The 57,499-nt window shown below is 71.9% G+C and carries 50 protein-coding genes and 1 pseudogene (2 of these 51 cut by a window edge); 26 read left to right on the forward strand and 25 right to left on the reverse strand.

All coding sequences use genetic code 11. The features are described from left to right. Both AQJ67_RS17250 and AQJ67_RS17255 read right to left on the reverse strand, forming a co-directional pair. On the reverse strand, positions 1-999 hold the 5' portion of the coding sequence (locus AQJ67_RS17250; protein WP_062719649.1) for a glycoside hydrolase family 38 N-terminal domain-containing protein. It extends 3,243 nt beyond the left edge of the window; 999 of the gene's 4,242 nt are visible here — the first part of the coding sequence; its start codon is at positions 997-999; the stop codon falls past the left edge of the window. Between the two features lie 108 nt (positions 1,000-1,107). Further along, positions 1,108-1,992 carry a MurR/RpiR family transcriptional regulator gene (locus AQJ67_RS17255; protein ID WP_062719650.1) on the reverse strand — a complete coding sequence of 295 codons (885 nt, stop codon included), beginning with the start codon at positions 1,990-1,992 and terminating at the stop codon, positions 1,108-1,110. Positions 1,993-2,209: 217 nt separating this feature from the next. Here AQJ67_RS17255 and AQJ67_RS17260 point away from each other — a divergent pair, with 217 nt between their 5' ends. After that, the gene (locus AQJ67_RS17260) at positions 2,210-2,974 is read left to right on the forward strand and encodes a sugar isomerase domain-containing protein (protein WP_062719651.1); all 765 of its coding nucleotides are present in this window, start codon (positions 2,210-2,212) and stop codon (positions 2,972-2,974) included. Here AQJ67_RS17260 and AQJ67_RS17265 read toward each other — a convergent pair whose 3' ends face one another. Beyond that, positions 2,975-6,124, reverse strand: a complete 3,150-nt coding sequence (locus AQJ67_RS17265) for a beta-N-acetylglucosaminidase domain-containing protein (protein ID WP_079056002.1) — start codon at positions 6,122-6,124, stop codon at positions 2,975-2,977. 128 nt (positions 6,125-6,252) lie between these two features. Here AQJ67_RS17265 and AQJ67_RS17270 point away from each other — a divergent pair, with 128 nt between their 5' ends. Further along, positions 6,253-6,834 carry an Rv1733c family protein gene (locus tag AQJ67_RS17270; RefSeq protein WP_062719652.1) on the forward strand — a complete coding sequence of 194 codons (582 nt, stop codon included), beginning with the start codon at positions 6,253-6,255 and terminating at the stop codon, positions 6,832-6,834. A gap of 39 nt (positions 6,835-6,873) precedes the next feature. On the opposite strand, the gene AQJ67_RS17275 is transcribed toward AQJ67_RS17270, so the two are convergent. Beyond that, complete coding sequence (locus tag AQJ67_RS17275) at positions 6,874-7,623, reverse strand: DUF4142 domain-containing protein (protein ID WP_062719653.1); 750 nt, start codon at positions 7,621-7,623, stop codon at positions 6,874-6,876. Between the two features lie 157 nt (positions 7,624-7,780). Next, a complete protein-coding gene (locus AQJ67_RS17280; RefSeq protein ID WP_062719654.1) occupies positions 7,781-8,839 on the reverse strand; it encodes an alpha/beta hydrolase family protein in 1,059 nt (352 codons plus the stop codon). Between the two features lie 175 nt (positions 8,840-9,014). Here AQJ67_RS17280 and AQJ67_RS17285 point away from each other — a divergent pair, with 175 nt between their 5' ends. Then, positions 9,015-11,957: a SpoIIE family protein phosphatase gene (locus tag AQJ67_RS17285; RefSeq protein ID WP_062719655.1), complete on the forward strand. Its 2,943-nt coding sequence runs from the start codon at positions 9,015-9,017 to the stop codon at positions 11,955-11,957. A 26-nt stretch (positions 11,958-11,983) separates the two neighbouring features. On the opposite strand, the gene AQJ67_RS17290 is transcribed toward AQJ67_RS17285, so the two are convergent. Then, positions 11,984-13,489, reverse strand: coding sequence for an alpha/beta hydrolase (locus tag AQJ67_RS17290; protein ID WP_062719656.1), 1,506 nt, complete (start codon positions 13,487-13,489; stop codon positions 11,984-11,986). A 143-nt stretch (positions 13,490-13,632) separates the two neighbouring features. On the opposite strand from AQJ67_RS17290, the gene AQJ67_RS17295 reads away from it, so the two are divergent. The 10 genes from AQJ67_RS17295 (at position 13,633) to AQJ67_RS17340 (ending at position 24,843) form a co-directional block, all read left to right on the forward strand. Beyond that, the gene (locus AQJ67_RS17295; RefSeq protein ID WP_208614986.1) at positions 13,633-14,889 is read left to right on the forward strand and encodes an ATP-grasp domain-containing protein; all 1,257 of its coding nucleotides are present in this window, start codon (positions 13,633-13,635) and stop codon (positions 14,887-14,889) included. After that, on the forward strand, positions 14,886-15,731 hold the full coding sequence (locus AQJ67_RS17300) for a hypothetical protein (RefSeq protein ID WP_062719657.1): 846 nt from the start codon (positions 14,886-14,888) through the stop codon (positions 15,729-15,731). The genes AQJ67_RS17295 and AQJ67_RS17300 overlap by 4 nt, the downstream gene beginning before the upstream one ends. Beyond that, positions 15,728-16,807 (forward strand): PLP-dependent cysteine synthase family protein, encoded by a 1,080-nt coding sequence (locus tag AQJ67_RS17305; RefSeq protein WP_062719658.1) that lies wholly within the window; start codon positions 15,728-15,730, stop codon positions 16,805-16,807. Before AQJ67_RS17300 ends, AQJ67_RS17305 begins: the two co-directional genes overlap by 4 nt. Continuing rightward, a complete protein-coding gene (locus AQJ67_RS17310) occupies positions 16,804-17,850 on the forward strand; it encodes a dipeptide epimerase (protein WP_062719659.1) in 1,047 nt (348 codons plus the stop codon). The genes AQJ67_RS17305 and AQJ67_RS17310 overlap by 4 nt, the downstream gene beginning before the upstream one ends. Next, on the forward strand, positions 17,834-19,051 hold the full coding sequence (locus AQJ67_RS17315; protein WP_062719660.1) for an MFS transporter: 1,218 nt from the start codon (positions 17,834-17,836) through the stop codon (positions 19,049-19,051). The genes AQJ67_RS17310 and AQJ67_RS17315 overlap by 17 nt, the downstream gene beginning before the upstream one ends. Next, complete coding sequence (locus tag AQJ67_RS17320) at positions 19,048-19,848, forward strand: class I SAM-dependent methyltransferase (protein ID WP_062719661.1); 801 nt, start codon at positions 19,048-19,050, stop codon at positions 19,846-19,848. Before AQJ67_RS17315 ends, AQJ67_RS17320 begins: the two co-directional genes overlap by 4 nt. A 15-nt stretch (positions 19,849-19,863) precedes the next feature. Continuing rightward, complete coding sequence (locus tag AQJ67_RS17325) at positions 19,864-21,435, forward strand: ABC transporter substrate-binding protein (protein WP_062719662.1); 1,572 nt, start codon at positions 19,864-19,866, stop codon at positions 21,433-21,435. Between the two features lie 152 nt (positions 21,436-21,587). Further along, complete coding sequence (locus tag AQJ67_RS17330) at positions 21,588-22,505, forward strand: ABC transporter permease (protein WP_062720081.1); 918 nt, start codon at positions 21,588-21,590, stop codon at positions 22,503-22,505. Next, entirely contained in the window at positions 22,502-23,296 is a 795-nt protein-coding gene (locus tag AQJ67_RS17335; protein WP_062719664.1) for an ABC transporter permease, read from the forward strand. The genes AQJ67_RS17330 and AQJ67_RS17335 overlap by 4 nt, the downstream gene beginning before the upstream one ends. Beyond that, positions 23,293-24,843: an ABC transporter ATP-binding protein gene (locus tag AQJ67_RS17340; RefSeq protein WP_062719666.1), complete on the forward strand. Its 1,551-nt coding sequence runs from the start codon at positions 23,293-23,295 to the stop codon at positions 24,841-24,843. Before AQJ67_RS17335 ends, AQJ67_RS17340 begins: the two co-directional genes overlap by 4 nt. Before the next feature lie 87 nt (positions 24,844-24,930). On the opposite strand, the gene AQJ67_RS17345 is transcribed toward AQJ67_RS17340, so the two are convergent. Together AQJ67_RS17345 and AQJ67_RS17350 are read right to left on the reverse strand one after the other, a co-directional pair. Beyond that, entirely contained in the window at positions 24,931-25,638 is a 708-nt protein-coding gene (locus tag AQJ67_RS17345; RefSeq protein ID WP_063807335.1) for a DUF2470 domain-containing protein, read from the reverse strand. 57 nt (positions 25,639-25,695) lie between these two features. Beyond that, positions 25,696-26,622: a hypothetical protein gene (locus AQJ67_RS17350; RefSeq protein ID WP_062719671.1), complete on the reverse strand. Its 927-nt coding sequence runs from the start codon at positions 26,620-26,622 to the stop codon at positions 25,696-25,698. Positions 26,623-26,951: 329 nt separating this feature from the next. On the opposite strand from AQJ67_RS17350, the gene AQJ67_RS17355 reads away from it, so the two are divergent. Together AQJ67_RS17355 and AQJ67_RS17360 are read left to right on the forward strand one after the other, a co-directional pair. Next, positions 26,952-27,344 carry a hypothetical protein gene (locus AQJ67_RS17355; protein WP_062719672.1) on the forward strand — a complete coding sequence of 131 codons (393 nt, stop codon included), beginning with the start codon at positions 26,952-26,954 and terminating at the stop codon, positions 27,342-27,344. Beyond that, on the forward strand, positions 27,341-28,213 hold the full coding sequence (locus tag AQJ67_RS17360; RefSeq protein WP_062719674.1) for a hypothetical protein: 873 nt from the start codon (positions 27,341-27,343) through the stop codon (positions 28,211-28,213). Before AQJ67_RS17355 ends, AQJ67_RS17360 begins: the two co-directional genes overlap by 4 nt. A gap of 26 nt (positions 28,214-28,239) precedes the next feature. On the opposite strand, the gene AQJ67_RS17365 is transcribed toward AQJ67_RS17360, so the two are convergent. The 3 genes from AQJ67_RS17365 to AQJ67_RS17375 are packed head-to-tail and all read right to left on the reverse strand — an operon-like array spanning position 28,240 to position 30,983. Then, positions 28,240-28,962 carry an FAD:protein FMN transferase gene (locus AQJ67_RS17365; protein WP_062720082.1) on the reverse strand — a complete coding sequence of 241 codons (723 nt, stop codon included), beginning with the start codon at positions 28,960-28,962 and terminating at the stop codon, positions 28,240-28,242. 22 nt (positions 28,963-28,984) lie between these two features. Beyond that, positions 28,985-29,677, reverse strand: a complete 693-nt coding sequence (locus tag AQJ67_RS17370) for an FMN-binding protein (RefSeq protein WP_062719676.1) — start codon at positions 29,675-29,677, stop codon at positions 28,985-28,987. A gap of 19 nt (positions 29,678-29,696) precedes the next feature. Beyond that, positions 29,697-30,983, reverse strand: a complete 1,287-nt coding sequence (locus AQJ67_RS17375; RefSeq protein ID WP_062719678.1) for a ferredoxin reductase family protein — start codon at positions 30,981-30,983, stop codon at positions 29,697-29,699. A gap of 205 nt (positions 30,984-31,188) precedes the next feature. Here AQJ67_RS17375 and AQJ67_RS17380 point away from each other — a divergent pair, with 205 nt between their 5' ends. From AQJ67_RS17380 to AQJ67_RS17400, 5 genes are all read left to right on the forward strand, one after another. Next, on the forward strand, positions 31,189-31,878 hold the full coding sequence (locus tag AQJ67_RS17380; RefSeq protein WP_079056003.1) for a response regulator transcription factor: 690 nt from the start codon (positions 31,189-31,191) through the stop codon (positions 31,876-31,878). Beyond that, positions 31,875-33,350, forward strand: a complete 1,476-nt coding sequence (locus AQJ67_RS17385; RefSeq protein WP_062719680.1) for a sensor histidine kinase — start codon at positions 31,875-31,877, stop codon at positions 33,348-33,350. The genes AQJ67_RS17380 and AQJ67_RS17385 overlap by 4 nt, the downstream gene beginning before the upstream one ends. Before the next feature lie 72 nt (positions 33,351-33,422). Beyond that, positions 33,423-34,595, forward strand: coding sequence for an ABC transporter ATP-binding protein (locus AQJ67_RS17390; RefSeq protein ID WP_062719681.1), 1,173 nt, complete (start codon positions 33,423-33,425; stop codon positions 34,593-34,595). Continuing rightward, on the forward strand, positions 34,592-35,281 hold the full coding sequence (locus tag AQJ67_RS17395) for an ABC transporter permease (protein ID WP_062719682.1): 690 nt from the start codon (positions 34,592-34,594) through the stop codon (positions 35,279-35,281). The genes AQJ67_RS17390 and AQJ67_RS17395 overlap by 4 nt, the downstream gene beginning before the upstream one ends. Beyond that, positions 35,278-35,946 (forward strand): ABC transporter permease, encoded by a 669-nt coding sequence (locus tag AQJ67_RS17400; RefSeq protein WP_062719683.1) that lies wholly within the window; start codon positions 35,278-35,280, stop codon positions 35,944-35,946. The genes AQJ67_RS17395 and AQJ67_RS17400 overlap by 4 nt, the downstream gene beginning before the upstream one ends. Positions 35,947-36,238: 292 nt before the next feature. On the opposite strand, the gene AQJ67_RS17405 is transcribed toward AQJ67_RS17400, so the two are convergent. The 4 genes and pseudogenes from AQJ67_RS17405 to AQJ67_RS17420 all read right to left on the reverse strand — a co-directional run bounded on the left by AQJ67_RS17405 (position 36,239) and on the right by AQJ67_RS17420 (position 40,213). Beyond that, positions 36,239-36,820, reverse strand: coding sequence for a GTP-binding protein (locus tag AQJ67_RS17405; protein WP_062719684.1), 582 nt, complete (start codon positions 36,818-36,820; stop codon positions 36,239-36,241). Further along, positions 36,807-37,251, reverse strand: a pseudogene (locus AQJ67_RS17410) (DUF742 domain-containing protein). Before AQJ67_RS17410 ends, AQJ67_RS17405 begins: the two are co-directional and overlap by 14 nt. Before the next feature lie 23 nt (positions 37,252-37,274). Next, positions 37,275-37,751 carry a roadblock/LC7 domain-containing protein gene (locus AQJ67_RS17415; protein ID WP_062719686.1) on the reverse strand — a complete coding sequence of 159 codons (477 nt, stop codon included), beginning with the start codon at positions 37,749-37,751 and terminating at the stop codon, positions 37,275-37,277. Further along, entirely contained in the window at positions 37,748-40,213 is a 2,466-nt protein-coding gene (locus AQJ67_RS17420) for a sensor histidine kinase (protein ID WP_079056004.1), read from the reverse strand. Before AQJ67_RS17420 ends, AQJ67_RS17415 begins: the two co-directional genes overlap by 4 nt. A 307-nt stretch (positions 40,214-40,520) precedes the next feature. Here AQJ67_RS17420 and AQJ67_RS17425 point away from each other — a divergent pair, with 307 nt between their 5' ends. Next, complete coding sequence (locus tag AQJ67_RS17425; protein WP_062719688.1) at positions 40,521-41,477, forward strand: ABC transporter substrate-binding protein; 957 nt, start codon at positions 40,521-40,523, stop codon at positions 41,475-41,477. 70 nt (positions 41,478-41,547) lie between these two features. Here the strand turns inward: AQJ67_RS17425 and AQJ67_RS17430 are convergent, their stop codons facing one another. From AQJ67_RS17430 to AQJ67_RS17465, 8 genes are all read right to left on the reverse strand, one after another. After that, positions 41,548-42,927 carry a glycoside hydrolase family 43 protein gene (locus tag AQJ67_RS17430; RefSeq protein WP_062719690.1) on the reverse strand — a complete coding sequence of 460 codons (1,380 nt, stop codon included), beginning with the start codon at positions 42,925-42,927 and terminating at the stop codon, positions 41,548-41,550. Positions 42,928-43,057: 130 nt separating this feature from the next. Beyond that, positions 43,058-43,645: a GTP-binding protein gene (locus tag AQJ67_RS17435; RefSeq protein ID WP_062719692.1), complete on the reverse strand. Its 588-nt coding sequence runs from the start codon at positions 43,643-43,645 to the stop codon at positions 43,058-43,060. Next, entirely contained in the window at positions 43,632-43,991 is a 360-nt protein-coding gene (locus tag AQJ67_RS17440) for a DUF742 domain-containing protein (RefSeq protein ID WP_062720085.1), read from the reverse strand. The genes AQJ67_RS17435 and AQJ67_RS17440 overlap by 14 nt, the downstream gene beginning before the upstream one ends. A gap of 1 nt (position 43,992) precedes the next feature. Beyond that, positions 43,993-44,412, reverse strand: coding sequence for a roadblock/LC7 domain-containing protein (locus AQJ67_RS17445; RefSeq protein ID WP_048586515.1), 420 nt, complete (start codon positions 44,410-44,412; stop codon positions 43,993-43,995). Between the two features lie 11 nt (positions 44,413-44,423). Further along, complete coding sequence (locus AQJ67_RS17450; protein ID WP_062719694.1) at positions 44,424-46,814, reverse strand: sensor histidine kinase; 2,391 nt, start codon at positions 46,812-46,814, stop codon at positions 44,424-44,426. Between the two features lie 194 nt (positions 46,815-47,008). Continuing rightward, positions 47,009-48,004: a substrate-binding domain-containing protein gene (locus AQJ67_RS17455; RefSeq protein WP_062719695.1), complete on the reverse strand. Its 996-nt coding sequence runs from the start codon at positions 48,002-48,004 to the stop codon at positions 47,009-47,011. Positions 48,005-48,217: 213 nt separating this feature from the next. Continuing rightward, positions 48,218-48,634, reverse strand: a complete 417-nt coding sequence (locus AQJ67_RS17460; RefSeq protein ID WP_107122903.1) for a DUF6114 domain-containing protein — start codon at positions 48,632-48,634, stop codon at positions 48,218-48,220. Continuing rightward, the gene (locus AQJ67_RS17465; protein WP_062719700.1) at positions 48,634-49,302 is read right to left on the reverse strand and encodes a DUF6230 family protein; all 669 of its coding nucleotides are present in this window, start codon (positions 49,300-49,302) and stop codon (positions 48,634-48,636) included. The genes AQJ67_RS17460 and AQJ67_RS17465 overlap by 1 nt, the downstream gene beginning before the upstream one ends. 605 nt (positions 49,303-49,907) lie before the next feature. Here AQJ67_RS17465 and AQJ67_RS17470 point away from each other — a divergent pair. Further along, entirely contained in the window at positions 49,908-50,561 is a 654-nt protein-coding gene (locus AQJ67_RS17470) for a hypothetical protein (RefSeq protein WP_062719701.1), read from the forward strand. A gap of 33 nt (positions 50,562-50,594) precedes the next feature. Here the strand turns inward: AQJ67_RS17470 and AQJ67_RS17475 are convergent, their stop codons facing one another. After that, positions 50,595-51,557, reverse strand: coding sequence for a lytic polysaccharide monooxygenase auxiliary activity family 9 protein (locus AQJ67_RS17475; RefSeq protein ID WP_062720086.1), 963 nt, complete (start codon positions 51,555-51,557; stop codon positions 50,595-50,597). Between the two features lie 428 nt (positions 51,558-51,985). Between AQJ67_RS17475 and AQJ67_RS17480 the strand changes: the two genes are divergently transcribed. After that, positions 51,986-53,797, forward strand: coding sequence for a S8 family peptidase (locus tag AQJ67_RS17480; RefSeq protein ID WP_062719703.1), 1,812 nt, complete (start codon positions 51,986-51,988; stop codon positions 53,795-53,797). Between the two features lie 217 nt (positions 53,798-54,014). On the opposite strand, the gene AQJ67_RS17485 is transcribed toward AQJ67_RS17480, so the two are convergent. After that, positions 54,015-54,689, reverse strand: coding sequence for a ScbR family autoregulator-binding transcription factor (locus AQJ67_RS17485; protein WP_062719705.1), 675 nt, complete (start codon positions 54,687-54,689; stop codon positions 54,015-54,017). Positions 54,690-54,870: 181 nt separating this feature from the next. Here AQJ67_RS17485 and AQJ67_RS17490 point away from each other — a divergent pair, with 181 nt between their 5' ends. The 3 genes from AQJ67_RS17490 to AQJ67_RS17500 all read left to right on the forward strand — a co-directional run. Then, a complete protein-coding gene (locus tag AQJ67_RS17490) occupies positions 54,871-55,809 on the forward strand; it encodes a ScbA/BarX family gamma-butyrolactone biosynthesis protein (protein WP_062719707.1) in 939 nt (312 codons plus the stop codon). 68 nt (positions 55,810-55,877) lie between these two features. Continuing rightward, positions 55,878-56,525: a ScbR family autoregulator-binding transcription factor gene (locus AQJ67_RS17495; RefSeq protein ID WP_062719709.1), complete on the forward strand. Its 648-nt coding sequence runs from the start codon at positions 55,878-55,880 to the stop codon at positions 56,523-56,525. 31 nt (positions 56,526-56,556) lie between these two features. Then, positions 56,557-57,499: the 5' portion of a damage-control phosphatase ARMT1 family protein gene (locus AQJ67_RS17500; RefSeq protein WP_062719711.1), read on the forward strand. 245 nt of this gene lie beyond the right edge of the window; the window shows 943 of its 1,188 coding nt (coding positions 1-943); its start codon is at positions 56,557-56,559; the stop codon falls past the right edge of the window.

Consider the following 57,499-nt stretch of genomic DNA (forward strand, 5'->3'; position numbering starts at 1 on the left):
TTCCGGCAGGGTGGGCGCGTTGTCGATCGCCCAGCCGGCGCCGTAGTGGTTGACCATGTACGCGGTCAGCAGCCCGCGCCCGGACGGGGCGATCCAGCTGAACTCCGCCGGGAACTGCATCCGGTTCGCATCGCGCGGCTCCTCGCCGAACACGGAGAGGGTCGGCCCCCACTGGTGGAACGGCCCGCGCGCCCAGGAACTGGAGCTGACCCCGGCGTCCGCCATCAGCCCGGGGAACTGCGGGTCGTGCCCGAACGCGTCCAGCTGCCAGGCCGTCTCCGGGGACGCCCCGATGATCCCGCGCTGGAAGCCGTCGCCGTACAGGGCGTTGCGTACGGTCGCCTCGGCGCCGGTGAGGTTGGTGTTCGGCTCGTTGTAGGTGCCGCCCATGATCTCGACGCGGCCGGTGCGGATCAGCTGGCGCAGGAACGCGCGCTCCTCCGGGAAGGCGTCCCAGTAGGGCTTGAGGTAGTCGACCTCCGCGAGCACGAAGGTGTACGCCGGGTCGCGCCGCGCCAGGTCGCAGTGCGCGCGGACCAGGCTCATCCCGGACTGGCCGCGCGAGTCGAAGGTGCGGGCGGGCAGTCCGGTGCCGGCGGGGTCGTCGGCGACGTCCCAGGTCTCGGTGTAGGCGGCCTGGGTGTTCCACCAGACCGGGTCGTAGTGGAAGTGGCTGACCATGAACATGGTCCAGCCGGGCTCGGCGGCCGTGAACGCGGCGGACTGCTCCGCCCTGCGGGCCGGGTCGCCGGCGTCCTCGGCCGTGACCCTGATGTGCGTACGGTCGCCGGGGGCCAGGTCGGTCGTCACCGGTATCTCGGCGCGTACGGTGCCGTCGTCCCCCGCGGTCGCCTCGGCGGTGCCGTGCACACCCGGGCCCTCGACGGTGAGGCGGACCGTGCGGCCGGGGGCCTCGCCGATCTCCACGGCCACCACCTGCAGCGGATGGTCCTCGGAACCGACGAAGAGCTCGGTCGACTCGACAGAGATGACGCGCATGGGGCTCCTACGAGTGCTCGTGGGGAGCCCCATCCTGGCGCAACGGGATGATTCAAACAACCACTCTCAAGGTAATCAGGTGGTTGATCCATACCGTCCCGGGCGGGTTCAGCGAGTCCGGCGGTTCTTCACCGCATGCCGCGGGGTGATGTGGTCTGTCAGGGCGAGCGAGGCGCTGGCGCGCTGGTAGGAGACCTGGCCGACCCGGACGTAGAGACAGTCGACGATCATCAGCACGGAGTGCCGGCCGCCGATGCTGCCGGTGCGGAAGCTGGTCTCCGAGGTGGCCGAGATGAGCCGGATGTCGGCGGCCTTGGCCAGCGGGGAACGCGGGTCGGTGGTGATGGCGATGGTGGTGGCGCCCCGCTCCTTGGCCATCTCGAACGGTTCGAGGGTCTCGCGGGTGGCCCCGGAGTGGGAGATGCCGATGGCCACGTCGGCCGGGGTGAGCAGGGCCGCGGAGGTGGCCGCGCCGTGCACCTCGGTCCAGCCGCGGACCTGGCAGCCGATGCGGAACAGCCGGGTCTCCGTCTCCTGGGCCACCGCGCCGCTGCCACCGACGCCGTACACGTCGATACGGCGGGCGCGGGCCAGGGCCTGGGCGGCGCGTTCGAGGGCGTCGAGGTCGATCCGCTCTATGGTCTGCTGGATCGCGCGCAGATCCGCGCTGCCGACGACCTGGACGACCCGCTCCAGGCTGTCGTCCGGCGAGATGTCGGGGCCGATCTCGGCGCTGCCCCAGTCGGAGACCTCGCCCCGGCCGCGCTCCTGGGCCAGCTCGATCAGCAGATGCTGGTAGGAGTCGAGCCCGATGGCCCGGCAGAACCGGGTCACCGTGGCCTGGGAGGTGCCGGTGCGGCGGCCCAGTTCGGCGGCCGAGCAGTGGGTGACGGCGGCTGGATCCTCCAGGATCAGCTCGCCTACCTTGCGCAGGGATCCGGCCAGCCGGGGCAGTTCGGTGCGGATCAGTGTGGTGACGTCCGTCGGGGGCATGGGGAGAAGGTACCAGCCACCGTTTGCGCCGCAGATTGAATACCAGGACCGGACCAGGAGCGGCCGGGAGGGCTCATTGCCCGTACCGCTCGGTGTGTGATTTATTGATTCATCGATGCAGGAGTCCAGGGTGGTTCAATCCATCATTTCCATCCATTGGACTCCATCAGGCTCAAACCGTCAGACCCCTCAGTGGGCCGTCAGTGGGGAGTGACCCGTGTCCGACGAGTCTGTGAGCGCCCGGCGCTTCGCGCGCGAGGGCATGGCCGTCCTCGACCGCCTGACCGAGTCCGCCCGCGAGGACGTGGCCCGCGCCGCCGAACTCATCGCCGAGTGCGTCCGCACGGACGGTGTGATCCAGGCCTTCGGCACCGGCCACTCCCAGGCGATGGTCCTCGAAGTCGCGGGCCGGGCGGGCGGGTTGGTCCCCACCAACCGGATCGGTATCGCCGACCTCGTCCTGTACGGCGGTGACGCGCCGAGCGTCCTCGACGACCCGCTCCTGGAGCGCGAGCCCGGCGTCGCCGCCCGCCTCTACGACCTGGCCGCCCCGCACCGCCAGGACCTCTTCGTCATCATCTCCAACTCCGGCGTCAACAACGTCATCGTCGAGATGGCCCTGCACGCCAAGGAGCGGGGCCACCGGATCCTCGCCCTCACCTCCCTCGCCCACACCCGGGCCGTCCCCGCGGGACACGCCAGCGGCAAGAAGCTCGCCGACCTCGCGGACGTCGTCCTCGACAACGCGGCCCCGCCCGGCGACGCGCTGCTGGAGCTGCCCGGCGGCGGCGCGGTGTGCGCCCTGTCCACGCTCACCGGCGTGATGCTGGTGCAGATGGCCGTCGCGGAGGCCTCGGGCCTGCTCCTGGCCGCCGGGGAGCGACCGCCCGTGTACGTCTCCGCCAATGTGCCCGGCGGTTTCGAGGGCAACCTGGAACTGGAGAAGCGGTACGCCGGACGGATCCGGCGCACCGCGAGCTGATCACTCCACGGGTACCGGCGTCAGCGCGACGGCCAGCGGATACGCGCCGGTCGCGAGCGGGGACCCGGCCCTGCCCGACGCGGTGTCGACCGGCACCAGGCCGTTTCCGTCCGCCGTGGTGACGTAGGCCGTACCGCCGTCCCAGTCCAGGCCGACGTCGAAGGCGGACCTCCCTACCGTGACCTCGGCGCCGGGCGCGCCGGTCACCGTGTCGACGGGGGTGACCCGGTCCCCGGCGCTGGGGCTGACCCACAGCGTCCGGCCGTCCGGGGACAGCCCGAGGCCGTACGCCTGGCCGGTGACCAGCAGCGTCGGCTCGGTGTCGTTGGTCGCCGTGTCGATCGGAGTCACCGTCGAGCCACCGGAGTTGGACACGTACACCGTCTTCCCGTCGGGCGCGGCGACGACGTTGAAGGGCCGCGGGCCGACCGCGACGGGGTCGCTGACGGTGCCGGTGGCGAGGTCGACGGGGCTGACCGTGTTGTCGTGGATGTTGGCCACGTACAGCGTCCTGCCGTCCGGCGTGACGGCCATGTTCTCCGGCCCGTCGCCGACCCGGACGGGAGCGCCCGCCCTGAGCGTGCCGGTGCCCACGGGCTGCACCGTGCCGTCCGTGTAGTTGGCCACCCACAGCGTGCCGCCGTCCGGGGTGAGCGCGAGACCGGCGGGGACCCGGCCGACGGCGACCGTGGCGGTGACGGTGCCGCGCGCCACGTCGAGCACGCTGACCGTGTTCGAGCCCTGGTTCGCGACGTACGCGGTACGGCCGTCGGCGCTCACGACGACTTCGCCCGGGTTGGCGCCGACCGCGATGTTCTCGGTCGTCCCGGAGGACAGGTCGATGGAACTGACCGACGCGCCGCTGAAGTTGGCTGTCAGCGCTCGCGGCGTGCCGCCGCCGTCGGTGACCTGGACGGGGAGCGCGCGGTCGAGGAGCCCCGCGCCCGAGACGACGACCGAGCGGACGCCTTCGGTGGCGGTGGCGTCGGCGGTGAGGGTGACCGTGACCGATGCCGGGCCGGTGACCGTGCCCTCGGCGGGCGTGGCGGTGACGCCCTCGGGCACGTCCAGCTTCCAGCGGGCGGTCTCGCCCCGCGCGTCGGAGAGGTCCAGGGTGACCGTGGCGGAGGCCCCGGGCCGCAGGGACAGCGCGTCGGGGGAGAAGGAGGCGTCGACGCCGGGGTCGGGGGCGGTCTGCAGCATCGTCCTGTAGAGGAACTGGTCCATCACACCCGGCGAGACCTGCTCGGGCACGGCGTCCAGCGCCTTGCGCTCGGCCCTCAGTCCGGCCCAGTACCGGGTGACGGCTTCCGCGTCCCCGTCCTTGTGCGCCAGCAGCAGGTCCACGGCGGTCTCGCCCGCGCTGCCGTAGCGGCCGAGCTTGTCCAGCCAGGCCGAGGTCTCGTCGAGGAACCCGGGGTTGTCGAGCCGGGCGCGCAACCGGTCCGGGGTGGCGGCCATGTCGGCGAAGTAGCCCCTGAGCGCGGCGGCGGCCCGGTCGAGGCCGCTGTCCTGCTCGTAGGCCTTGTGGAAGGCGGCGATCAGAGGGGTGAGCGTCGGGGACTCGGTGGGGTCGAGCTGGGAGGAGTAGCTGTTCTCGGCGAAGATCCGCAGCCAGGGGGCGGCGCCGGGGCCGGCGAGGTCCCGTACGGAGGCGAGGAAGGCGGCCCGGGGGTCGTACGCGTCCGGGTTCCACAGATAGGCCGCCGAGGTGAACAGGGCGATCCGGCTCGCCTCTCCCTGCACCATCGGGTTGGCGGTCACCCCGGTCGAGGCGCTCGCCACGCCGGGCTCGCGGCCGGTGTAGGGGCCGAGCAGCAGACGGCTGGTCACGTAGTCGTTGACCGGGTAGTTGTCCCAGACCAGGATCGGGTGGCCGTACACCTCACGTGCCTGCTGCACCTGCTCGGCGGTGATGGTCGGCGCGATCACACCGACGCCGGTCCACTCGACGACCACGGACAGGTCGAGCTTCTCCCGCAGCGCCTTCTTGTAGGGGGAGTCGGCGAGGTCGGAGTACTCGGTGGGGACCATTTCCAAGGGCTTCAGGTCCGGGTGCCCGGCGGAGAAGTCCCGCCACACCGTGTTGAGCAGATGCGCCTGCGCGGCGCCCGCCGCACCGCCGCCCGTGCCGAACTCCGCCTCGTCGGCCGCGCAGTTCCACTTCGTGTAGCTGATGTCGTCCAGCGGGATCGCGAAGGAGCGCACGCCGATGTCGTACAGCGAGTCGAACTTGGCGGTGAGCGCCTTGACGTCGGCGTCGGAGGAGTAGCAGACGGACAGGCCGGGGGAGAGGGCGTAGGTGAAGCGGACGTGGTTGGCGCGGGCGCGGTCGACCAGTTCCCTCAGCCGCGCCAGTTCGGCGGGCGGGTACGGCTCGCGCCAGCGGGCGCGGAGGTAGTCGTCGTCCTTGGGGGAGTAGACGTAGACGTTCTGTTTCGTACGGCCGTAGAAGTCCAGCTGGGCGAGGCGTTCGGCGTGCGACCAGGGGGTGCCGTAGAAGCCCTCGATGACGCCGCGCAGGCCGGCGGTGGGCCAGTCGCGGACGGTCACGGTGGGCATCCGGTCGCCGGTGACGAGCTGGCGCAGGGTCTGGGCCGCGTAGAACGTGCCGGTGGTGTCGGTGCCGGAGAGGGCGAGGAGGGCGCGGCCGTGGGAGCGTCCGGCGGCCAGGGCGTAGCCGCCGGAGGGCAGGCCGGCCGGGGACTTGGCGCGCAGGTCCCTCAGGGCCGCCGCGGTGGCGGCGTTCTCGGCGGGACCGCCGACGTACACCGTGAGGCCGGAGGCGGGCGGCCGCTCGCCCGCCGGCACCGTGACGATGTGCTCGGCGCCGGCCTCGCGCAGGACGGACTCGACCAGGCGTCGGGCGGCGGGGTCGGTGCGCGGGCCGACGACCTCGACGACCCGGTCCGGCACGGTGAGCCGCCCCGGGCCCGCGTGCACGCTCTTCGGCGTCGGCCACACCTGCGGAACCCGGCTGCGGGGCTCCGGTGCGGTGGCGGCCGTGGCCGGGGCGGTGAGGCCGAGGGTCAGCAGCAGGGCGGCGGCGGCCGGTATCAGCGGGCGGCGGGTACGTCTGGCACGGACGACTCGCAGCACGGGCAGCGCAGGAAGCACGGGTCCTCCCGAGGGTCGGATGAATGTATCCATCGGGAGATGCTAGGGATGCTGAATACTTCATTCAATGGTGCGGGAATTCCATGACCGGAAGCGCGCGCGCCCGACGGCGGGTGGGCGCACACTGGAAGTGTGCTGTCGGTGCTCAAGGGGGTGTCGGCATGGCTGCGTCTGAGTGCCCGAGGGTGCGGCTGTGGCGGTGGCGGCGCAGCCCGCTGAGGCGGCGCAGCGACGTCATCGAGGCCTGGGTCGTGCTGTGCGCATGGCTGTTGGCGCTGGTCGGTGCCGTGTTCGCGGGCCTGGCGGCGGCCGAAGCGGTGACCGCCTCCGCGCAGGAGCAGCGGGCCCGAAGTCACAAGGTGACGGCCGTCCTCGTGAAGGAAGCCGAGGACCCCGGGGCCTCGCGGGTCACCACCGACCATCTCGTGTGGTCCACCGTCCGCTGGACGGACCCGGACGGCACGACCCACACGGACGAGGCACGCGTGCCGCCCAGCACGCACGCGGGCAGCAAGGTCGAGGTGTGGGCGGACCGCCATGGCGTCATCGCCAACGAGCCGCTCTCCGAGGGCGAGATGGCGCTGCACTCGATCGCCGGAGGCATCCTGGCCGGCGCGGGCACCGCCGGTCTCGTGCTGGGGTCCGCCTGGGTGGTACGGCTGGGGATGGAGCGCCGCAGGCTGGAGCAGTGGGCCGCGGAGTGGGAGCGGCTGGACACCCCGTGGGGGTGGAAGACCGGCTGATCCGGCGGCCCACTGCCTGCTGTCAGCTGACGTCCGCCGTCACTTGACGTCCGCGCTCGGCAGCGCCGACGGGGACGCGGTGTTCAGGTCCTCCAGGCCCTTGGGGATGGCGAGCGTGAGGACCGGGGAGCCCGGCTGGGGCGCGGGCGGGGTCATCTGCTCCTTGGGGAGCTTCGGCGGGGTGGTCTGCTGGAAGTTGTTCGCGTCGAAGTTCACCATGCCGGTCTTCTCCAGGACCGTCATGTGGTCGAGCACGGTGTCGTTCGCCAGGTCGGCCAGCTGACGGACCAGGGTGTTCTGTGTGGTGCCCCGGATCTTCGCAATCGCCGGGAAGATCTGCCCGTGCGTCACCCGCATGATCGCGACACCCGTGGCGTCGAACTCCTTGCCGGTCTTGGAGTCCACGGTCGCCACGAACTGCTGCTGCTGCGGACTCGCCTGGTTGGGCAGCGTGATGTTGAGCTCGGACGCGAGCTTGCGGCAGGCGAGGTCCAGCCGGGCGTGTCCGACGACGAGGTGCTCGCCGGCCTCCTTCATCTCCGGGGTCGTGCCGCGCTGCATGGCCATCATGCCCAGCGGGTGCTCCCAGAGACCTGCGGCGCGGACCTTGACCACGAAGTCCCGGTCGGCCTCGGTGAGCGGGCCGTACTGCGTGTTGGCGATGACGCGGTCCTGATTGGCGGAGGTGGTCTCCACGCCCAGCATGGCGGGGTAGGCGAGGGCGGAGAGGGTCAGGACGAGGGCGCCTCCCACGAAGACGGTTCCTACCATGCGGCGCGAGATGGGCATCGTGCCTCCAGAGACGAACGGCTCAGTACTCCAGGAGGTACGGACGGAGCGCGCGAAACAATCACCGCCGAGGGAAAAAATTTGCGACCGGCCCTGCGTGGTGCGTCACAGGCGCGAACTCGGCCCGGGTGAGGGAACTCAGCCCAGGTGGGGGAGCTCAGCCCAGGTGACGCGCGAAGAACGCCAGCGTCACGTCCATCGACTCCCGCCACCGGGGCCCGAAGGTGTGCCCCTCGCCCGCCCACGTGCGCAGCTCCACGTCCTTGCCCGCCGCCTCGAACGCGGCGACGGTCGCCTTCGACCAGGCCAGGGGGCAGGTGTCGTCGGCGGTGCCGTGATGGACCAGCAACGGCTCGGTGACCCGGTCGACATACGTGACCGGCGAGACCTGCCGCCAGAACTCCGGGTTCTCCTCCGGGGTGCCGTGCGCGGCCTCGATCTCGTCGACGAGCGGATCTCCTTCGGGCCGCTGGAACCGGTCGATGTTCTCCTCCGGACGCGAGCTGACCGGCGCGAAGACGACGGCCGCGTCGACGAGGCCGGGCGCCACGACCAGCGCGTTGTACACGACCCCACCGCCCATCGACCGCCCCAGCAGCCCGATCCGTCCGTCGTCGACGTTCGGCCGGGTGGCGGACCGCAGGGCGTGTACGGCGTTGATGACGTCCTCCGTGTAACCGAGCCGCAGGTTGACGTCGTTGTCCGGGTCGTCGTCGGACCCGGCGTGGTCGCGGTAGTCGGTGTGCAGGACGACATAGCCGTTGCGGGCGAGCAGGTCCTGCTCCCTGGGCATGCCGCGGCCGGTCGTGTACACGTCCGGGTCGATATAGCCGTGCGCCAGGACCAGCGCCGGGAAGGGGCCCTCGCCGCGGGGGACGTTCATGATCCCCGAGACGGTCAGCCCGTTGGACCGGTACGTGACGGCGTACTGCGTGTAGGCGTCGGTACGCAGGCGTACGGCGCCGAGGCGGAGGCCGGAACCGTGGTGCGCGCGGTGGATCAGGGCCGGGAGGGAGACGGGGTCGGCGGGTGTGGGTGTGGGTGTGGGTGTGAGGGCCGGCGTCGCGCTGGCCGCGCCGGGGGTCGCGTCGCCCGCTCGTGTGGAGGCCGGCGGGTCCGTACGCGCCGCCTCGTCGTCGCCGCCTCCGGTGCAGCCGACGGCGACCGCCAGGGCCAGCCCGGCGGTGACACGGGCAGCGTCCCGCGGGAACCGCATGGGCCAAGTATCGCTCGGCTGGCGCCCGCGGACGCGCACGGTGGGGTGCGGTCGGGTGCCGGAAACATCCTATTGTGGAGCGCATCGCGCAGGTCTAGGGTGATATCGCCTGGAGGCCTCCGCCGGTCCGTCGGCCGAGTGGCGGTGCGTGGCAGGGGCGGCCTCGGGTGAGGAAGTGATCCGGTTGTCCGTCGCCTGGGACGACATCGGCGGCCTCGTCGATGCCCATGAACGTTTCCTGGCCGGCTCCCTCATCGAGTCGGACGTCAGGTCCTGCGTGCTCGACTCCTGGAAGCGCTGCCGCTCCGCGGGGCTGGAGCCGCGTCGGCTGCTGGTCCCCTACAGCGCGGAGGTGAGGCTGGACGACCGTTTCCTGCGCGCCGCCGACCCGGTCCTGGAGAGTCTGATCGCCTCCCTCGCCGACGTGGGCATGGCGGTCGCGCTCTGCGACGGACAGGGCCGCATGGTGCAGCGGCTCGGCGGCGCCCCACGGCTGCGCGAGCGCCTCGACGAAGTGCAGTTCGCCCCCGGCTTCGACGCCTCGGAACCGGTCGTGGGCACCAACGGTGTCGGCACCGCGCTGGCCGAGCGCGGCCCCGTCTACGTCGCCGGCCGCGAGCACTTCGCCGACTGTCTGCAGCACTTCGCCTGCGCGGGCGCACCCGTCCGTGATCCGCTCAGCGGCCGTATCGAGGCGGTCCTCGACCTCACCTGTCTGCGCGACCAGGGCGATCCGGCCATGATGCGGATGGTGCGGGAGGCCGCCCGGAGCATCGAGGCCCGGCTGCTGGACCAGGCCACCCGTCGTGAGCGCGCGCTGCTCGCCGCGTACCGGCGGGCCGGCGGCCACCCGGAGGCCTGGCCGAAGCAGCCCGAGGGTCTGCCGCCCGGCCCGGACGGGGGCGTCGGCGCCCTGCCCCGGCTCGATCTGGTCGTGCTGCGGGAGCGGGCCGAGGAACTCATCGCCTCGCCGCACCGCACCCTCGACGAGGTCGCCCTGCCCAGCGGCCGCACCGCCACCCTGTTGCGCCGCCAGGTCACGGGCGAGGACGGGGAGGCCGGCGTGGCGGTCGAGGCCCGGGTCCTCGGCGGCCCTCGCCTGCGCCATGTCGCGCCGTCGCCGTCGCCGTCGGTCACGCAGACGGCCCCGCTCGCCTCCGCCGTACGGACTCCGGCCTCCCCCTCCGTGCGCGACACTTTGCCGCGGAGCACGCCCACGCCGCCCCCCACCGCCCCGCCCACTGCCCGGCGCTCCGTCGTGCCGTCGCCCTCCGCACCCCAGCCGTACCCCGCCGGGTCCGAGCCTGACGCCGGCGGAAGCGCGGACGGCCCGCGCATCGTCGCCGCCGAGCCGCAGGCACCCGACCCGCCCCGCCCGGACGGTCAGGGTGGCGAAGGCCGGCTGCTGCTCGTCGGCGAGCCCGGGGTGGGCCGGCTGGCCGTGCTGGCGCGGCGGCGCCTGCAGTTGCTGCACGACGCGAGCGTGCGGATCGGCACCACCCTGGACGTCACCCGCACCGCCGAGGAACTCGCCGAGGTGACCGTCCCCCGGTTCGCCGACTTCGTCGCCGTCGACCTGCCCGACTCGGTGCTGCGCGGCGAGGAACCGGAGGCGCTCGGCGGCCGGACCGCGCTGCGCCGGGTGGCCCTCCGCGCCGAACGCAAGGATCCCCACCATCTGTACGACGTCGGCGACCCCGTCGAGTACGTGCCGTCCACGCCGCAGGCCCGCTCCCTGGAGACCAGGCAGTCCGTGCTGGAACCCGTCCTGTCCGAGGCGGGCGGCTGGCTCGCGCAGGACCCCGAACGGCTGGAGGGGGTGCTCGCGTCCGGGATCCACTCCCTGATCACCGTGCCGCTGCGGGCGCGGGGCACGACCCTCGGCGTGGTCAGCTTCTACCGTTCCCTGCGACCCGCCTCCTTCGAGGACGACGACCTCTCCCTCGCCCAGGAACTGGCCGGCCGCGCTGCGATCTGCATCGACAACGCCCGCCGCTACACGCGCGAGCACAACACGGCACTCGCCCTGCAGCGCAGTCTGCTGCCCCGGGGCCGTTCCGAACAGAGCGCCGTCGAGGTCGCCTACCGCTATCTGCCCGCGCAGGCCGGCGTCGGCGGCGACTGGTTCGACGTCATCCCGCTGTCCGGCGCCCGTGTCGCGCTGGTCGTGGGCGACGTCGTCGGGCACGGTCTGCACGCCGCCGCCACGATGGGCCGGCTGCGCACCGCCGTGCACAACTTCTGCTCGCTCGACCTGTCGCCCGACGATCTCCTCACCCACCTCGACGACCTGGTCGGCCGGCTCGACCGGGGCGAGGGCTGGGCGGCGGAGGGCACGCCCGACTCCGGCATCGTCGGAGCCACCTGTCTCTTCGCCGTCTACGATCCGGTGTCCCGGCGCTGCACCCTCACCCGCGCCGGGCACCCCCTGCCCGCGCTCGTCGCGCCCGACGGCACCGTCGAGTTCCTCGACCTGCCCTCCGGCCCGCCCCTCGGTCTGGGCGGCCTGCCCTTCGAGACGGCCGAGCTGGAACTGGCCGAGGGCAGCCAGCTCGTGCTGTACACCGACGGGCTGGTCGAGGACCGCCACCGTGACATCGACGCCGGACTCGACCGGCTCCGGACGGTCCTGGCCCGGGCCGACCGCCCTCCCGAGGAGACCTGCGAGGCCGTCCTCGACGCCCTCCTCCCGGCCCGCCCCGGTGACGACGTCGCCCTCCTCGTCGCCCGCACCCACACCCTGGGCGCCGACCACGTGGCCCAGTGGGACCTGCCCAGCGACCCGGCGGTCGTCTCCCGCTGCCGCGCCGTGGTCACCGAACAGCTCGCCGCCTGGGGCCTCGACGAACTGGCCTTCACCACCGAACTCATCGCCAGCGAACTCGTCACCAACGCCATCCGCCACGCCACCGGCCCCGTCCAGCTCCGTCTGCTCCGCGACCGCGCCCTGATCTGCGAGGTCTCCGACGGCAGCGGCACCTCCCCCCGGCTGCGCCGCGCACGCAGCACGGACGAGGGCGGCCGGGGCCTGTTCCTGGTCGCCCAGCTCACCGAGCGCTGGGGAACGCGGTACACCCCCAACGGCAAGATCATCTGGACGGAACAGCCGTTGCCGTGACGCTGCCGCCGGGGCAGGCGCGGGCGCTACGGCTTCCCAGGCGTCGGCAACCCCGGCCCCGCACACCGGGTGTCCGCCTCCGGCACCACCCCGTCGACGAGATACGCCGCCACCGTGCCGTCCACGCACCCGTTCCCCCGGCTGGCGAACACGCCGTGGGAGTAGTCGTCGTCGAGGACCACCAGCCGGGAACCGGGCAGCACCTCCCGCAGTCGCCGGGCGCCCTCGATCGGGGTCACCGGGTCGTGCGCGGACGCGACCAGCAGGACCGGCGGGGCGGCCGGACCGCCCAGCGGGGTACGGCTGCCCGGACGGTGGTGCCAGTAGGCGCAGGCCGAGGCCTCCAGGCCGGTCAGGACCGGCTGCGGGTCCAGTCGCCGTATGCGGCGGATGTCCGCCACGATCTCGCGCGGCGTCGGACCCGGGCCGTCCGCGCACTTCACGATCCGGTTGGCCGCCTCGTAGTTGCGGGATTCGGGGCTGTCGAAGGCGGCGGCGGGGCGCAGGCCCGCCACGCTGCGGTCCGTCAGGTAGGTGCGCAGGCCGTCGGCCAGGCCCGTCCAGCGTTCGGTGCGGCCGAGGGCGCGGTAGACGGCACGGTCGAACTCCGCGGGGCCGAAGCCGTCCACCGGACGGGCGGCGAGGCCCTGGCGGGCGTCCAGGTACGAACGCCGTACCGCATACGACGAGTTGCCCAGGCCGAAGCGGTCCGGGTGCGCTGCGGTCCAGGCGAAGAACGTGTCGCGGGCCCGGAGCAGGGCCCGGGCCTGGAGCACGTCGAAGTCGTACCAGTCCCAGGGGCCGACCACGCTGTCCAGCACCATGCGGCCCACCCGGTGCGGGAAGTGAGCGGCATAGGCCGCGCCCAGGTAGGTGCCGTACGAGACACCGAGGAAGCTCGTCCGCGGTTCGCCCAGCGCGGCGCGGATCGCGTCCATGTCGTACGCCGTCTGCTCGGTGGACAGGTACGGCAGCGCCGCCGTGCCCGCGCCCGCCGCGCAGTCGTCGGCCAGCCGGTGCTGTGAGTCGAGGTACGACCGCTCGGCGCGCGGGCCGACCGGGACCGGGTCCGGCCCCGGAGCGCTGAAGAGGCCGCCCATCGCGCCGCAGCCGACCGGCGTGCTGTGGCCGACGCCGCGTGGGTCGAAGCCGATGACGTCGTACGCGCGCCGCACGCTCGCGGGGAGCTTGGCGCGCTTGGTCACCGCGTAGGGCAGCCCGGAGCCGCCCGGGCCGCCGGGATTGACGAGCAGGATGCCGCGTCGCTCGGCCGGGGTGCCGGAGGCGGGGACGCGGGAGACGGCGATCTCGATGCGCGGGCCGGACGGGTGCTTCCGGTCGAGCGGGACGGTGAGGCGCCCGCATTCCACGCGGTCCGGTGCGGGCGGGGCCGGTACGGAGTCCGGGCAGGCGGCGAAGGCGAGGGTGGCCGTGGCGCGTGCGGAGGCGGCGGCGGGGGCGGCCGTGGGGAGCAGGGCCGCGGCGGCCGTGAGGGCGCACAGCAGGGCGGCGGGACGGGGTGGGACGGACATGGTCACTCCAAGGCTGAGTAAGAACGGGGTAGCAAATGAAAATGATTATCGCTAACGTGTGCGCGTCAAGTCCGGCACCCCTCCGACCGAGGGACGCCCCGGGCTGCCTTGACGTCTGAACTCACGGCACGAAAAGGGGAGTTGTGGCTCATCTGCTGGTGGTAGAGAGCTGGGTCGGGTCGATGAGCAGGCTGCTGCCACGGGCGATCCGGGAGGGCGGACACGAGTTCACCTTCCTCACCCGTGACCTGCATCACTATCTGCGCTCGGCGCCCGAGGGGGCGGCGCATCCGCTGCTCGGCGCCCGCAACGTGATCACGACCGACACCAACGACCTCGACGCCCTGCTGCCCGAGGTGGCACGGCTGCACTCGGTGCTCGCCTTCGACGGGGTGATCACCTCCTGCGACTACTACCTGCCGACGGTCGCCCGTATCGCCGGACACCTCGGCCTGCCCGGCCCCGGCCCCGAGGCCGTGGAGAACGCCTGCCGCAAGGACGCCACCCGCCGCGTCCTCGCCGACGCCGGCCTGCCCGGACCGCGCTTCGCCGTGCACGAGGAGTGGGCCGACCTCGCGCGGGCCGCGAGGGAGATCGGCTACCCGCTCGTCGCCAAACCGGTCGACCTGTGCGCGGGCATGTTTGTGCGCCGCGTCGACGACGAGACCCAACTGATGGACCTGGTCAGGGCTTTGGCCGACTTCCCGGTCAACGCCCGCGGCCAGCGCCGAACCCCCGCCGTCCTCCTCGAAGAGCTCCTCGACGGCCCCGAGGTGAGCGTCGAGACCGTGTCGTACGCGGGCACCGTGCACATGGTCGGTGTCACCGACAAGAGCATCGGCGGAGCGCCCGCCTTCATCGAGACCGGCCACATGTTCCCGGCGGCGCTGTCGCTCGCCGACCTCGACGCCGCCGAGCAGACCGCCCTCGCCGCGCTCAAGGCCCTCGGGCTGACCGACGGGGTCGTGGCGCACACCGAGATCAAGCTCACCTCCGCCGGGCCCCGTGTCGTCGAGGTCAACCCCCGGCCCGCCGGCAACCGCATCACCGAACTCGTCCGCCATGTCACCGGCATCGACCTCGCCGCCGCCTTCGTGGACGTCGCCCTCGGCCGCCGCCCCGACCTCGGTCGCACGGACACCGGCCTGCGCAGTGCCGCCGTCGGCTTCCTCGTCCCGGACCGCGCGGGCACCCTCGAAGCGCTGGACGCCGGTCAACTCGCTGACGAACCCGGCCTGTTGGAAGTACAGCTCACTGAACCCGGCAAGGCCGTGAAAGCGGCGGGCAGCAACAACGAGTACCTGGGGCACGTCATGGCCGGCGACCCCGACGGGCCCGGCGCCCGTGACCGCGTCGAGGAGCTGCTGGCCGAGCTGAGCGCCGGGATGGTGATCCGATGACCCCGGTCGGCGTCCGGCCGACGGCGCCCTGTCGGACGTACGACGATCTCGTCGCCCAGGTCCGCGCGGGCGCCCTCGGCCCCGACCCGCGCACCCGGCGCGTCGCCGTCGCCTTCACCACCCGGCAGGCCGTACGGCACGACGGACGCGGCACCGGCTACCGCAACGAGGTCCTCAGCCTGCGGCTCGCCGAGGCCGTCGGGTCGTGCGCCGTCGAGCCCGGGGAACTGCCGGACAGCGCGCTCGACGACTGTGTCGGCGCCGACGTGGCGCGGCTGCTGGAGCACCCGCTGGCGGCGGTGCGCGTGGCCGCCCTCGATGCCTACCTGATGCACGTCACCCCGCACACACCGGACCACGGGGCGCTGCCCACCCCGCTGCCCGCCGGGTCCTCGCTGGAGAAGTCCGAGACCCGGGCGAGAGCCGTGGTCGAGCTGCTGGACCTGTCGGCCGGCGCCACGGTGCTCGTCGTCGGAGTCGTCAACTCCCTGCTGGGCGCCCTGCGTTCACGTGGGCTCGGCTATGTCCCGTGCGACCTCAAGGGCGGGGTGACCGAGTGGGGAGAGCCGGTCGTCGCGGACGCCCTCGCCGCGGCCGAGGGCTGTGACGCGCTGCTGGTGTCCGGGATGACCCTGGGCAACGGCAGCTTCGAGCCCCTGCGCGAGCACGCGCTGCGGCACGGCAAGCAGCTGGTGATGTTCGCGCAGACCGGCAGCGCGGTGCTGCCCCGCTTCCTGGGGCACGGTGTGAGCGCGGTGTGCGCGGAGCCGTACCCCTTCTTCTGGCTCGACGGCGGACCCGGGGTCGTCCACCGCTACCGCTGTGCCGGAGGTACGCGATGACCACCACCACGGCCGTACGGTCCACCGCCCGACCGGAGTTGCTCACCCTGCTCGGCCGTACGCCCGTCGTCCGCGTCACCGCCGACCTGCCGGGCCCCCACCCCGGCTTCTGGGCCAAGCTCGAAGGGCTCGCGGCGGGCGGCATGAAGGCGCGGGCCGCCGTGTCGATGCTGCTCGGCGCCCGCGAACGCGGCGAACTGCTGCCCGGCGCCCCGGTCGTGGAGTCCACCTCCGGCACGCTCGGTATCGGGCTGGCCTTCGCCGGGCAGGCGCTCGGCCACCCCGTCGTGCTGGTCGGCGACAGCGAACTGGAGCCGTCCATGCGGCAGTTGCTGCGCGCGCACGGCGTCCGCCTGGAACTCGTCGATCGCCCGGCGCCGCAGGGCGGCTGGCAGGCCGCACGGCTCGGCCGGCTGCGCACGCTGCTCGCCGAACTCCCCGGCGCCTACTGGCCCGACCAGTACAACAACCCCGACAACACGACCGGCTACGCCTCCCTGGCCGCCGAACTCGCCGTGCAGCTCGACCACCTGGACGTCCTGGTGTGCAGCGTCGGCACGGGCGGCCACAGCGCCGGGATCATCGGACCGCTGCGCCGGCACTGGCCGGGCCTCAGGCTCATCGGCGTCGACGCCACCGGCTCCACGATCTTCGGCCAGCCCGCCCGCCCCCGCCTCATGCGCGGCCTCGGCAGCAGCATCCACCCGCGCAACGTCGCCTACGACGCCTTCGACGAGGTCCACTGGATCGGCCCCGCCGAGGCCGTGGACAGCTGCCGCAGGCTCGCCCAGGGCAGTTTCGTCAGCGGCGGCTGGAGCACGGGCGCCGTGGCGCGGGTCGCCGCCTGGGCGGCCCGCGTGCACCCGGGCGCGGTCGTCGCCACCGTCTTCCCCGACGGGCCGCACCGCTACCTCGGCACCGTCTACGACGACGACTTCCTCACCGCCCACGGCCTCGACCTCGCGGGTGCCGCCACCCGGCCCGTGGAGATACCGCATCCCTACGCCGCCGAGGCGAGCGGCTGGGCGCGGTGCACACGGGTCGCCGATCCCCTCTCTCCCGGAAGGACACGATGAAGGCCCGCCTGCGCACCGTACGGCTCGAACTCGCCGAGCCGCTGCGCATCTCCCGCTCCACCATGACCGCCCGCGACGCCGTGTGGCTGGCCGTCGAGCACGACGGGGTGACCGGATACGGCGAGGCCGTCAGCAGCGTGTACTACGGCCTGGACGCCGACACGCTCGTACGGCTGATCTCGTCGGTCGGCCTGGAACGGTTCGCCGATCCCGACAGCGCCCTGGAGGCCCTGTCCTCACAGGCCGCCGCGCCCGTGCCGCCCGCCGTCGTCGCCGCCGTCGAGTCCGCGCTGCTGGACCTCGTCGGCAAACGGGACGGTGTGCCCGTCCACCGTCTGCTGGGCGCCCCGGCGTCGTTCGGTGTCGCCACCGCACGCACCATCGGCATCACCTCGCTCGCCCATGCGGCCGCCGAGGCCCGGCGCCTCGCCGCGAGCGGATTCGAGGTCGTCAAGGTGAAGGCGGGCTCGCACGACGCCGAGGACGACGTGGAGCGCGTACGGGTCATCCGTGACGCGGCCCCTCAGGTGCGGCTGCTGCTGGACCCGAACGGCGCCTGGAGCGTGGCGGAGGCCGCACGTCTGCTGCCCCGGTTCGCCGCGCTCGGCGTCGAGGCCGTCGAACAGCCCCTGCCGCCCGGCGACCCGGACGCGCTGGGCGCCCTCGCCGAGAGGTCACCGCTGCCCGTCATCGCCGACGAGGACGCGGTGAGCGTGGCGGACGTACGGCGGCTGGCCGGGCGCGTCCACGGAGTCAACGTCAAGCTCGCCAAGTGCGGGGGAGTCCGGGCGGCCCTGCGGATCGCGGAGCTGATCGAGGGCAGCGGGACGGAGCTGATGCTCGGCTGCCTCACCGCCAGCACCCTCGGCATCGCACCCGCCGTCCAGCTGGCCGACCGCGCCCGCTGGGTCGACCTGGACGGGCATCTGCTGCTCGCGCGCGACCCGTGGACGGGCATCGGCGGCGCGGACGGCACCGTACGCACAAGTGACCTGCCCGGACTGGGAGTCGAGGAGGTGACGGCGCATGCGGACGTGGCGTGAGATGCGGGGCTTCCCGCTCGCCGTCCAGCTCCTTCTCGTCAACCAGCTCGGCGTCAACACCGGCTTCTACCTCCTCATCCCGTACCTCGCCACCCACCTCGGCGAGAACCTGGGCATGTCGGCGGCGGTCGTCGGCATCGTGCTCGGCGTGCGCAACCTCAGCCAGCAGGGCCTGTTCATCATCGGCGGCTCGGCAGCGGACCGGCTCGGGGCGCGGGGCGTGATCATCGCCGGGTGCGCGCTGCGGACCGTCGGCTTCGGGCTGTTCGCGCTGGGCGACGGGCTGCCGGTGCTGCTCGCCGCGTCCGTGCTCAGCGGACTCGCGGGGGCGCTGTTCAACCCGGCCGTGCGGGCCTATCTCGCGCAGGAGTCGGGGGAGCGCAAGGCGGAGGCGTTCGCGCTGTTCAACGTGTTCGCCACGACCGGCGCGCTGATCGGCCCGCTGCTGGGCAGCGCCCTGCTCCTCGTCGACTTCCGTACGTCCGCGCTGACCGCCGCCGGCATCTTCGCGGTACTCACCGTCGCGCAGGCCCTCGTCCTGCCCGCCCGCGAGGTCGAGCCGACCGGCAGCGGCGTCCTCGGCGACTGGCGCGAGGTGCTCGGCAACCGGGCCTTCCTCGCCTTCGCGCTCGCCATGGTCGGCATGTTCACCCTGGAGAACCAGCTCTACCTACTGCTGCCCGACGGGGCCCGGGAGGCCACCGGATGGGACGGGGCGGCCGGACTGGTCTTCCTGATCGGCACGGTGGCCAACCTCGCGCTCCAGCTACGCATCACCCGCACGCTCAAGTCCCGTGGCTCCAGGCCCCGTTGGATCGCCACCGGACTCGCCGTGATGGGGCTGGCCTTCCTGCCGCCCCTCCTCGGCGCACCGCTCGTGCTGCTCAGCGCCCTCCTGCTCTACCTCGGCATCATGATCGCCTCCCCGTTCGTGATGGAGCTCATCCCCGGCTTCGGCCGCCCCGAGCTGACCGGCACGTACTTCGGGATCTTCTACGTCGTCTCCGGCATTGCCGCCGCCGTCGGCAACGCGGTCGTCGGCTGGGCCATGGACGCCGGGGAGCGTGGCGGGCACGAAGGGCTGCCCTGGATGTGCTGCGCCGCCGTAGGACTGGCGTCGGCTGGCGCGGTCGCTTGGCTGCATCGCCGTGGGGTGCTGCCCGTCCATGCGGACCCGGTGCGCGCGGGGGCCCGCGCATGAGCGACGGCAGCCTCCTCACCGACGCCAACCTCCTCACCGACAACCCCGCCCTCTACGAGGCCCGCTTCCCCGACGCCGACCGGCTCGCCGGGCGCTGGACGGAGGACTGTCTGCGCCGGTACGACGCCGGGCCGCGCCTCCTCGACATGGGCTGCGGCACCGGCCGCGACGCCGCGCACCTGCATGCCGCCGGCCGCGTGGTCACCGGCGCCGACCTCTCCGAGGCGATGCTGGCCCATGCCCGGGCCCACCACCCGGGACCCACCTATGTCCGTGCCGACCTGCACGGATTCGACCTGGGCACCTTCGACGCCGTCGTCTGCCTGGACAGCTCCCTGCTGTACTGCCACACCAACGACCAGCTCGACGGCTTCCTCGCCTCCTGCCGCGCGGCCCTCGCACCGGGCGGGCTGCTGGTCGCGGAGATGCGCAACGGAGCGTACTTCCTGGGCCGTACGGATCTCCTGGACAGCCCGAAGGCCGACTCCTTCACCTGGCAGGGCACCGTCCACCGGTCCCGTACCACCCTGACGGTCGACCGCACCGCCCAACTCCTGCGCCGTACCCGCGTATGGACCGCCGACGACGGATCACCGCCCGTCGAGCAGCGGTCCGCCTGGCGGCTGCTGTTCCCGCAGGAGCTGCGCCACCTCCTCGCCGCGCACGGCTTCGAGGTGCTCGAACTGCACGACGGACCCGGACCACGCACCGAACCCGCCTGGCGGGAGGGCGAGTCGCCCGGGACCACCACCGACGCGGACCGGCTGCACCTCGTCGCGCGCCGGCACACCCTCTGACACCAAGGACCAGACATGTACGACGAACGTCTTCCCGGCCTGCGCCGCCGCGGCTTCCTCGCCGCCACCTCGGGCGCCGCCGCCCTCGCCCTCGTCGGCTGCTCGGGCGGCACGGACGACCAGGCGCAGAGCACCTCCGGCACCCCCAAGCGCGGCGGACGGCTGCGTGCCGCGTTCGCGGGGGGCGGTGCCAGCGAGACCCTCGACCCGCACCTGGCCAACCTCTTCGCCGACGTGGCCCGCGCCAAGGCCCTCTACGACAAGCTCGCCGACTACGGCGCCGACCTCTCCGCCCAGCCCCGCCTCGCCGAGAAGTGGGAGCCCAACAAGACGCTGGACCGCTGGCAGGTGACGCTGCGTCAGGCCACCTTCCATGACGGCAGGCCGGTCACCGCCAGGGACGTCCTCTACAGCTACCGCCGTATCGCCGACCCCGAGCAGGCGTTCCGCGCCAAGGCGTCCCTGGAACCCGTCGACCTCGACGCCAGCCGCGCCACCGGCGAACGGACCGTCGAGTTCGTCCTCAAGCGGCCCACCGCCGAGTTCCCCAACGTCCTGGCCGCGTTCGGCGCGTACATCGTCCCCGAGAACGCCACCGGCACCGACTTCGACAAGAAGCCGGTCGGCTCCGGCCCCTTCCGGTTCGTCTCCTTCGCCCCCGGCCGCTCCGCCGTGTTCCGCCGCAACGACGACTACTGGGAGGGCGCCCCGCACCTCGACGAGATCGAGTTCGTCGTCGCCAACGAGGAGTCCGCCCGCGTCAACGCCCTCCTCGGCGGCCAGATCGAGTACGCCCACGAACTCAACCCGACCACCGCCCGCGCCCACGAGGCCGGAGGCCAGATCGAGATCGTGCGGCTGCGCAACAGCGCCATGCAGGCGTTCTGCATGAAGACCGACCGAGCGCCCTTCGACGACAAGCGGGTCCGCGAGGCCTTCTTCCTCATCGCCGACCGGCAGGAACTCCTCGACGGCGCCCTGTCCGGCGCGGGCGAGGTCGGCAACGACCTGTTCGGCAAGGGCTACGAGTACTACGCCGCCGGCCTGCCCCAGCGTGAGCAGGACCTCGACCGGGCCCGCGCCCTGCTGAAGAAGGCCGGCGCCGAGAACCTCAGGGTCACCCTGGACACCTCGGCCGTCGCCGCCGGGTTCACCGAGGCCGCCGGCATCTTCCGCGACCAGGCCGCCAAGGCCGGGGTCACCATCGACGTGAAGGTGGGCAGCAAGGACTCCTACTGGAGCGACATCCTCGACAACGGCACCCTGTGCTGCTACCGCTCCGGCGCCATGCCCATCGAGGCCCACCTCTCCCAGCGCCTGCTCACCGACTCCACCACCAACGCCACCAAGTGGCGGCACAAGGACTTCGACGCCCTCTACCAACAGGCCCAGTCCACCCGCGACAAGACGGAACGGGCAGCGGTGTACGAGCGCATGCAGCGCCGCCTGTACACCGAGGGCGGCTTCCTCATCTGGGGCTTCGCGGACTGGATCATCGGAACGACCAAGAGGGTCAAGGGGGTTGAGACCAAAGCACCGGCGAACACCCTGGACTGGGCCCGCTTCGACAAGGTGTGGCTGGCGTGACGACCCAGTTGGGCGGCAGCGCCGCCAAGGGGCGCGGGGCTGTGTCGAAATGCGGCTCCGCCGCGGGGCGCGACCAGCCACGACGGCGCAGCACACGCAAGACGGCCTACCGCGACACGGCGAGTGGGCGCTCCTTCGTCGCCCGGCGCCTCCTGCTAGGCGGAGCCCAGACCCTGGCCGTCGTGCTCCTGGTCTTCGCCCTGACGGAAGCGCTCCCGGGCGACGCGGCGGTCGCCCTCGCCGGCGACCAGCCCGACCCCGCCCGCATCGCCGCCATCCGCGAGGCGATGGACCTCGACCGCCCCGCACCCGAGCGGCTGGCCGACTGGGCCGCGGGCATGCTGCACGGTGACTTCGGTACATCCCTCACCTCGGGGCGCCCCGTCACCCAGTACATCACCGACGCCTTCGGCCCCACCCTGCTGCTCGCCGCGCTCACCCTCGCCCTCCTCGTCCCGCTCGGCTTCGGCCTCGGCGTGCTCGCGGCCCGCCACGAGGGACGCCTCGTCGACCGGCTGGTCAGCTCGGTCACCCTGGCCGTGTACGCCGTCCCCGAGTTCGCCCTCGGCGTGCTGCTGGTGACGGTCCTCGCCCTGAAACTGGCCTGGCTGCCGCCGACGGCGGTCGGCTACGGCACCGAGCTGCTCGGCCATCCGGCGGCACTGGTCCTGCCGGTGCTGGTGCTGCTGGCCCGCCCGGTGTGCTCCCTGTCCCGCCTGGTCCGGGCGGGCATGGTCGACGCCCTGGCCTCCCCCTACGCCGCCCACGCCCGCCGCTACGGCGTCCCCGGCGCCCGCGTCCGCTACGCCCACGCGCTGCCGAACGCGCTGGCCCCGGCGGTGCAGCAACTCGCCCGTACCGTCGACTGGTTGCTGTGCGGGGTGATCGTGGTGGAGGCCCTCTTCGTGATCCCGGGCCTGGGCACGGTACTCCTCAACGCGGTGGCCGAACGGGACGTACCCGTCGTGCAGGGGCTGGCCGTGGTGTTCGGCGTGCTGACGGTGCTGCTCAACCTCGGGGCCGACCTGGTGGCGTACCGGCTGACCCCGCGAGCGGGGGTGGCCGCATGACGGCGTACCGCCGTTTCGCGCTCGGTCTCACCGTCGTCGCCGTGCCTCTCGTCCTCGCCCTGCTCGGGCCGCTGTTCGCGGGTGATGCCGGCCCCCGGGCCGTCTCCTTCACCCTCGGCGGCGGCCACTGGCTCGGTACCGACTTCGTGGGCCGGGACGTGTGGCGACAGGTCCTGCTGGGCGGCCGTACGGTCGTCCTGACCGCGCTCGCCGCCACCGCGCTCGCGTATCTCGTGGCCGTCCCGGTCGCGCTGGTCAGCGCGCTCACCCGCCTCCGCCGGCTGGAGGAGCTGCTGATGCGGCCGCTGGACGTACTGCTCGCCGTACCGTCGCTGCTGCTGATCCTGCTCGTGGCCTCCGTGTTCTCGCCGGGCGCCGCCGGGCTCGCGCTGCTCGTGGCGCTGGTGAACGTGCCCGACGCGGCGCGGATCGTGCGGGCGGCGGCGGGTGAGGCCGCGGCACGGCCCGCCGTCGAGGCGCTGCGGATGCAGGGGGAGACCTGGTGGCGGATCGCCGTCGGCTATGTCGGCCGGTCGGCGCTGCGCACCCTCGCCGCCGACGCCGGGATCCGGCTGACGGGTGTGCTGTACCTGGTGTCGACGGCGGCGTTCCTCGGGGTCGGTGTCGCGCCGGACGCCGCCGACTGGGCGGTCATGGTCGACCGCAACCGCACCGGTCTGCTGGTGCAGCCCTGGGCCGTGGTGGTGCCCGCGCTGCTGATCGTGGCGCTGACGACGGGGACGAACCTCCTCTTCGACGCCGCGCTGGAGAAGAAGGGACGACGCCGGTGAGCCGAGCAACCCAGGCCGCGGTCGCCGAGATCCGTGACCTGCGCGTCGAGGTCGACGGCCGCGCCCTCGTCGACGGCGTGCACCTGCGGGTACATCCCGGCAAGGTGACCGCCCTGGTCGGCGCCTCGGGCAGCGGCAAGACCACGACCGGCCTCGCGCTGCTGGGGGAGTACCCGGCCGGCGCGCAGGTCACGGGCGAGGTGCGGCGGCCCGGGGACGGCCCGGTGGGCTATGTGCCCCAGCACCCGGCGGCCGTGCTGAACCCGGCCCGCCGCGTCAGCGCCCTCCTCGACGACATCGCCCGCCCCCAGGTCCGCCACCTGCCGCGAGCCGAACGCCGCGAGGCGGCCCGCGCACTGGTCCTGCGGGCCCTGGAGGATGCCCAACTCCCTGACGGCGAAGTCCTGTTGAGCCGGTACCCGCACCAGCTCTCCGGCGGCCAGCAGCAACGCGTCGTCCTCGCCCAGGCCCTGCTGCTCGGCGCCCGTGTCATCGTCGCCGACGAACCCACCACCGGCCAGGACGCGTTGACCAAGAGCCGTATCGTCGAGCAGCTGGCCGCCGTCGCGGCGCGCGGCATCGCGGTCGTCCTGCTCAGCCACGACCTGGACGTGGTCCGCGCCCTCGCCGACGAGGTCCTCGTCATGCGCGAGGGCCGGGTCGTGGAGTCGGGCCCGGTGGAACGGCTGTGGACGACACCCCGGCACGAGTGGACCCGCCGGCTGCTCGACGACCAGCGCGCGGCACCGCCGGACGCGACGGCCGCCGAGGCCGGCCGACCCGTCCTGGAAGTACGGGACCTGACCGCCGTGCACGACCGGCGAACCGTGGTCCTGCGCGCCCCGCACCTCGCCCTCCACCCGGGCGAATGCGTGGCCGTCGTCGGCCGTTCCGGCAGCGGCAAGACCACGCTCGCCCGCTGCCTGGCGGGCCTGCACAGCGACCACGACGGCGACATCCTGCTCGACGGCACGCCCCTCGCTCGCAGCCTCCGCCGCCGCGACCGGTCCCAGCTCGCCGCCGTGCAGTACGTCTTCCAGGACGCCCGCGCCGCCTTCGACGAACACCGTCCCGTGCTGCGCCAGGTGGCCCGCACGGCCGTACGCCTGCGCGGCATCGACGAACGGGCGGCCACGGCCGAGGCCTCGACCACCCTGCACCGCCTCGGCCTGTCCGAGCGCCTGGCCCACCGCCGCCCCGGCGAACTCTCCGGCGGCGAACTCCAGCGTGCCGCCCTCGCCCGCGCGCTGCTCGCCCGCCCCCGGGTGCTGATCTGCGACGAGGTCACCTCGGGCCTGGACACGGTCACCCGGCGGGGCATCCTCGACGTCCTTTCGGGCCTGGTCGGCGAGGAGGGCGACCTCTCCCTCGTCCTCGTCACCCACGACCTGGACACCGCACGTCTGGCCCGGCGCGTCGCCGTACTGGACGCGGGGGAGATCGTCGAACAGGGGCCGACGCGGCAGATTCTGACGGCCCCTCAACACCCGTTCACGATCGCTCTCATGCGGACCACGGAGCGCCTGGAGACGGGTACCCGGTTGTGAGAAGCCGACCTCCGGGCGGTTCGCGGAGGAGACGGGAAGGCCTCGGCGGTGGCCCGGAGATCGGCGGCCTTGGGGGCGCGCCCTCGCCTACGACCTGGTCGGCAGGCGACGGCCACGCGGCCGGGCCGTGGCCTCGGCGAGCAGGGCGTGGATCTGGCGCACCGCCTCTCCCGGGTGCGTGGCGGCGGTGGCGAAGGGCAGCCGGACGTCGTGGTGGGCCTCCGGCGTCTCCAGCCGGAGCACCAGGCCGTGCCGGTCGAGCCGCAGCGGCCGTACGCCGGTCGCGCCGAGCTGTTCCCGGGCGGGCAGCAGCCGGGCGAGCGGAGCCACCGTGTGGGCGTGGGCCGCGTCCAGCCGGGCCAGCATCTCCGCCTCGTGCGTGGCGAGGGGGTCGGGGGAGGCGAGGGTCAGTTCGTCGAGGCCGATGACGATCGTGCCGTCGTCGTCGGTGAGCACCGCCCGGGCAGGGTTGAACACCAGGGCCTTCGGCCCGAGGGCGGTGAGCCAGCCGCCGAGCGTCAGCCGGGCGCGCACCCGTTCGCGTACGGCGACGGGCGCGATGTCGGTGAACTCCACGAGGGTGGCGAGGTCACCGTGCGGCGCCATCGCCGACTCGGCGCCGAGGTGGCCGTCCGGCGGGTTTGGCAGGAGCAGCCGTGCGGCGGCGTCGACGGTGTGCAGGCCGATCAGCTCGATGCGGTGGCCCTGCGTGGTGACGGTCAGCGAACCGGCCGCCGCCAGCACCGAGCGGGCACGCTCGGCGGGCGACGGCTCGGGGCAGGAGGCAGCAGACATGGGGACCTTTCGAGTTAGGTAAGCCTAACCTTAGCTCATGTCGGGTGCCTCCTGCCGTCACTTCTTGTCGAGATTCAGGGAACCGCTGTAGTCGGCCGTGATCGTCTGGCCGTAGAACGGGTCCTTGCCGGTGGCGCGGGCGATCACCGAAGCCGCGCCCGGCTGGAAGGGCGCGCTGCCCGTGGGGGTGGCCTCGGCGGTCCACGCGACGGGCTCGCCGGGCACGCACGGCACCTGCACGCGGTACGAGCCGCGGACGGTGCCGCCGTCGACGGTCTGGCTGACCGTGCCGTACGAGTCGACCGTGACGGACGAGTTGCATGTCACGGTGCCGTGGACGGCCGCCTTCCCGCTCCGCTTGTCGGCGGTGCCGGCGGCCGCGATCCGGAGGCCCAGCACGGTCTCGGCGGGCGGCTCCGGATTGTGGACGCGTACCTCGCCGCGCAGCGCTTCCGTGACTCCCGGGCAGTGCTGTTCGAAGGAGGCGTCGAGGTCCTTGACGTATCCGTTCGGTCCGAACTCCACGGAACGGATGGTGAAGGAGCCCTCGGCGAGGCAGTCCCGGCCGTTGCCCCGGAGTTCGAGCCGAGGCTCGTCGGGGCTCGGGTTCGCCTTGGCGCCGGTGTACGTGCCGGGCGTCAGCGACTGGGGCTGCCCCCAGGGCGCGGCGAGATGCAGCGCCCAGGTGTCACCGGCCGCGCCGTCGACGAACACGCTGAGGTCGGTCCCCGGGACGCCGTTCGTGCTGTAGCCCTGGACGGTGATGGCGTCCTGCGAGCCCGCCGCGTCGGAGTAGGAGTACGACTGTCCGGCGCTGATGTATTCCCCCGCGTCGCCGCTGAAGGCGAAGGTACCGGTCTCGACCTCGTAGGCCTGCGCCGTGGCGCCGCCCAGCAGACCCGAGGAAACGGCCGTGAGCGCCAGCGTCGTGGCGAGGCCGGTGGCGATGCGGGTGTACGTGCTCTTCCGGGCACGCGTTCTCATGAAGTCTCCCTGGTGGTGAGCGGATGTGGCGGCCAGGACGGATGAGGCAGTCGAAGCGGGGCGGTTGTACAGCAGGGGACGCGCCCGATGCCAACGCACGGACAAACAGCGCCAAAGCCAGGCGCCGCCGACGCATGGCAGATCCCAAAGGTTGTACGTCCGCTGTGACTCGGTTGTGTGGGCATCGACACGCCCGTGACCCGTGATGTTCGCGATGCGACATCCGCTTGATCGGTCAGGAGTGCCGGACGCAGCTCTGCCGGCCGTCGAGCGAAGGGGTGGGGGTCCCATTGAGCCCAGCGGAAAGACGCGGCACGGGCGCCGAGGACATGCGGGCGTACGCTGCGGACTTCGTCGCCCGCGTCACCGTCCGGGGCCGGCTGCCGCTGGACTACTCCGTGGCCAGCCTGCGGATCGTGGACTTCCTGATCGACGGGCTGCGCAAGGGCGGCGCTGCGCGGGAGCAGGTGCGGGAGACGCTGTTCGGGCTCGGTGCCTACGTCGGTGAGGTGCTCGTGCGCCGCGCCGGCGCGGAGTGGGTGGACTTCGACGCCGACCAGCGCGCCTACTTCGGCCAGCCGGTCGGCGTGCGGATGCCGGACGGCCGGGTCTGGAACCCGGTCGGCAAGGTCCGCAACCGCTTCGACCTCGGCGGGCCCGGCGAATCCCTCCAGACCTTCTATCTGACCCTGCACGGCCGGGGCAGGAGGGCCGCCGCGTGAGAAGGCCCCTGGCCGCGACGGCGCTGCTCCTCGCCGCCGTCCTGACCGCCTGTGCGGACCCGGCGGACGACGGACGACCCGTCGACTCGGCGCGGCCCACCGCCCCCGGCCCCCAGGCCGCCCCCGCCGAACCCGCCGAACCCGACCCCGAACCCGAGCCGCGCACCGCCGCCGAGTTCCTCGCCCGCGCCGAGAAGGCGATGGCCGCACGGAAGGGCTGGACGTTCGCGGTGAAGGGCCGCGAGGGCCTGGTGCTCCAGGGCCAGGAGAACGCCGCCACCTACACGGCCACCGTGCGCCGGACCACGGACGACCCATGGGCGCTGCACTCCACCGGCAGCACGCTCAGCAAGGGCGTGAGCAAGCCCGAGGAGATCTACGTCGCCGACGGGACGGCCTACGTCAAGAAGGGCACCGCCGACTGGGAACACGGGCCCCTCACCGACCCGGAGTTCGCGGGCAAGGTCGAGGACCCGCTCGCCGCGCTCGACGCGTTCCGCGGATACGGCGCCGACGTCACCCTCGCCACGCCTGCCGACCGGGTCGAACTACGCGTCCGCGCCACGACCGCCGCCCTGCCCGGCGTACGGGACGAGGCCGTCGTGCGGAAGGCCCTGCGCGAACTCGCCCCGACCCTGCGGCAACTGCGCGCGGCCGGCGTCGCCGCCCCCGAGAGCGGGATCACCGTAGAGGGCGTCGAGGAGACCCTCGTCCTCGACCCCTCGACGTACCGGATCACCGCGCACACCTTCACGTGCCGCTTCCGCATCCCCTACGACGGACAGCACATCCGGTACGAACAGGAGGTGACCGAGCGGACCGTGGGGCCCTACGACGGGACCGTGGCCCTGCCGGAAGGGATCGGCTGACCGGACTCCCGGAGTCTTCCCCTCGGTCAGGCAGCCGTCCGCGTCTTCGCCGACGCCACCGGAAAGCCCTCCGTACGGAAGACCCGCCGCTCGGCGTCCACCGCGAACACCTCGCAGCCCGGCCGTCCGGCCGCCCACTCGACGCCCTCCGCGCCCATCGCGAACGCGGCGGTCGCCACGGTGTCCGCGACGGTCAGGGAGGACGACACGACGCTCAGCGAGAGCAGTCCGGTCGCCGGGCGTCCGGTGCGGCCGTCGACGATGTGGTCGCCGCGTTCGTAGCGCGCGGACGTCGCGATGGCCCCGTCGGTGAGCTCGGCCACCGTGCACACCTTGTCGGCCTGCTCGGGGTGGCGTACCCCCACCCGCCAGGGCCCGCCGGAGGCGACGACGTCACCACCGGCGTTGAGGACGAAGCGCCGCGCTCCCGCGGCGGTGAGCAACTCGGCCGCCCGCTGCACCGACCAGCCCTTGACCACCGCGCACGGATCGAGCCCGCGGCCCGGCAGCCGTACGTCGAAGGCGCCGCCGGTGGCGACCCGGTACTCCTCGCACAGGCCCAGCACCTCGTCGAGGTCCGCGCTGACGTCGCCGCGCGCGATCTCGCCCCGGTCCAGCCGGCGGACCTCGCTGTCCGCCTTGAACGGGCTGAACCGGGCATCCACCTCGCGCAGCCACGCGAAGACGGCGTAGGCCGACTCCTCGCCGACGTGCGCGTCGTCGACCCGCAGCGAGACCGGGAACCCCATCACGTGCTCGACGCGGTGCACGTCAGGCACCCTTCGCGTCGATGGCCGCCTGGAGGGACTCCCGGTAGCCGTCGCTGGTGATCGTGGCGCCGGAGACCGTGTCGATGTCGGCGCTCTGGGCTTGAAGGGTCTCGGCGATCAGCTTCGGCACGGCGGCCGTGGTCTGGGGGTGGTTCGGCTGCTGGAGCATCTGCACGGCCGAGATCTTGTCGCCCTCGAAGGTCACCTGAACCTGGACGGGGCCCTTGTCCGTGTTCACCGTCGGGCCGTCGACCGTCTGCGTCTGCGAGGCGGCGGACGCGGAGGACGAGGACGCCGACTTCGCGTTCGCGTCGATGGCGGCCTGGAGGGACTTCCGGTAGCCGTCGCTGGTGATCGTGGCGCCGGAGACCGTGTCGATGTCGGCGCTCTGGGCTTGAAGGGTCTCGGCGATCAGCTTCGGCACGGCGGCCGTGGTCTGGGGGTGGTTCGGCTGCTGGAGCATCTTCACAGCCGTGATCTTGTCGCCCTGGAAGGTCACCTGGACCTGCACGGGACCCTTCTCGGTCTGCACGGTCGGGCCCTTGACGACCGTGTTCCCGGATCCGGCCGCCGCCGAGGGCGTCGAGGCCGGTGTCGCGGCCTCCGTGGTCGTGGAGCCGAGGGACGGCTCGTAGCGCCAGACCGGGATCAGGCCCACGGCGCTCAGGACCAGGACAGGTATTGCTCGCTTCACGATGTCTTTCCCGTCCCTCTCAGCCGGCCAGGCTGAAACGCTCGAAGTGGACCTGCTGCTTGGGCACGCCCACCTCGCGCAGGCTGCCGATCAACGCGTTCATCATGGGCGGCGGGCCGCACAGGAACACGTCCCGGTCGGTGATGTCCGGCACCAGTCGCGTCAGCTCCGCCGGGGCCAGCTGGTCCGGGACGGGCGGCCCGGTCACCAGGTGCAGCTCGGCGCCCTTGGCGTGGGCGAGCTCCGCCAGCTCGCCGTACAGGACGGCGTCCCGGTCCGTGGCGACCCGGTAGATCACGACCGCGTGGCCGTGCAGCTCCTCCAGCAGCGCCCGGATCGGGGTGACGCCGACGCCGCCCGCGATGAGCACGGCCTCCGGCCGGGTGCGGTGCATCGTGGTGAAGGCGCCGTAGGGGCCCTCGGCGAAGACGCGCGTGCCCACCTTGAGATGCCTCAGGCCCGCCGAACCGGCACCGGCCGCCTTGGCGGTGAGCCGCAGCTGGTTGCCGTCGGGCGCGGCCGACAGGGAGAACGGGTTGGCCTGCCACCAGCGGTCCTTCGTCAGGAACCGCCACAGGAAGAACTGGCCGGCGCGTGCCGGAAGCTTGTCCAGGTCACGGCCGGTGACATAGACGGAGACCACGTTGTCGGACTCGGCGACCACGGCGGAGACGCGCAACTGGTGGCGCCAGTTCCGCCACAGCGGGAGGACCAGCCGGCCGCCGAAGACGGAGGCGAGGGCCACACCCCACACCCCGTACCAGTACGCCGTGGCCACGGAGGACGAGGTGAAGGACGTACCGACCGCGACCTGGTGCGTGAACGCCAGGACCACCGCGACGTAGGTGTACAGGTGGATGAAGTGCCACGTCTCGTACGCCAGCCGGCGCCGCGCGAACCGGGCCGACACCACACCGATCACGATGATGATCCCCAGCGCGACGACGGCACGCAGCACGCCCTCGACCGTCTCGGCGAGGTCGATCAGCTGGTTCACCGGGTCGAGCGAGGACGACTCGGCGTAGCCGAAGGTGATGAACACGGCGTGCGCGAGGAGGGCCCACAGGACGCTGAAGCCGGTCCAGCGGTGCCAGGAGGTCAGCCGGTCCATGCCGATCCGGCGGTCGAGCCAGGGCAGCCGAGCCACCAGCAGCAGCTGGAACGCCATGAGGAGCGCGCCGAACAGGCCGGTGAGGCGGCCGAGCACGATGAGGGTGTTCGAGGCGAAACCCGCGGCGAAGAAGAAGTAGAGGACCACGGCCACGTTCGCGGCGAGCAGGGCGTACAGACCCGTGCGGGCGACCACCCTGGGGCGTATCGCCGTGGGGGGCGCAGGGGGCGATTGGACGGTCGTCGTCACGTCGACAGCTCCTTGATCTCGTCTGTGGATACCGAGCTTGTCCGGCCGCAGCTGTCAAAAAGCTGTCGTACATCTTTCAAGTGTTTATCGATGTGGTCGCGGTGCCCGACCCGCACCCGAGCGGCGGTGTTCGGTGCCGCACTATGAACGGGTGGAGAAAGTACGCCTTCTGGTCGTGGACGACGACCCGCCCATCGCCGACCTCGTCGCGACGGTCGCCCGCTACGAGGGCTGGCAGGCGATCACCGCGAACTCCGGCGAGGAGGCGCTGCGGCTGGCCGCCGAGTTCCATCCGGACATCGTGGTGCTGGACCTGATGCTGCCCGATCTGGACGGATTCGGCGTCCTGGACCGGCTGCGCGGCGCCGGGACGATGGTGCCCGTGGTGTTCCTCACCGCCCGCGACGGGGTCGCCGACCGGGTGGCCGGGCTGACCCGGGGAGGCGACGACTACCTGGTGAAACCGTTCGCCGTGGAGGAGCTGATGGCCCGGCTGCGGACCGTGCTGCGGCGCAGCGCCGGGCCCGGCTTCCAGCGTTCCGTCCTTCGGGTGGCCGACCTGATGATGGACGAGGACACTCGCGAGGTCCGCCGCGGCGACAAACTGCTCACGCTCACCCCGACCGAGTACGAGGTGCTGCGCTACCTCATGCGCAAGTCACCGACCGTGCTCACCAAGGCGCAGATCCTCGACCACGTGTGGGAGTACGGCTTCGGCGGCCGCTCCAACGTCGTCGAGCTGGTCGTCAGCCGACTGCGCCGCAAGCTCGACGACACCGGCACCCCGCTGATCCACACCGTGCGGGGCTTCGGGTACGTGATCCGGCAGGCGGCCGAGTGATCGGGCGGCTGCGGCGGACCTACCGCCGGCTGCGGCTCGGCACCCGGCTCGCACTGGGCCTCGGCGTGCTCTCCCTGGTCGTCTTCGGAGTCGTCGGCACCGCCCTGACGACGTACATGCGCGACTACCTGTCGGCCCAGCTGGACACCCAGCTCGCGCAGGGCCAGATCGCCCAGTCCAAGAGCATCGCGGACTACGGCACGCTGACCGGCAAGAAGTACTACAGCTGGTTCTACGCCGTGTACGACGTGGCCGACGGCACGCCCGAGCTGCGCAGGCCCGAGGACCCCGCCGACCTGCCGGAGGACGTCGACGACTTCACCGCGCTCGCCCGGGCGCAGAGCACCGCGCACACCGAGCTGCTGCGCACCGAGCACCTGCGGGGCAACGGCGAGTACCGGTTGCGCGCGTGCGAGGTCGAGCCCGGGGTGGTGCTGGTCAGCGCCGCGCCCATGGACGACATCGAGGACACCGTGGGCCAGCTGATCGCCATCCAGGCGGTCACCTTCGGACTGGCGCTGATGACCCTCGTGGTGGCCGGGCGGGGCATGCTGCGGCGCGGACTGAAGCCGCTGAGCGACATGGCGCACACCGCCCGCGGGATCACCTCGCACGATCTGACGGACTCGGCGCGACTGCCGGTCCGGCACGACAAGCGCAGCGGCGGCCCCGAGGTCGAGGAGCTGCGCACCGCCTTCAACACCATGCTGGAGCACATCGACGACTCCCTCGCGGTGCGCGCGGAGGCGGAACAGCGGCTGCGCCGCTTCGTGGCGGACGCCTCGCACGAGCTGCGTACCCCGCTGATGTCGGTACGGGGCTACGCCGACCTGTTCCAGTACGCCGCCGCCAACGCCCCCGAGGAGCGGGACAAGCACCTGGCCCGGCTGCGCGCCGAGGCCGCCCGGATGGGCTTCCTCCTGGACGACCTGCTGCTGCTCGCCCGTCTGGACGCCGCCGAGGTGGAGACACCGCTGCGGCTGCGGGAGGCAGACCTCGTCGAACTCGTCGAACAGGCGGCGGACGCGTTCCGGGTCACCCACGCCGACCACCCGCTGACGCTGGCCCCCGGCCCCGGTTCCCTGAAGCTGGTCCTGGACGCTCAGCGCATCCGCCAGGTCCTGGACAACCTGCTCACCAACGCCGCCATGCACACCCCGGCCGGCACGCAGGTCTCGGTGGCGGTGTCGATGGTGAACGGCGCCGCCCAGGCCCGGATCGCCGACGCCGGTCCCGGCATCCCGCCCGCCGACCGGGCCCGTGTCTTCGACCGCTTCTACCGCGTCGACAAGGCCCGCAGCCGCGACCGGGGCGGTAGCGGCCTGGGTCTGGCGGTCGCCCAGTCACTGGTCCGGGCCCACGGCGGCCGTATCGACCTGACCAGCGAGCCGGGCGCGACGGTGTTCACGGTGACGATTCCGCTGACCGGAGCGGCTCCTTGGGGCCACAAACCCGCAACACAACACGTCTAGACTCTTCCAACGGCCCGGCGCCCGTGGTCAGAAGCGGGCGAAACCTGTCAAACCCGAAGGGTATTCGGCGTTTTGATACGCATAGACTCAGTCACCAAGCGATACCCGGACGGCACGGTGGCGGTCGATCGCCTCTCGTTGGAGATACCCGACCGCTCGATCACCGTTCTCGTGGGGCCGTCGGGCTGCGGGAAGACGACCACCCTGCGGATGATCAACCGGATGGTCGAGCCCAGTGAGGGCACCATCCTCATCGACGGCGTCGACAGCCGGCAGCAGCCGGTCAACACGCTGCGCCGGTCCATGGGATACGTCATCCAGAACGCCGGTCTCTTCCAGCACCGCACGATCCTCGACAACATCGCCACCGTGCCCCGCATGCTGGGGTGGGGCAAGGAGAAGTCCCGGGCCAGGGCACGGGAGCTGATGGAACGGGTCGGCCTCGACGGCACGCTCGCCAAGCGGTACCCGTACCAGCTCTCCGGCGGCCAGCAGCAGCGCGTCGGTGTGGCGCGGGCGCTCGCGGCGGACCCGCCGGTGCTGCTGATGGACGAGCCGTTCTCGGCCGTCGACCCCGTGGTGCGCAAGGGACTGCAGGACGAACTCCTGCGGATCCAGGACGAGTTGGGCAAGACCATCGTCTTCGTCACCCATGACATCGACGAGGCCGTCAAGCTCGGCACGACCGTCGCCGTGCTGCGCACCGGCGGCAAGCTCGCCCAGTTCGCGCCGCCCGCCGAGCTGCTGTCCCGGCCGGCCGACGACTTCGTGGAGGACTTCCTCGGCGCCGACCGCGGTATCCGGAGGCTGTCGTTCTTCCCGGCGGCGGGCCTGGAGCTGCTGACCACCCCGGTCGTGGCCGTGGACGCCACCGCCGAGCGGATCGCCGAGGCCGGCGCCGCCGACACCCCGTACCTCCTCGTCACCGACGCCGACGGCAGGCCCCTCGGCTGGAGCGAGCCGCGGGACCTCACCGCCGGGGCGATCACGGCCGACCGACTCCTGCCGTACGGGCGCCCGTTCGTCGCCGGCACCGACTCGCTGCGGTCCGCCCTCGACTGTGCCGTGCTCTCGCCCACCGGATGGGCCGTCGCCGTGGACGCGTCGGGCCGGGCCACCGGGGTCGTCTCGCAGCAGGTCATCGCAGAGGCGATCAGGGGCGCGCACGCACGCATCGGTGCGGACGCGGCGCGGGACGCGGACACCGAGCCCGACGACGGCAAGGCCCGGAAGGTCGCGCCATGAGCGAACTCTTCGACCTGCCCAGCGACCTCCAGAACAGCTACCTCGGACTGGTTGGCCTGCACCTGCGCGAGGCCCTGATCCCGGTGCTCGTCGGGCTCCTCGTCGCCCTGCCCGTCGCTCAGCTGTGTGTGCGCGTGCGCTGGCTGTACGCGCCCGTGCTGTGGGTGACGACCGTGCTGTACGCGATTCCCTCGCTCGCCTTCTTCGTCATCCTCATCGACTACACCGGCCTCAGCGAGCTCACGGTGATGATCCCGCTCGCCGTCTACAGCCTGGTGGTGCTCGTCCCCGCGATCGTGGACGGCGTCCGGTCGGTGCCGCAGGAGACGCTGGCCGCCGCCACCGCCATGGGCTTCGGGCCCGTACGGCGCTATGTCCAGGTGCAGTTGCCGATCGCGGCGCCCGCGATCATCGCCGGGCTGCGGGTGGCGTCCGTGTCGAGTGTCTCCCTCGTCAGCGTCGGCATGCTGATCGGCAACGAGGGCGCCCTCGGCAACCTGCTCAACAGCGGCCTGACCTACAACCAGCCCCGCCTGATCTGGCTCTCCGTCGTGGGCACGGCCGTCCTCGCGCTCCTCGTCGACGCCGCGCTGATCGGCCTCCGCGTCCTGCTGACGCCCTGGATGCCGCGCGCCACCCGCAGGAACAAGGTCCGCGCACTCACCGTGAAGGAGGCCGTCCGGTGAACGTCCTGAGCTTCATCAACTCCTTCTTCAGCGACAACGCCCACTGGCAGGGCTACGACGGCATCCCGACCCGCGTCGGCGAGCACATCCAGTACACGCTGATGGCCCTCGGCATCGCCGCCGCCGTCGGCCTGCCGGTCGGCCTGCTCACCGGCCACACCGGGCGCGGCGGCAACACCCTCGCCCTCATCGCCACCTCGGCCCGTGCGCTGCCCAGCTTCGGCCTGATGGTGCTGATGTTCATCCTGCTGGGCCTCGGCATGGCCCCCGTGATGATCCCGCTGGTCGTACTCGCCATCCCGCCCATCCTCGTCACCACCTACGAGGCGATGCGCTCCGTCGACCCCGCCCCGGTGGACGCCGCCCGCGGCATGGGCATGGCCGAGACCGCGGTCCTCTTCCGCGTCGAACTCCCCGTCGCCCTCCCGCTGATCCTCAGCGGCCTGCGCTCGGCGGCCATCCAGATCGTCTCCACGGCCACCATCGCCGCCTACGTCAGCTTCGGCGGCCTCGGCCGCTACATCATCGACGGCCTCTACCAGCGCGACTACGAGAAGGTCGTCGGCGGCGCCACGCTGGTCGCCGCCATGGCCCTGGCGACGCTGGGGTTGTTCTGGGCGGTGGCACGGATCACGGTGTCGCCGGGGGTGCGCAGGCAGAACTAGGGCCTGTCGTTTGGATCAGGCTGGCTGAGAGAGACAGCGCCTTTCAGTCAAGCCGAGCGGGGCGTGGTGCGTGCAGCTGCAAGGCGGAGGAGGGCGTCGACGCGGAGCGTCGGCAACCGACGACAACGCCGCAGATGCGCGTGCCACGCCCCGCGACGCCGGCATGATCCAAACGACAGGCCCTAGCGGAGTGGCAACGCCCTGAGAGGAGCGGGGCCGTATCGACAGGCAGCCCCGCCGGCGTGGGCGCGACCGGCACCCACCCACCCGCCCGCAGCGCACCACGGCCACATCAGCGGGGCGCCTCCGTACGGGCCAGCGCCAGTTCCAGTACGACCAGCAGGGCGTCCCGGACCGAACCCCGCTCCCGGGCGTCGAAGACGACGACCGGGACGCCTTCGGTGACGTCGAGGGCCCAGCGGATCTCCTCCAGGGTGTGCTCGACCTTGCCGTCGAAGGCGTTGGCGGCCACCGCGAAGGGGATGCCCCGGTGCTCGAAGTAGTCGACGGCGGCGTAGCAGTCGTCGAGGCGGCGGGTGTCGACGATGACGAGTCCGCCGACGGCGCCTTCGACGATGTCGTCCCACATGAACCCGAACCGCTCCTGTCCGGGCGTGCCGAACAGGTACAGCTTCAGGGTGGGGTCGATGGTGAGGCAGCCGAAGTCCATGGCCACGGTGGTCGTGGTCTTCAGCGGGGTGTGCGTGAGGTCGTCCACGCCCGCCGCGACCTCCGTGATGGCGGCCTCGGTGGTCAGCGGCTCGATCTCGGAGATCGAACCCACGGCGGTGGTCTTGCCCACGCCGAAGCCGCCCGCGATCACCATCTTGACCGGTAGCGGTGGTCGTACGGTGGCAGGTTCAGTCGTCGTCACGGAGTGACCCCTCGTGAGTCGGGGATGGCGCGCAGGCCGTCGATGACCCTGCGCAGTACGGATGCGTCGTGGACGGCGCCGGAGTCGGGCACGTGCACCGTCAACTGCCCCGCGGCGCGCAGGTCCTCGGCGAGGACGCGCACCACGTTCAGGTGCAGCCGCAGCCGGGCCGCGATCTCCGCGATGGACTGCGGCAACCGGCAGACGGCGACGATGTCGTGCCGCTCGAAGACCAGCCGGTCGAGCGCGTCGATTCCCTCGGTGGTGGCCACCACCTGCGTCTCGACCGGCATCGACCGACCGTCGGCATCTCCCACCACCCGCCCGGCGGTCACGAGGAACGGCCGCACGGCGGAGGCGGGGCCGACCGGGTCCGGCTGCCCGTCGGGCTCCGGGCCGGCCGCGGCCGGTGGTGGGATGCCGTCCGCCATGGCGGTGTCCGTCCTTCCCGGCGTCAGCGGGCCGACGCGGCGCCGACGCTGTTCTTCAGCTCCAGCACGAGCTGCGGACTGAGGGAGGAGCCGGCGCGGTTGGCGAACACGGTCATCTCGTAGGCGATGTTGCCCAGCTTGGCCTCCTTGTCGGTGACCACGCCGAGGACGGCGCCGCTGCCGATCGCGGAGACCAGGACGTGACCGCCCTCCAGGTCGATGATGACCTTGTTGAGGCCGCCGAGGCCGTAGTTGCCGGAGGCGCCGGCGGCCAGGCTGGTGATGCCGGAGACGATCGCGGCGAGCCGCTCGGAGTCGGCGTGCTCACGCAGCTCGGACACGGCGATGAGCAGGCCGTCCGACGAGACGGCGATGGCGTCCACCACACCGGCCGTCTCCTTCGCGAACCGATTCAGCAGCCAGGTGAAGTCGGCTGCGGCGGCCTGAAGTTCGGCCGGGGTGGAGCCTCCCACCGGGGTGCCACCTGTCGACGTGCTCACTGCTCCGCTCCTTCCGGGGAGTCGTTCTGGTCCTGCTCATGGGGGGTTGTGGTCGTGACGGGGGCGGGGTGTTCCCCGGTGTCGCCGGACCGGCTGTCGCGGTGCGCGCGTTCCACGCCGGCCTCGAACTCGTCGAGCGCGGCCCGCACCGCCTCCGCGTCGAGCGTCGGCGCCTCCTGCCGCAGCGGCGACTGCCGTTCGGAAGGATCGGCGGTCGTCCGCAGGGTCGCGCCGCGGACACGGCGACGCAGGGGCCGGGTCGCGGCCACGGCCGGTTCCGGCTGGTCGGCGCGGGCATGGTCGACGGGCGCCGGGTCACGGTGCGCGACGCGCCGGGGCAGCGGCCGCAGGGCGTCACCGTCACCGTCCGGCCGTACGGCGTCCGCCGGCACCGCGGCCGAGGGCCGGGGCCCCACGGCGGGGGCCGAGGGCGTCCTGGTCGTGGGCGGCGCGGCGGCCGGTGTGGTGGCGGCGGCGACCGCTGCCAGGGCCGCCGTGGCGGCCGACCCCGTCGTGCTTCCCGTCACCAGCAGCGACGACGGCACCGTCACCTCGGCCGTCACACCGCCGCCCGGCGTCCGTGACAGCGTGACCGTGATGTCCCAGCGGCGCGCCAGCGTGCCGACCACGAACAGGCCGAGGACCTTCGTCGGTACGACGTCCAGTCGCTCGCGGCGGATCAGGCGCGCGTTCTCCTCGTCGAGGCGGTCGGGCGTCATGCCGAGGCCGTGGTCGGTGACGACGACCACCGCGTCGTCGCCGGAGGCCGCCACGCTCACCTCGACCGGGCTGTCCTCCGGCGAGAACGACACCGCGTTCTCCACCAGTTCGGCCACCATCAGCGTCAGGTCGCCGATGACCTCCGGCTCCACCACGGCCTCGGTCCGGGCGCGCAGCTCCACGCGCTGGTAGCCCTCGATCTGACCGAGCGCGGCGCGTACGACGGTGGTGAGCGGGCTGGGGCCGGAGTCGAGGACCGCCTCGTGGATGCCGGCGAGCAGCATCAGGCTGTCGGCGTTGCGGCGCAGCCGGACCGCGATGTGGTCGATGGAGTAGAGCCGCTCCAGCAGGGCGGGATCCCTCTCGCCCCGCTCCACCACGTCGATCAGGGACAGCTGGCGTGTGGTCAGGTTGCTGACCCTGCGGCCCACGTTGCCGAACATCTCGGCGACGTTGCGCCGGCTGAGCACCTGCCGCTCCAGCAGCGCGGCCGCTGTCGTCTGCACCCGGTTGAAGGTCGCGGCGAGTTCACCGATCTCGTCGCGCGCGGTGACCGGCACCTCGGCCAGCCGGGGCGGGCCGTCGTCCTCGGCGTCGTCGTCGGCCACCCGGGCCAGCTCGCGCTCGGCGACCACGGCGACCTGCCTGGCCGCGCCCGTGAGGGCCTGCACCGGACGGACCACCGAACGGCGGACCAGCATGGCGAGGACCAGCCAGACGGCGAAGCCGAACAGGGCGAGCCCCAGCAGCAGGAGCGCGCGCCACGCCGCCGTGTCGGAGGCGCTCTGCGCCTCGTCGGCGATCTGCCCGATGAGCGAGGTGGTGATCGCCAGCCGGGTCCTGGCCTGCTCGCGGTAGGCGCCGTAGGAGTCGAGCGCCTCGGCAAGCGACCTGCGGATCTCGGCGGGCGAGTCGGCCTGCACCGCGCCCGGGTCGATCTGCAGCTCGGAGTACTGCCGGCTGATGGTGGCCTGCGCCCGGGTGTACCTGATCCCTTCGAGGGTGTCGGCCTGTGCCTCGGTGGCGAACCGGGCGAACCGTTCGGCCTGGTGGGTGTACTCGTCGTAGGCGCCGATCGCGCCGATGAACTCGATCAGCGCGTTGGAGTCGCCCGTCGACGCGGAGAACACGCCGGTCTCGAAGGCGCTGTGGGCGGCACCCGCGCGCAGCAGCGAGTCCAGCATGCTGCCGGTGAAGGAGGTCGCGAGATCGGGGTTGCGGTCCAGGCCGAGGCCGTCGATCAGCCCCTGGGCGGCGTGCGTGTAGGCCGGGTCGATGTTGCTGGCGGGCAGATAGCCCAGCTCGACGGTGTCCCGCAGGCTGCTCAGGCCCTCGACCCCGCGCAGGGCCTGCGCCTCGGTCTCGGGAAGCCGCTCCCCGAACGCGTCGCGCACCCGCTGGACCTGGGAGTCCACGCTGGACTGCGCCGTGCGGTAGGCGGCGGACGAGGGCTCGCTGTCCCCGGCGGCCTCGTGCCGTACGGAGAGCAGGATCGCCTGCTGGTGCTCGGCGGCCAGCCGGTCCACGAGGGTCGCGACCTCGACGCTCTCGCGGACCAGCCGGGCGGCGTCCGCGGCGTCGCGCGACTGCGCGGTCTGGTCGGCGATGAGATAGGCCAGCAGGGCCGCGACCACCGTCAGCGGCACGCCGACCAGGAGGTTGAGTTTGCGCCGGAACGGCCAGCGGTCGGCGAAGCCACGTATACGACGCGGACGGGGCACGCCCACTTCATCAGTGGCCACCCTGCCTCCTTCGTGGGCGTCACACGGCGCGCGAAGGGTCGCACATGACCGGTGTTGATCGAGTATGAAACGGCTTTCTGCCGGGGACGGTACCGCCCCTGGGTCTCCGTGACCGGAACTGTACGTCAAGAATCCATTACGACCCCCTGCACCCCAACCGTCCCTCCTTCACATCGGAGCGCAACTGCCCGTTACCTTCCGATTTTTGAGGCCAATCGGTGACCTGGCCACACTTGACTGACCGAGAACCGGCTGGATTGGATCAGTGGAAGAGCTCTCCCAACCCCCTGAATCCGGAACGGGAATCGTGACTTTCACCGCCACACGCAGCAGGTCCCTCAGGAACCGTCCCGGCGCGGCCGCCGTCACCCTCGCCGCCACGGCGGCGCTGCTGGCGGGATGTTCCTCCTCCGACGACAAGTCCGACCCGCTCGCCGGGGACAAGCCGAGCGGCGACACCGTCGTCGTCGGCTCCAACAACTTCCCCGAGAGCACCCTGCTGGCCGACATCTACGGCGAGGCGCTCAAGGCCAAGGGCATCGAGGTCAGCTACCAGCCCAACATCGGCAGCCGCGAGGTGACCTACGGTCAGCTGCGCAACGGCTCCGTCACCGTGCTGCCGGAGTACAACGGCTCGCTGCTGGCCTACCTCGACCCCAAGGCGGAGCAGAAGTCCTCGGACGCCGTGAACGCCGCGGTGAAGACCAAGCTGGACGCGAAGCTGACGCTGCTGGAGTCGTCGCCCGCCGAGAACAAGGACTCCGTCGCCCTCAACGCGGAGACCGCGAAGAAGTACGACCTGACCTCCGACTCCACTCTCGAGGACCTCAAGGGCATCGCCCCGGACCTGGTGATCGGCGGCTCGCCCGAGTTCCAGACCCGCCAGCAGGGCCTGAAGGGCCTGGAGTCCGAGTACGGCCTGGAGTTCAAGTCCTTCAAGGCGCTGGACGCGGGCGGCCCGCTGACCCGGGCTGCGCTGACGAAGAACACCGTGCAGGCCGCGGACGTCTTCACCACCGACCCGAGCATCACCAAGGAGGGCTTCGTCGTCCTGAAGGACCCGAAGAACCTCTTCGGCTTCGCCCAGGTGACCCCGCTGGTCTACAAGAGCGGCCTCTCCCAGGAGGGCGTCGACGCGCTCAACGCGGTCTCGGCCAAGCTGGACACCAAGACGCTCCTCGACCTGGACACCCAGGTGCAGCTGGAGAACAAGGACCCGCTGGACGTCGCCAAGGCCTGGCTGAAGTCGGCCGGTCTGGGCTGACACACGGCGGATCCGGCGGACTTGCGCGGGGTTGTGACGGGCTGCCGTCACAACCCCGCTGTGCTGTCGCTCAGTAGCCGACCTGGAAGGTGGCGTCCTGGCGTTCGGTGGCCGTCGATATCGGGTCGATGCGCAGGGCGTAGTCGGCGTGCCTGATGTAGCGGGTCGGGTTGTTGTAGGAGCGGAACGACGCCCAGGAGGCGTCCGCGAGCCCGGCCGTGCGGGAGAAGGTGGCGTCCCCGGCGAAGGTCGACGTGCCGTCGTTCTCGTCCAGGCGCAGGGCGTAGTTGTAGTGCCGCAGATAGCGGGCCGGGTAGTTGACCGACTGGAAGGAGACGCCGGAGGAGTCGGCGAGCCCCGGCACCAGCTTCCACTGCGAGTCGGGGAACGGGTCGAAGGGGTAGGCGTCGATCCGGCCGGCGAAGCCGCTGTGGCGGACGTAGCGCCCCGGGTAGTTGTAGGACTTCAGCCGGTTCCAGGCGGGGGCGCCCCACTTGGCGAGCAGGTTGTCGTACTCGGTCGACGTGATCGGGTGGATGCCGCAGTGCTTGGAGTTGAGCGGCTGCGTGTAGAGCTTCTGGTCCAGGGCCGTCCAGGTGCCGGCGGCCAGATCGGTCGTCTGCCAGACGTAGAAGACGCCGTTCGGTGTGTACGTGTCGCCCCACAGGTACCAGTTGTTGCCGGTCAGGGACTTGACCACCGTGGGCGCCTCGGTGCCGCCGTGGTTCACGGCCGTGCTGAACGGGGTGAAGCTGCCCGGGTTCAGGCTCGTGGAGCGGGCGCCGACCAGGGTGCCGTTCCGCTTGAAGTAGAGGTAGTTGACGCCGTTCACCCCGACGGTGAGGTTGCCGTCGATGACGTCGTAGCCGGGGTCGAAGAAGACCTGCGGGCTGGTCGTCGTACGGAAGTCGGTGGTGTAGCTGACCATGATGACGTTGTGGCCGCTGCTGTTCACCGACGAGTAGAGGATGCCGTACTGGCCGCGTGAGGCGTCCCAGAAGGCCTCCGGCGCCCAGCTGTGCGTGCCCGTCATCTCGTGCAGCTTCAGCAGCCGGTAGCCCGTGAAGGTGCGCAGGTCGGTGGAGTCCCAGACGTGGATGTAGACGCTGTTGCGGGTCCAGTCCGTGCCGCTGAGGTCGGTCGCGAGGACGACGAACGTGCCGTCCTGCTTGCGCAGCAGGAACGGGTCGCGCAGACCGCCGGCGCCGAGGGTGGGGGTGGCGACCGGGTTGTTCTGGTTGAGCGGCGTCCAGCGCAGCCCGTCGGTGCTGACGGCCAGGTGGAGGTTGTAGTCCGCCTCCAGCATGGTGTTGGACTCGGTGAAGTACACCATCGCGTACGCCGAGTCGGCGGCGTGGGCGGTTCCGGCACCGAGGGCCAGCGCACCGGTGGCGGCGAGCGGGACGGTGGCGGCCATGCCGAGGAAGTGTCTGCGTGAGGGGTTGATCATGCGGCTCTCCTGGTCGATATCTCGAACACAGTTCGGTGAATCGACCAGAAAGTAGGTAAGGGTGGAGAGCGCGTCAATCACAGGGGCACCCTTGGCGGTTTTCCGCCACCCGGACAAGCCCGCCCCCGGCTCAACTCGCCTCGCGGGCACCCGCGATCAACTGGTCGATCAGAGCGATCAGTACGTCACGGCTCGACTCCCGCTCCCGCGCGTCGCACAGCAGCACCCGCACATGCTCCGGGAGTGCCAGGGCGTCCCTGATCTCCTCGGCCGGGTACGGGTGCGCGCCGTGGAAGCCGTTGACGCCGACGACGAACGGGATGCCCCGGCGCTCGAAGAAGTCGATCGCCGCGAAGCTGGACTCCGGCCGGCGGACGTCGACCAGGACGACCGCCCCGAGCGCGCCGATCGCCAGGTCGTTCCACATGAACCAGAACCGCTGCTGCCCGGGCGTACCGAACAGGTACAGCACCAGCTCCCGGCTGATGGTGATCCGGCCGAAGTCCAGGGCCACCGTGGTGGCCCGCTTCTCCTCGATGCCGTTGAGGTCGTCGATGCCCAGCCCCGCGGCCGTCAGGGACTCCTCGGTGCGCAGCGGGGCGATCTCGCTGACCGACCCGACCATGGTGGTCTTGCCGACGCCGAAGCCGCCGGCGATGAGTATCTTGACCGTGTCGGGAGGCGCGACCGCCTCCAGGGCGGTGTCAGAGCCGGCCAAGGCCGTCCCTCACTTTCTGCAGCAGGTCCAGGTCCGGGGTGCGGGGGGTGACGGGGTGCGGCGGGTGCACGGTGATCAGACCCGCCTCCAGCAGATCGCAGAGCATGATGGCGACCACGCTCACCGGAAGGTCGAGACGGGCCGCGAGCTCCGCCACCGCGAGCGGCCGGGCGCAGTACCGCAGGATCCGTGTCTGCTCCGGCTGTAGCCGCGGCGCCCGCTCCGGCGGCGGATCCACCGCCGTCACCGTCGTGATCAGGGTGAAGTCGGTGCGGCTGGGCCGGGTCCGGCCGCCGGTCAGTGTGAAGGGACGTACCAGCCGGCCGGCCGTATCGTCTCCGCTCACCTCACGCGCCAGGGCCGACATGGGCCCGCGGTGCCGCCGAGAGATGCTCGCCGATCTTCTTCACCAGCATGTTCATCTGGTACGCCACCACACCGACGTCCGCGCCCTGGTTGGTGAGGACGACGAGATGGGCGCCGGGGCCGGCCGAGGTCAGGATCAGATAGCTGTTGGCCATCTCGATCAGCGCCTGACGCACCGGCCCGCCTCTGAAGTCCAGGCTGACGCCCTTGCTGAGACTCATCAGCCCGGACGCCGTCGCCGCCAGCCGCTCGGCGTCGTCGCGCAGGAACCCGGTGGACTTGCTCACCACCAGACCGTCCTCGGAGAGCACGACGGCATGGTTGACGTCGGCGACCCGCTCCACGAGTCCGGTGAGCAACTGATCGAGCTGGGTGTCCGTGGCGGGGGTGGGGCGTGTCATGGCGATGTCCTTCATGAACGGTCGGCGGGCGGAGTGGAGGACGTGGGGGAGGAGGCGGAACGGGCCGGGCCGGCCGCGGACGGCCCCTCGCCGGCACCGTCGTCACGCGCCCCCCGAGTGGCCGGGACCCGCTGGTCCTCGGCCTTGGGCGCGTGCGGGGCCTCATGGTCGCTTTCGTCGCGGGCCTGGAGCGTCCCCCGCTGGAAACAGGCGAGGGAGGAGGCGGCGCGTTCGGCGGTGAAGTCGTCAGGGTGGTCCTCCTCCTGGACGGAGGGGGTCTCCTCACGCAGCTCGGCGGCCAAGCTGGTCTGCGGCACCCGCCGGGGGAGGGGCGAGAGGCCGTCACGGGCCACTGACGCGGCGGTCGGCTCGGACGCCGTACGGGCCGGCACCACCGGACGGGACTCCCGTACGGGCTCCTCCGGTTCGGCCGCCCCCGCGTGCTCCACCTCGTCCCCATCCGGGGCGGCCACCTCCCGCACCACGACGTCGTGCGGGATCAGCACGATCGCCGTCGTGCCGCCGTACGGCGACGAGCGCAGCGTGACCGCGATGCCGTGCCGCTGCGCGAGCCGCGCGATCACGAACATGCCGAGCCTCAGGTCGTCGGCGAGCGCCACCACGTCGAACTGCGGGGGCTCGGCCAACTGGGCGTTGAACGAGGCGTAGTCCTCCTCGGACAGCCCGAGGCCACGGTCCTCGACCTCCACGGCCAGCCCCTTGGCCACCATCGCGGCCCGCACGGTGACCGGCGCGGGCGCGGGGGAGTACAGGGTGGCGTTCTCGATCAGCTCGGCCAGCAGATGGATCACGTCCGCCACGGCGGGCGGCGCGAGATGCACCTCCTCCTCGGTGTGCACCTCCACCCGCTGGTACTCGGCGACCTCGCCGACGGCACTGCGCAGGATGTCGATCAGCGCGACCGGCTCGCTCCAGCTGCGGCCGGGCCGCTCGCCGCTGATGATGACGAGGTTCTCCTCGTAGCGGCGCAACTGGCTGGCGGTGGAGTCCAGTTCGTAGAGCCCCTTGAGGACCTCGGGGTCCTGGTGCGCGCGCTCCAGCGCGTCCAGCTTGGTGAGCTGGAGATTGACCAGGTTCTGGCTCTGCCGGGCGATGCCCAGGATGACCTTCTGGAAGCCGCGCCGGGTGTCGGCCAGTTCCACGGCCGTGTGCACGGCGGTGCGCTGCGCGGTGTTGAACGCCTCGGCGACCTGGCCGAGTTCGTCATGGCCGTAGTCCAGCGGCGGCGTCGCCAGCTCCACGTCGACCGTCTCGCCCCGCTCCAGCCGGGCCACCACGTCCGGCAGCCGGTCCTGCGCCAGACCGAGCGTCGCCTCGCGCAGGCCGCGCAGCCGCCGGGACAGCGAGCGCGTGATCCGCCAGGACATCCCCACGCACAGCAGCAGCGCGACCAGACCGCCCGCGCTCAGCGACGCCGCCTTGATCAGCAGACCGCGCGCCTCGTCGCCGCTGCGCTGGAGCAGCGCGGTCGTCTGCTGCCGGATCAGCACCTCGTACTCGTCGGAGACCTTGACCAGCGCGGCCCGCCACTCCTTCTGCGCGTCCGGGACGGCGATGTCCCCCTCGGCACCCGCCGCCGCCCGGGCCGCGAGCACCCGGTCCTCGACCCTCTCCAGGGTCCGCCACTGCGGGCTCGCCAGGATCCGCTCGGTCTCCGCCTTCGCGTTGCCGGTGAGCGAGGGCAGGATCTGGTCGCCGACCAGCCACCGCCGCGTGTTCACCAGCTCGGCGAACTCGGTCCACGTCTTCTCGTCCATCTTCTTGGACGGCGACGCCAGCGTCAGCAGCGCGTCCTCCCGGGACACCAGCTCGGCCGCGTGCTCCAGCGACACGAGCGGGCCCGCCTGCGAGGTCAGGTCGCCGTCGTCGACCTGGGAGAGCTCCTGGAAGGCGTGGATCTGGTCGTCGATGATCGACGTGTACTGGCCCAGCGCCTGCACCGCGGGGATGTCGGTGGGGTTGTCCACCTGCCCCCGGTAGTACTCCAGGCTGCCCACGGACGCCACGACCGAGTACAGCCGGTCCTTGATCCGCGAGGGCTCCTGCTGGATCTCCTCCGACTGCGCCAGCAGCTTCGCGACCGCCTTGTCGGTCCTGCCGCGCTGCGCCTCCAGCGCGGTGCGCGCCTCCTCCTGCCGCGAGGCCAGCCATACGGCCGAGTAGCTGCGCTCCTGCTGCAACGCGAGCGTGGCCTCGGTGCCCATGGCCCCGGTCGACCTGCTCAGCCCGGTCTGCGACCGCAGTCGCAGCCCCTCCGAGAACATCTGGATCGTCGTCACGCTCCAGACGGCGGCGAGCGTGACGCTGGGCACCAGCGCCAGGAGGATCAGGGAGAGACGGATGGAGCCGAGGCGGCGCCGGGGACCTGTCCGTGGAGACATTGTCGTCCTAGGGCGATCAGCGGGGGGGGGAGGAGGAGGAGGGGAGCGGGGTGGGAAAGGAAGGGGGACGAGGGCGGGGGGTGGCCGCGTGTCCGGGATGTCACAGGGGGGTGCGCAGGATGCTATCCGTACAAGTGAGCGTACGCGTCACGCGTGACCGAATCTCTGGCGACACCGTCCGGGGAACTGTCCGGTCAGCGGGTTCCGTTGGCGGCGAACTCCGCGACCGAGGCGACGTTCGCCTTGGTGACGAACGCCGGCCCGGTCAGGACGGGCGCCTCGCCGCCGCCGAGCGTGTTGCCGTTCGTCCGGTGGAGCCACAGCGAGTCCACCGCGAGATAGCCCTGGAGATACGGCTGCTGGTCCACCGCGAACTGCACGTCGCCGTCCTGGACCGCCTTGACCAGGTCCTCGTTGAGGTCGAACGTCGAGACATGGGCCTTGCTGCCGGCCTCCTGGGCCGACTTCACCGCGGCCAGCGCGAACTGCGCGCCGTTCGTGACGACTTCGTCGAAGCTCGGGTCCTGGGAGAGCCGCGCCGCGATGGTGGCGGTGACCGCGTCCATGTCGGTGCCGTCCACGTAGAGGTTCTCGGTCTCGCCGCCGAACGCCTTCTTCACGCCCGCACAGCGCGCCTCCAGGGCGACGTTGCCGCGCTCGTGGATGACGCACAGGGCGTGCTTGACCTTGAGGCCGTCCAGCTTGTCGCCGACGGCCCGGCCCGCGACGCTCTCGTCCTGGCCGAAGTACCCGAGGAGTCCCGCCGACTGCCACTCGTCCATACCGGAGTTGAGACCGACCACGGGTATGCCCGCCGCCCGCGCCTCGGCGACCGGACCGGCCATCGCCGTCGGCTTGGCCAGGGTCACCGCGATGCCGTCCACCTTCTGCCGGATCGCGTCCCGCATCAACTCGGCCTGGCCCGCGGGCTCGGAGTCGTTCGCGTACGCCAGCTCGATCTTGTCCTTGGCGGCCGCCGCCTGGGCGCCCTTCTGCACCAGCTCCCAGAAGTCGTCCCCCTCGCCGCCGTGCGTGATGAGGGCGACCTTCAGCCGAGCGGTGCCCGCCGAGTCCGCGCCCGACGCGTCGTCGGTCGCGCCGACGGCCGAGCAGCCGGCCAGCAGCAGACAGGCCGCGGCCGTGACGGCCGCGGCGCGAGTGAGAGTGAAGGAGGGGGGTGGGGTCTTCATGAGGGTGCGGCACCTCGCTGTGCGGCCGAGCCGGAGGAACGAACGAGAGCGCGGCCGGAGTCGAACGAGGAGGTCCCCGACCTGGTGAACTCTCGTTGTGGCGGAGCCAATCGCGTGTGACCACCGGTAGTCAAGTGTGCAACCACGCGGTGTGAGTCGTTGCTGCCACATCGTGATGAACCGCTGGCGAGAGGCCGAACCATCGCGCACCCGTCAAACCTCCGTCGCGGCAACCCCTCCGTCCCGCCGCAGCCGCCGCCGGACCCGGGGTTCCTGATCCGGAAGCCACCCAAAGGCAAGGCAACTCCCCACGACCCCGAGCAGCAGCCCCACGAAGAACCCGCCCAGGTTCGACGTGAGCCAGGTCCCCAGCGCCACCAGAACCCCGGTGATCGAATAGAAGAGCCGCTGCGCGGGATTGAAAAGGATCAGCAGACCGAGCAACACCATCAGCGTCGGCAGCAAGTACCCGGCCAGCCCCTGCATACCGGCATGCAGCATGACCTTCACGGACGCCTTCATGGTGAGCAGGACCTCCGCCCCGCCCAGCGCGAGCAACACCCCGCCCCAGAACGGCCGGTCGGCCCGCCAGCGACGGAAGGCCGACCGGAAACCCGTACGCGAACTCATCAGCAACCCGTACTGCTGAAGCGGAGTTTCAGCCCCGGAAGCTTGAACACCCCGGCAGTCGTCGCGTAGTTGGTCTGCCGCAGATTGGCGATCCGCACGGTGTCCGCCTGCTGACTGAAGACACCGATCGGTCCCTTGACCCCGGCCTTGGTCAACGTACTCGCGTCGTTGCCGATCTCGATGTTGTTGAACGCGGCGTCACCCGACAACTCCGTCGAGTCGGTGGTCAGATCGCTCGCGGTCACCTTCTCCGCCCCACTGCCCGCGGTGATGAGCAGGTTCGTCCCGCCCAGGTCCACGCTCTGGCACAGCTTCGTGAGCGTCGCGTTCTTGATCGCGGACGTGACCACCAGCACCTGCCCACCGGTGTCCCCGGCGTTGGGACTGCCCGGCGCCATCTCGTCGAGCCCGCCGAACTGCTCGAACCCGGTGCCGTTGAGCTCGGTCGCGGTGACGGTGAAGGGCATGCCGGAGATCGCGAACTGCACGCCCAGCGCTCCCTCGGCGGTGAGCACCGCGAGGGTGCCGGCGACGAGGGTGGCCGGTACCGCCATCACGGCGGCTCGGCGCGCCCGGACCCGCCCGCGTCTCGCGGGACCGTCGGGGGTTTCGGACGCTTCGGATGCTTCGGACACGGAACCGCTTTCCGGGTTCTCGGACAAGGCCATAACTGCTCCCAGGTGCAGAGAAAGTGCGGGTAGGGCATCAGCGGCACGTTGTCCTGGCGCGGACAGCGCCCACGGCATACGTCTCCTCGCAACTCCCGGCGGGTGCAAGGGCTTTCTCGTACTCCGCAGTAGCCAAGCCCGGAAGTTACCGGTGGTTACAGTCGAGGGTCAAGGCGGTTGTGGAAAAAGGGTGTTGGTTGTGAGTCCGCTGTGACTCAGGGGCTTCCCGGGCATCGCTCGGGCACCGGTTGCCACATCAACTCCCCCTCAACTGCTTGACGTTGACTGACCCTCAGGTCTACAACTGCCCCTGGCTCCCCCCTGGATCCGTGGCGCCGGATCCGCCGCCCGCGTGGCCTCTGCCCGCGTTCCCGGACTGATGTCCTTCACATTTCCGTGAGTTCACTCCATGGAGCCGTCACGGTCGCTTCCCCCCTCGGCCCGTGCCGGTCACCCCCTAGCCGCTGCCGGTCCGTGACGTACGGAGAAGGCGTCACGGACCGGCAACGGCACACACGAACTCGCGCACCCCCACCCCAGACCCCCCTGAGTGGCACGGCTGCCCTCAGGGCACACCCCCGCAACGAAAGCCGAGGTACACCCCCATGCGCACCCGCACCCTCCTCACCCTCGCCGGCACCGTCGCCGCGCTCACCCTCCCCCTGGCCGGCCCCGCGTCCGCGGCCGACGGCGCCGTCCTCACCACCGGCTCCGTCGGCGGTACGGCCGTCGCGGCCGGCGAGGTCCTCGCCGCGCCGCTGGCGAGCGGCACAGCCGCCACGTTCTACTCCAGCGCGACCGGTACGAGCGGTATCTCGTGCACGTCGTCGCAGTTCACGGCCACGGTGGCGGACAACCCGAGCGCACCCGGCACCGCGACGGAGTCGGTCTCCGCGCACACCTTCGACGCCGCCAGCTGCACCACCAACGTGGTCGGCGTGCTCGGCGTCAGCAGCATCACGGTCAACAACCTGCCGTACAGCGCCGCCGTGTCCTCCGACGGCACCGTCACCGTCACGCCCGCCGAGGGCTCCACCATCCAGACCACGGTCGTCCTGCGGACCCTGCTGGGCAGCATCAACTGCGTCTACCAGGCCCCCAGCCTGTCCGGCACGGCGAGCAACGACGACAACACGATCAACTTCAGCAGCGCGGCGTTCGCCAAGGTCTCCGGCTCGTCCCTCTGCTTCGCCAACGGCTACTTCACCGCCAAGTACGCCCCGGTGACCGCCGCCGGTGAGGCGGTCTACGTCAACTGACGCCTGCCGAGCGGGAGTTCACCTCCTGCGCAGTCACCTCCTGCGCAGCCGTAGCGCCAGGGCGGCGCCCCCGGTGAGCACCAGCACCGCGGCGGCGCCGCCCGCCAGCATCGGCGTCGAAGGCCCTGCATCGGCGCCACCGGTGTTCGCTACCGGCGTGCTGTCGGGCGCGGCGGCGTTCTGCGGACGCCGGTTCCCCGCGCCGACGGAGTCGGAAGGCGTCGGTGAGACGGGCCCGCGCGGCTCGGCCGACGATGAAGGGCTCGCCGTCGTACGGCCGTCGCCCCGGCCCTTGCCGCCGTCGGTGGCGGCAGCCGTACGCCCGCCGCCGCTCTCCTCGGCGCCCTCGCCCCCGCCCGCCGGGAACACCACGTCCGAGCACGAGTAGTACGTGTCCGGCGTACTGCTGTTCTGCCAGACCGTGTACAGCACATGCCGCCCGGTCCGGTCGGACGGCAGTGTCGCCCTGATCCGGTACGCCCCGTTCGTCAACGCGGGGTCCTTCACCTCCGCGAACGGCTGGTCCGGCAGGTCGGACCAGGACAGCGGCTTCGCCGGGTCGTAGCCGGGCTTGGTGAGGTACAGCTTGAAGGTGCCGGTGTGCGGGATCGTCGAGACGTACCGCATGGTCAGGTCGGCCCCTGGCGTGAGCCGGGTCGACGGCCAGTCGGCGCGGGCGAGGTCGAGGCCCCGGTAGGCGGGCAGTCCGCCGCTGCACAACTGTCCGTCGGGGACGACCTGCCGGTCCCGGCCGTTCACGTTCGCGATCCGAAGGTTGTCCCAGGCCGTGAAGGGCGCCCCGTTCGACGCGACCGCCGCCCGGCAGGCCGCCGACCCGGACGCGGCGCCGCCGTCGGGGGAGCAGGCGTACACCCGGCTGACCGGATCCGTCGGCGCACCGTGCGCACGGGCGGGGCCCGCCGCCCACACCGTGAGCAGCAGGGGTGTGACGGCGGTGGCCGCCAGGGCGGTGCGGTGCGATCTCATCCAGGGCATCCGGGACATCCGGAACGTCTCCTCGGCCGGCACGGAAAGGGTCCCCGTGCAGTACGGGAATCCGGCCCGGCGCGTTCACTGCGCGACGAGCCGGGCGAAGTCCGGCAATACCGGTCAACTGTCCGACGTAGAGGGTGGGTTTCCGGCCGGATCGAGGGTTTCCCCCGTATCCCGATGACCTTCTCTTTGCCTATCGTTCGACCACAGCCGACCCACAGGTAACCCCGAACGGGTCGAAGCTCGCGCCAGGCCGGCCGCCGCGCCCCCGCGTTTCGCACAGCCCCACTGCGTTCCCCGCACAGCCCCACCTGCGTTCCCCGCACTGCCCCACCGCCTTCTCGGCGTACCCCCCGCCGCTTCGAGGACGAAGCGAATCGACCGCCGCTCCGCGCTGCCCGGAGTACGGCAGGCCACGAAAGGGCACACCCTTGCGTACCTCTGCGTCCACCAGACGGAAGCTGATATCCGCCGCCGCGGTCTCCGCCGCGCTCTTCACGGCCGCCACCACCTCGGTCGCCGTGGCCCAGGACTCCTCGCCCCAGGAAGCCGCCGCCCCCGTCCCGGCGGCTCAGACCGAGGCCGCCCCCGGCACCCCGGCCGAGCGCCTCATCGTCGGCTACAAGTCCGGCGCCTCCGAGGCCAGGTCGAACAAGGCCGCCGAGGCCGACGCCGCCGCCAAGGGCAAGGAGGCCGGCGAGGACGTCGACTTCCAGCGCCGCCTCGGCTCCGGCGCCGCCCTCGTCGACCTGGGCGAGAAGCTCACCAAGGCGGACGTCGCCGACGTCGTCGCCGAGTACCAGGCCGACCCGCAGGTCGCCTACGTCGTACCGGACCGGCTGAACAAGCCGCTGGCCACGCCCAACGACACCGAGTACGGCAAGCAGTGGGACCTGTCCGAGGCCACCGCCGGCATGAACGTGCCGGGCGCCTGGGACGTCGCCACCGGCAGCGGGGTCACCGTCGCCGTCATCGACACCGGCTACGTCACCCACTCCGACCTCGGCGCCAACATCGTCGGCGGCTACGACTTCATCTCCGACACCGCGGTCTCCAACGACGGCAACGGCCGTGACAGCAACCCGGCCGACACCGGCGACTGGACCACCGACGGCCAGTGCGCCGCCGACTGGACGGCCACCACCTCGTCCTGGCACGGCACCCACGTCGCGGGCACCATCGCCGCCGTCACCAACAACAGCAAGGGCATCGCGGGTATCGCGTACGGCGCGAAGGTCTCCCCGCTGCGCGTCCTCGGCCAGTGCGGCGGCTACGACTCCGACATCATCGACGCCATCACCTGGGCGTCCGGCGGTTCGGTCTCCGGCGTCCCGGCCAACACCAACGTCGCCAAGGTCATCAACATGAGCCTCGGCGGGGGCGGCGCCTGCACCACCGCCACCCAGAGCGCCATCAACGCGGCCGTGAACCGCGGTACGACGGTCGTCGTCGCGGCGGGCAACAGCAACGCGAACGCCGCCAACTACTCGCCGGCCAGCTGCAACAACGTCATCAGCGTGGCCGCCGCGGACCGCCAGGGCAACCGTTCCTACTACTCCAACTTCGGATCGGTCGTCGACATCGCGGCCCCGGGCGGCGAGACCAACTCCGTCACCGCGAACGGCATCCTGTCCACGCTGAACTCCGGCTCCCAGGGCCCGTCCTCCGAGAGCTACGAGTACTACCAGGGCACCAGCATGGCGGCCCCGCACATCGCGGGCCTCGCGGCGCTGATGAAGTCGGCCAACGCGTCCCTGACCCCGGCGCAGATCGAGTCGGCCATCAAGTCCAACGCCCGTACGCTGCCGGGGACCTGCTCCGGTGGCTGCGGTTCCGGTCTCGCGGACGCGGCCAAGACGGTGCAGGCGGTGAGCGGCAGCTCCGGCGGCTCCACGGGGGGCACCACCTTCACCAGCACCTCCGCCGTCGCCATCCCGGACAACAGCTCCGCGATCGAGTCGTCCATCGCGGTCAGCGGCCGCAGCGGCAACGCCCCCTCGGCCCTCCAGGTCGGCGTGGACATCACCCACACCTACCGCGGTGACCTGGTCATCGACCTGGTGGCCCCGGACGGCTCGACGTACCGCCTGAAGTCCAGCTCCTCGGACTCCGCGGACAACCTCAACACCACCTACACGGTGAACGCCTCCAGCGAGACCGCCAACGGCACCTGGAAGCTGCGCGTCCAGGACACGGCGGCCCAGGACACGGGCCGGCTCAACAGCTGGAAGCTGACCTTCTGACCAACCTGGGGACAGACCTTCCGACCGACTTTCCGACCGACTTTCCGACCGACTTTCCGGTCGACTTTCCGGTCGACAACTGAACGCGGGCCCTCGACGGGCCCGTACACGAACGGGCGGGCCGGCCGGTGCGGATGGGGCATCGGCCGGCCCGTCGTGTGCCTTGAGCACGGCCGACCGGGGCGGAAACCGACGCTCCGGTCGGCTTCGCGCTCGCTCAGCCGGACGCGTCCACCGCGACCTGCTCGGCGCCGGCCTCGTCGAGGGCGGCCAGCACGCGGGCGCCGCGATCGGGCTCCCGGTCGATCCCGGGCAGCAGACCCGGCACCGCGATGCTCGGCAGGACATGTCCCCACAGGACCGAGATCCGCTCCGCCAGATCGGCACGGTCGGTCAGCGCCCGGGACATCAGCTGGATTCCCGCGAACGCCCCGACCAGCAGCTCCACCGTCTGCCTCGGCACCACGGTGGGCAGCAACTCGCCCTGGTCACGAGCCCGTTCGAGCAGCACGACCAGATGATCCGCCCACTGCCGGAACGGGCCGGAGTGGTCGGAGCCCGGCGGTGCGCTCTGGTCCACGGCCAGCCGCACGCTGCCCTTGAGCAGCGAGTTCCCGAGCAGCCGCTGCCCGAACACGAAGGTCATGTCGACGAGTTCCTGGAGCTTGCACGGCTGCGGCGGCACCGCTGCGAAGGGCACCTGCTCGTCCAGCACGGCCTGGGCGAGGGACTCCTTCGAGGAGAAGTGGAAATACAGGGCACCCTTCGTCACTTCGGCCCGCTCCAGGACCATCGAGATGGTCGTCGCGGTGTACCCGTGCTCGTCGAAGACCGCGCCCGCGGCCTCGAGAATCACCCTCCGCGTTCTGATGGCGCGCTCCTGCCTCGCCATAACAGCCCCTCCGCTGCGCCGAGTTCGGCCCGTGCGCCGGGCGTGCGCCGGAGCGGTTCGGGCACAGCCGGGCGACCCAGGTCCGCATTGAAAACAAACCGGTCGGCTCGTACTCTAACGCTCGCGGCACGGGCACCTCGCCGTCTGTCAGCGCACACACGGGGGTACCCAAGGAGGGGACATGCCTTACCCGCGGCCACTCGCCACGACCCTGCTCGCCGAGACCCCGGTACCGGACGGTCTGACCGCCACCGTACCGCGCCAGCTCGTCCACCGCGCTTCGGTCGCGGAAACGTTTCTCACGGGTGCGACCAGCACCGACGCCGACCGGTTCACCGTCTTCGCCGAGTGGCCGCGCGCCCATCAGTTACACGTGTCGCCGGACCGGTCGGCCTATGAACCGCTGCTCGTGGCCGAAACCGTCCGCCAGGCCGGCACACTCATCGCGCACACCGCCTACGAGGTCCCCCTGGGCCACCAGTTCGTGCTCCAGGAACTGCGGATCACCACGCGCCCCAAACACCTCGTCATGGGCGCCACCCCCGCCGAACCCGTCCTGCACATCGACGTCGTCGACGTCACCCGGCGCGGCGGCCGGCCGGCCGGATTCCGCTACGACGTGGAGATACGCCTCGGCGAGGAACTCGTCGGGACCGCGCACGTGGCCGCCACGTGGACCAGCGCGGCCGTCTACCGCCGACTGCGCGGCGGCCGCACCGCGGCCACCGTGTCCGCGGTGCCCGCCCCGCCCGGTCTGCCGCCCGCCGAGGTGGGCCGCGCCCTGCCCGCGGACGTCGTCCTCGCCCCGGCCGGGCGCTCCGACGGCTGGCAGCTGCGAGTCGATACCGGGCATGCTGTTTTCTTCGATCACCCACTCGACCACGTCCCCGGCATGCTCCTGCTGGAGGCGGCCCGCCAGGCCGTCCGGGCCGACACCCGGAACACGCACCGCACAGCGGCTTCCTTCCATGCCGTTTTCCACCAGTACGCCGAACTCGACCTGCCTCTTTGGATAGAGGCCGAGGGCCGGGCAGGCGCGCACGGCACCGATGTGCAAGTCGTCGGACGCCAGGGGGAGTCGACGGTCTTCGAGTGCGGGGTGGGTATCGAAGAGCGCTGAGATATCGTGTGGGGAGCAAGAAACAAACGGCACGACCCGTTCTTTTCCGTCACAGGAGAGTCCAGCTGATGGCGAGGCAGTTACGCGCCGAACAGACCCGCACCACGATCCTCACAGCCGCCGCCGAACTGTTCGACCGTCACGGCTACGAGTCGACCAGTCTCAGTGACATCGTCGAGCAGGCCCAGGTCACCAAGGGAGCCCTCTACTTCCACTTCGCGGCCAAGGAGGACCTCGCCCAGGCCATCATGGAGCTCCAGTCCCGGGCGTCCCGGCAGGTCGCGACCGAGATGGACGGCCGGGGCTACACCTCGCTGGAGTCCCTGATACGCACGACGTTCGGCATCGTGCGGCTCTCCGTCGAGGGCCCGATCCCGCGGGCCGGCCTGCGCCTGGCCACCGGGGGAGTGGTGATACGGCCGCCGCTGCGGCACCCGTACACCGAGCTGCTGGACATCACCACCCGCAGACTTCTCGGCGCCGCCAAGGAGTCCGACATCCACCCGGACGTCGACGCCGAGGCCGCGGCCCACTCGCTCGTCTGCTTCTTCGTCGGCACCCGCGTCGTCGGCCGCTCGCTCGAACCCGTCGCACGCCAGCCCCGCCGGCTGGCCGAGATGTGGCACATCATGATCCGCGGCCTGGTCCCGGTACCGCGCCGGGCCCGCTACCTCACGCTCGCGACACAGCTGGAGCGGGAGATCAGAGCCGTATGAGCCGTATGGCACGCGCGGTACCGTGAGGCGCATGCCCGAGAGGTCCGACACCCCGCCCCCGCCCGTGCTCCTCGGGAACGAACCCGGCTCGTTCCCGCACAGCGTCCTCGCCGAACGGCATCCCGCGATCATCCAGCAGGTACGGGACTCCTTCCCGTACGGCCCCGAGCAGCACCGCGCCCTGGACGCGCTCCTCGCGAACTGCACGAAGGGCGTGATCGAGCCCCTCCCCGCCGACGCGCACGACCGCGACCGCTGGACGGCCTGGGGCGCCGACGACTACGCGGGCCGGTCCTGGTTCGACGTACCGTGGCTGTGGTCGGAGAGCTACTTCTACCGCCAACTCCTCGAAGCCGTCGGCTACTTCACGCCCGGGCCGTGGCAGGGCATCGACCCCTTCCGTCCCTCCAAGACCGCCGAGCTCGACGCCCCGGAGACGGACGAGGAACTCTCCGCCCTCGACACCCTCGCCGACCGGCCCGCCGACGAGCAGGACCGGGCGCTGCTGCACGGCTCCCTCTGGGGCAACCGGGCCGACCTCGGCTTCCGGCTGTCGGCCGCGCACGGCGAGACCTCCTCGGACACCCCGCCCCTGGTGGCCGACGACAGCGCGCCCCTCTGGTCGCTGCTCCCGCCCTCCGGCTCGGCCACCCTGTGCCTGATCGCCGACAACGCGGGCCGCGAGCTCGTCCCCGACCTGCTCCTCATCGCCCACCTCCTGACCCAGGGGCGCATCGCGCGGGCCGTCCTCCACGTCAAGCCGTACCCGTACTACGTCTCCGACGCCACGCACACCGACGTACTGGACGCCCTGCGCCGGCTGACGGCGGCCCCGGGCGCCGCCGCGACCTACGGCCGTACCCTCTGGGCGGCGCTGACGGACGGCCGCCTCACCGTCCGCGCCCACCCCTTCTCCTGCGCCCCGCTGCCGTACGCACAGATGCCCGGCGACCTGCGCGACGAGCTCGCCGCCG

It is taken from the genome of Streptomyces caeruleatus, from assembly GCF_001514235.1.
GTDB classification, from domain to species: Bacteria; Actinomycetota; Actinomycetes; order Streptomycetales; family Streptomycetaceae; genus Streptomyces; species Streptomyces caeruleatus.

Coding starts and splice junctions, on each gene's coding strand:
- AQJ67_RS17290 (WP_062719656.1), bottom strand. CDS start 13,489: ATGTCCGTCCCACCCCGTCCCGCCGCCCTGCTGTGCGCCCTCACGGCC.
- AQJ67_RS17315 (WP_062719660.1), top strand. CDS start 17,834: ATGCGGACGTGGCGTGAGATGCGGGGCTTCCCGCTCGCCGTCCAGCTC.
- AQJ67_RS17485 (WP_062719705.1), bottom strand. CDS start 54,689: ATGGCGAGGCAGGAGCGCGCCATCAGAACGCGGAGGGTGATTCTCGAG.
- AQJ67_RS17280 (WP_062719654.1), bottom strand. CDS start 8,839: ATGCGGTTCCCGCGGGACGCTGCCCGTGTCACCGCCGGGCTGGCCCTG.
- AQJ67_RS17365 (WP_062720082.1), bottom strand. CDS start 28,962: ATGGGGTTCCCGGTCTCGCTGCGGGTCGACGACGCGCACGTCGGCGAG.
- AQJ67_RS17325 (WP_062719662.1), top strand. CDS start 19,864: ATGTACGACGAACGTCTTCCCGGCCTGCGCCGCCGCGGCTTCCTCGCC.
- AQJ67_RS17300 (WP_062719657.1), top strand. CDS start 14,886: ATGACCCCGGTCGGCGTCCGGCCGACGGCGCCCTGTCGGACGTACGAC.
- AQJ67_RS17445 (WP_048586515.1), bottom strand. CDS start 44,412: ATGACACGCCCCACCCCCGCCACGGACACCCAGCTCGATCAGTTGCTC.
- AQJ67_RS17495 (WP_062719709.1), top strand. CDS start 55,878: ATGGCGAGGCAGTTACGCGCCGAACAGACCCGCACCACGATCCTCACA.
- AQJ67_RS17275 (WP_062719653.1), bottom strand. CDS start 7,623: ATGCCCATCTCGCGCCGCATGGTAGGAACCGTCTTCGTGGGAGGCGCC.
- AQJ67_RS17265 (WP_079056002.1), bottom strand. CDS start 6,124: ATGGATACATTCATCCGACCCTCGGGAGGACCCGTGCTTCCTGCGCTG.
- AQJ67_RS17395 (WP_062719682.1), top strand. CDS start 34,592: ATGAGCGAACTCTTCGACCTGCCCAGCGACCTCCAGAACAGCTACCTC.
- AQJ67_RS17470 (WP_062719701.1), top strand. CDS start 49,908: ATGCGCACCCGCACCCTCCTCACCCTCGCCGGCACCGTCGCCGCGCTC.
- AQJ67_RS17455 (WP_062719695.1), bottom strand. CDS start 48,004: ATGAAGACCCCACCCCCCTCCTTCACTCTCACTCGCGCCGCGGCCGTC.
- AQJ67_RS17255 (WP_062719650.1), bottom strand. CDS start 1,992: ATGCCCCCGACGGACGTCACCACACTGATCCGCACCGAACTGCCCCGG.
- AQJ67_RS17460 (WP_107122903.1), bottom strand. CDS start 48,634: ATGAGTTCGCGTACGGGTTTCCGGTCGGCCTTCCGTCGCTGGCGGGCC.
- AQJ67_RS17490 (WP_062719707.1), top strand. CDS start 54,871: ATGCCTTACCCGCGGCCACTCGCCACGACCCTGCTCGCCGAGACCCCG.
- AQJ67_RS17475 (WP_062720086.1), bottom strand. CDS start 51,557: ATGCCCTGGATGAGATCGCACCGCACCGCCCTGGCGGCCACCGCCGTC.
- AQJ67_RS17355 (WP_062719672.1), top strand. CDS start 26,952: ATGCGGGCGTACGCTGCGGACTTCGTCGCCCGCGTCACCGTCCGGGGC.
- AQJ67_RS17320 (WP_062719661.1), top strand. CDS start 19,048: ATGAGCGACGGCAGCCTCCTCACCGACGCCAACCTCCTCACCGACAAC.
- AQJ67_RS17350 (WP_062719671.1), bottom strand. CDS start 26,622: ATGAGAACGCGTGCCCGGAAGAGCACGTACACCCGCATCGCCACCGGC.
- AQJ67_RS17430 (WP_062719690.1), bottom strand. CDS start 42,927: ATGATCAACCCCTCACGCAGACACTTCCTCGGCATGGCCGCCACCGTC.
- AQJ67_RS17310 (WP_062719659.1), top strand. CDS start 16,804: ATGAAGGCCCGCCTGCGCACCGTACGGCTCGAACTCGCCGAGCCGCTG.
- AQJ67_RS17345 (WP_063807335.1), bottom strand. CDS start 25,638: ATGTCTGCTGCCTCCTGCCCCGAGCCGTCGCCCGCCGAGCGTGCCCGC.
- AQJ67_RS17450 (WP_062719694.1), bottom strand. CDS start 46,814: ATGTCTCCACGGACAGGTCCCCGGCGCCGCCTCGGCTCCATCCGTCTC.
- AQJ67_RS17335 (WP_062719664.1), top strand. CDS start 22,502: ATGACGGCGTACCGCCGTTTCGCGCTCGGTCTCACCGTCGTCGCCGTG.
- AQJ67_RS17270 (WP_062719652.1), top strand. CDS start 6,253: ATGGCTGCGTCTGAGTGCCCGAGGGTGCGGCTGTGGCGGTGGCGGCGC.
- AQJ67_RS17465 (WP_062719700.1), bottom strand. CDS start 49,302: ATGGCCTTGTCCGAGAACCCGGAAAGCGGTTCCGTGTCCGAAGCATCC.
- AQJ67_RS17305 (WP_062719658.1), top strand. CDS start 15,728: ATGACCACCACCACGGCCGTACGGTCCACCGCCCGACCGGAGTTGCTC.